The 57,230-nt window shown below is 70.6% G+C and carries 52 protein-coding genes and 1 pseudogene (1 of these 53 running past the window's edge); 31 read left to right on the forward strand and 22 right to left on the reverse strand.

Annotation, left to right across the window (positions count from 1 at the left end):
• The first annotated feature begins 534 nt into the window (after positions 1-534).
• Positions 535-1,353 (forward strand): polysaccharide deacetylase family protein, encoded by an 819-nt coding sequence (locus FCI23_RS13390; protein ID WP_136723755.1) that lies wholly within the window; start codon positions 535-537, stop codon positions 1,351-1,353.
• 79 nt (positions 1,354-1,432) lie between these two features.
• Positions 1,433-2,488 (forward strand): LacI family DNA-binding transcriptional regulator, encoded by a 1,056-nt coding sequence (locus tag FCI23_RS13395; protein ID WP_136723756.1) that lies wholly within the window; start codon positions 1,433-1,435, stop codon positions 2,486-2,488.
• Between the two features lie 89 nt (positions 2,489-2,577).
• Here FCI23_RS13395 and FCI23_RS13400 read toward each other — a convergent pair whose 3' ends face one another.
• Complete coding sequence (locus FCI23_RS13400) at positions 2,578-4,218, reverse strand: S53 family peptidase (RefSeq protein ID WP_136723757.1); 1,641 nt, start codon at positions 4,216-4,218, stop codon at positions 2,578-2,580.
• A gap of 237 nt (positions 4,219-4,455) precedes the next feature.
• On the opposite strand from FCI23_RS13400, the gene FCI23_RS62350 reads away from it, so the two are divergent.
• Positions 4,456-4,584, forward strand: a complete 129-nt coding sequence (locus FCI23_RS62350; protein ID WP_265737743.1) for a hypothetical protein — start codon at positions 4,456-4,458, stop codon at positions 4,582-4,584.
• 109 nt (positions 4,585-4,693) lie between these two features.
• On the opposite strand, the gene rsgA is transcribed toward FCI23_RS62350, so the two are convergent.
• Positions 4,694-5,806 (reverse strand): ribosome small subunit-dependent GTPase A, encoded by a 1,113-nt coding sequence (gene rsgA, locus FCI23_RS13405; RefSeq protein WP_136723758.1) that lies wholly within the window; start codon positions 5,804-5,806, stop codon positions 4,694-4,696.
• A gap of 513 nt (positions 5,807-6,319) precedes the next feature.
• Here rsgA and FCI23_RS13410 point away from each other — a divergent pair.
• Both FCI23_RS13410 and FCI23_RS58240 read left to right on the forward strand, forming a co-directional pair.
• Positions 6,320-7,771, forward strand: coding sequence for a S1 family peptidase (locus tag FCI23_RS13410; protein ID WP_246143686.1), 1,452 nt, complete (start codon positions 6,320-6,322; stop codon positions 7,769-7,771).
• Positions 7,772-7,852: 81 nt separating this feature from the next.
• On the forward strand, positions 7,853-8,206 hold the full coding sequence (locus FCI23_RS58240) for a VOC family protein (protein ID WP_211265314.1): 354 nt from the start codon (positions 7,853-7,855) through the stop codon (positions 8,204-8,206).
• Between the two features lie 89 nt (positions 8,207-8,295).
• Here the strand turns inward: FCI23_RS58240 and FCI23_RS13420 are convergent, their stop codons facing one another.
• Both FCI23_RS13420 and FCI23_RS13425 read right to left on the reverse strand, forming a co-directional pair.
• A complete protein-coding gene (locus FCI23_RS13420; protein WP_136723760.1) occupies positions 8,296-8,979 on the reverse strand; it encodes a helix-turn-helix transcriptional regulator in 684 nt (227 codons plus the stop codon).
• A 34-nt stretch (positions 8,980-9,013) separates the two neighbouring features.
• Positions 9,014-10,282, reverse strand: a complete 1,269-nt coding sequence (locus FCI23_RS13425; RefSeq protein ID WP_407645953.1) for a YihY/virulence factor BrkB family protein — start codon at positions 10,280-10,282, stop codon at positions 9,014-9,016.
• An 18-nt stretch (positions 10,283-10,300) separates the two neighbouring features.
• Here FCI23_RS13425 and FCI23_RS13430 point away from each other — a divergent pair, with 18 nt between their 5' ends.
• Positions 10,301-11,950, forward strand: coding sequence for an acyl-CoA dehydrogenase family protein (locus FCI23_RS13430; protein ID WP_136723761.1), 1,650 nt, complete (start codon positions 10,301-10,303; stop codon positions 11,948-11,950).
• 52 nt (positions 11,951-12,002) lie between these two features.
• On the opposite strand, the gene FCI23_RS13435 is transcribed toward FCI23_RS13430, so the two are convergent.
• On the reverse strand, positions 12,003-12,590 hold the full coding sequence (locus FCI23_RS13435) for a TetR/AcrR family transcriptional regulator (RefSeq protein ID WP_136723762.1): 588 nt from the start codon (positions 12,588-12,590) through the stop codon (positions 12,003-12,005).
• 134 nt (positions 12,591-12,724) lie between these two features.
• On the opposite strand from FCI23_RS13435, the gene FCI23_RS13440 reads away from it, so the two are divergent.
• A complete protein-coding gene (locus tag FCI23_RS13440; protein ID WP_136723763.1) occupies positions 12,725-13,672 on the forward strand; it encodes an SDR family NAD(P)-dependent oxidoreductase in 948 nt (315 codons plus the stop codon).
• A gap of 27 nt (positions 13,673-13,699) precedes the next feature.
• Here the strand turns inward: FCI23_RS13440 and FCI23_RS13445 are convergent, their stop codons facing one another.
• Positions 13,700-13,933, reverse strand: a complete 234-nt coding sequence (locus FCI23_RS13445; RefSeq protein WP_136723764.1) for a hypothetical protein — start codon at positions 13,931-13,933, stop codon at positions 13,700-13,702.
• 259 nt (positions 13,934-14,192) lie between these two features.
• On the reverse strand, positions 14,193-14,639 hold the full coding sequence (locus FCI23_RS13450) for a hypothetical protein (protein WP_136723765.1): 447 nt from the start codon (positions 14,637-14,639) through the stop codon (positions 14,193-14,195).
• Positions 14,640-14,849: 210 nt separating this feature from the next.
• On the opposite strand from FCI23_RS13450, the gene FCI23_RS13455 reads away from it, so the two are divergent.
• From FCI23_RS13455 to FCI23_RS13520, 15 genes are all read left to right on the forward strand, one after another.
• Positions 14,850-16,118: a GAF domain-containing protein gene (locus tag FCI23_RS13455; protein ID WP_136723766.1), complete on the forward strand. Its 1,269-nt coding sequence runs from the start codon at positions 14,850-14,852 to the stop codon at positions 16,116-16,118.
• 283 nt (positions 16,119-16,401) lie between these two features.
• Entirely contained in the window at positions 16,402-16,974 is a 573-nt protein-coding gene (locus FCI23_RS13460) for a GNAT family N-acetyltransferase (protein WP_136723767.1), read from the forward strand.
• 182 nt (positions 16,975-17,156) lie between these two features.
• The gene (locus FCI23_RS63045) at positions 17,157-17,240 is read left to right on the forward strand and encodes a putative leader peptide (RefSeq protein WP_322973835.1); all 84 of its coding nucleotides are present in this window, start codon (positions 17,157-17,159) and stop codon (positions 17,238-17,240) included.
• Between the two features lie 157 nt (positions 17,241-17,397).
• Complete coding sequence (locus FCI23_RS13465) at positions 17,398-19,095, forward strand: nitrite/sulfite reductase (RefSeq protein ID WP_136723768.1); 1,698 nt, start codon at positions 17,398-17,400, stop codon at positions 19,093-19,095.
• Positions 19,096-19,213: 118 nt separating this feature from the next.
• Entirely contained in the window at positions 19,214-19,393 is a 180-nt protein-coding gene (locus FCI23_RS13470) for a hypothetical protein (protein WP_136723769.1), read from the forward strand.
• On the forward strand, positions 19,390-20,094 hold the full coding sequence (locus FCI23_RS13475) for a phosphoadenylyl-sulfate reductase (protein WP_136723770.1): 705 nt from the start codon (positions 19,390-19,392) through the stop codon (positions 20,092-20,094). Before FCI23_RS13470 ends, FCI23_RS13475 begins: the two co-directional genes overlap by 4 nt.
• 47 nt (positions 20,095-20,141) lie before the next feature.
• Positions 20,142-20,687 carry an adenylyl-sulfate kinase gene (gene cysC / locus FCI23_RS13480; protein ID WP_136723771.1) on the forward strand — a complete coding sequence of 182 codons (546 nt, stop codon included), beginning with the start codon at positions 20,142-20,144 and terminating at the stop codon, positions 20,685-20,687.
• Between the two features lie 65 nt (positions 20,688-20,752).
• Positions 20,753-21,670 carry a sulfate adenylyltransferase subunit CysD gene (gene cysD, locus FCI23_RS13485; protein ID WP_136724017.1) on the forward strand — a complete coding sequence of 306 codons (918 nt, stop codon included), beginning with the start codon at positions 20,753-20,755 and terminating at the stop codon, positions 21,668-21,670.
• A gap of 3 nt (positions 21,671-21,673) precedes the next feature.
• On the forward strand, positions 21,674-23,041 hold the full coding sequence (locus FCI23_RS13490; RefSeq protein WP_136723773.1) for a sulfate adenylyltransferase subunit 1: 1,368 nt from the start codon (positions 21,674-21,676) through the stop codon (positions 23,039-23,041).
• A gap of 213 nt (positions 23,042-23,254) precedes the next feature.
• Positions 23,255-24,379, forward strand: a complete 1,125-nt coding sequence (locus FCI23_RS13495; RefSeq protein WP_136723775.1) for an aliphatic sulfonate ABC transporter substrate-binding protein — start codon at positions 23,255-23,257, stop codon at positions 24,377-24,379.
• Between the two features lie 41 nt (positions 24,380-24,420).
• On the forward strand, positions 24,421-25,215 hold the full coding sequence (locus FCI23_RS13500) for an ABC transporter ATP-binding protein (protein ID WP_136723777.1): 795 nt from the start codon (positions 24,421-24,423) through the stop codon (positions 25,213-25,215).
• Positions 25,202-26,125: an ABC transporter permease gene (locus tag FCI23_RS13505; RefSeq protein WP_136723779.1), complete on the forward strand. Its 924-nt coding sequence runs from the start codon at positions 25,202-25,204 to the stop codon at positions 26,123-26,125. Before FCI23_RS13500 ends, FCI23_RS13505 begins: the two co-directional genes overlap by 14 nt.
• An 8-nt stretch (positions 26,126-26,133) precedes the next feature.
• Positions 26,134-26,910, forward strand: coding sequence for a sirohydrochlorin chelatase (locus tag FCI23_RS13510; RefSeq protein WP_246143687.1), 777 nt, complete (start codon positions 26,134-26,136; stop codon positions 26,908-26,910).
• Positions 26,911-27,060: 150 nt separating this feature from the next.
• The gene (locus FCI23_RS13515) at positions 27,061-27,345 is read left to right on the forward strand and encodes a type II toxin-antitoxin system Phd/YefM family antitoxin (protein WP_136723781.1); all 285 of its coding nucleotides are present in this window, start codon (positions 27,061-27,063) and stop codon (positions 27,343-27,345) included.
• A 92-nt stretch (positions 27,346-27,437) separates the two neighbouring features.
• Positions 27,438-27,743: a PIN domain-containing protein gene (locus FCI23_RS13520; protein ID WP_211265315.1), complete on the forward strand. Its 306-nt coding sequence runs from the start codon at positions 27,438-27,440 to the stop codon at positions 27,741-27,743.
• Positions 27,744-28,064: 321 nt separating this feature from the next.
• Here the strand turns inward: FCI23_RS13520 and FCI23_RS13525 are convergent, their stop codons facing one another.
• Positions 28,065-29,048, reverse strand: coding sequence for a serine hydrolase domain-containing protein (locus tag FCI23_RS13525; protein ID WP_136723783.1), 984 nt, complete (start codon positions 29,046-29,048; stop codon positions 28,065-28,067).
• A gap of 121 nt (positions 29,049-29,169) precedes the next feature.
• Positions 29,170-29,946 (reverse strand): annotated as a pseudogene (locus FCI23_RS59500) (hypothetical protein); the annotation flags it as partial.
• Between FCI23_RS59500 and FCI23_RS13535 the strand changes: the two are divergent.
• Entirely contained in the window at positions 29,846-30,340 is a 495-nt protein-coding gene (locus FCI23_RS13535; protein ID WP_136723786.1) for a hypothetical protein, read from the forward strand. The pseudogene FCI23_RS59500 and the gene FCI23_RS13535 sit on opposite strands and share 101 nt — an antisense overlap.
• A gap of 470 nt (positions 30,341-30,810) precedes the next feature.
• On the opposite strand, the gene FCI23_RS13545 is transcribed toward FCI23_RS13535, so the two are convergent.
• Together FCI23_RS13545 and FCI23_RS13550 are read right to left on the reverse strand one after the other, a co-directional pair.
• Positions 30,811-31,620 carry a COG4705 family protein gene (locus tag FCI23_RS13545; RefSeq protein ID WP_136723790.1) on the reverse strand — a complete coding sequence of 270 codons (810 nt, stop codon included), beginning with the start codon at positions 31,618-31,620 and terminating at the stop codon, positions 30,811-30,813.
• 122 nt (positions 31,621-31,742) lie between these two features.
• Complete coding sequence (locus FCI23_RS13550) at positions 31,743-32,300, reverse strand: CYTH domain-containing protein (RefSeq protein ID WP_136723792.1); 558 nt, start codon at positions 32,298-32,300, stop codon at positions 31,743-31,745.
• A gap of 265 nt (positions 32,301-32,565) precedes the next feature.
• On the opposite strand from FCI23_RS13550, the gene FCI23_RS13555 reads away from it, so the two are divergent.
• Positions 32,566-34,056, forward strand: coding sequence for a purple acid phosphatase family protein (locus FCI23_RS13555; RefSeq protein WP_246143688.1), 1,491 nt, complete (start codon positions 32,566-32,568; stop codon positions 34,054-34,056).
• A gap of 58 nt (positions 34,057-34,114) precedes the next feature.
• Here FCI23_RS13555 and FCI23_RS13560 read toward each other — a convergent pair whose 3' ends face one another.
• From FCI23_RS13560 to FCI23_RS13570, 3 genes are all read right to left on the reverse strand, one after another.
• Positions 34,115-34,456: an SseB family protein gene (locus tag FCI23_RS13560; RefSeq protein ID WP_211265316.1), complete on the reverse strand. Its 342-nt coding sequence runs from the start codon at positions 34,454-34,456 to the stop codon at positions 34,115-34,117.
• Between the two features lie 155 nt (positions 34,457-34,611).
• Entirely contained in the window at positions 34,612-35,682 is a 1,071-nt protein-coding gene (locus FCI23_RS13565) for a DUF2637 domain-containing protein (RefSeq protein WP_136723794.1), read from the reverse strand.
• A gap of 207 nt (positions 35,683-35,889) precedes the next feature.
• Positions 35,890-36,696 carry a (2Fe-2S)-binding protein gene (locus FCI23_RS13570; RefSeq protein ID WP_136723796.1) on the reverse strand — a complete coding sequence of 269 codons (807 nt, stop codon included), beginning with the start codon at positions 36,694-36,696 and terminating at the stop codon, positions 35,890-35,892.
• 197 nt (positions 36,697-36,893) lie between these two features.
• Between FCI23_RS13570 and FCI23_RS13575 the strand changes: the two genes are divergently transcribed.
• Entirely contained in the window at positions 36,894-37,679 is a 786-nt protein-coding gene (locus FCI23_RS13575; protein ID WP_246143689.1) for a GntR family transcriptional regulator, read from the forward strand.
• 43 nt (positions 37,680-37,722) lie between these two features.
• Here FCI23_RS13575 and FCI23_RS13580 read toward each other — a convergent pair whose 3' ends face one another.
• Positions 37,723-38,454, reverse strand: coding sequence for a hypothetical protein (locus FCI23_RS13580; RefSeq protein ID WP_407645954.1), 732 nt, complete (start codon positions 38,452-38,454; stop codon positions 37,723-37,725).
• A gap of 119 nt (positions 38,455-38,573) precedes the next feature.
• The gene (locus tag FCI23_RS13585) at positions 38,574-40,208 is read right to left on the reverse strand and encodes a helix-turn-helix domain-containing protein (protein WP_136723799.1); all 1,635 of its coding nucleotides are present in this window, start codon (positions 40,206-40,208) and stop codon (positions 38,574-38,576) included.
• Positions 40,209-40,463: 255 nt separating this feature from the next.
• Here FCI23_RS13585 and FCI23_RS13590 point away from each other — a divergent pair, with 255 nt between their 5' ends.
• The 4 genes from FCI23_RS13590 to FCI23_RS13605 are packed head-to-tail and all read left to right on the forward strand — an operon-like array spanning position 40,464 to position 45,410.
• Complete coding sequence (locus FCI23_RS13590; RefSeq protein ID WP_136723801.1) at positions 40,464-41,351, forward strand: FAD binding domain-containing protein; 888 nt, start codon at positions 40,464-40,466, stop codon at positions 41,349-41,351.
• A complete protein-coding gene (locus FCI23_RS13595) occupies positions 41,342-41,833 on the forward strand; it encodes a (2Fe-2S)-binding protein (RefSeq protein WP_136723803.1) in 492 nt (163 codons plus the stop codon). The genes FCI23_RS13590 and FCI23_RS13595 overlap by 10 nt, the downstream gene beginning before the upstream one ends.
• Positions 41,834-41,838: 5 nt before the next feature.
• A complete protein-coding gene (locus FCI23_RS13600; RefSeq protein WP_136723804.1) occupies positions 41,839-44,298 on the forward strand; it encodes a xanthine dehydrogenase family protein molybdopterin-binding subunit in 2,460 nt (819 codons plus the stop codon).
• A gap of 14 nt (positions 44,299-44,312) precedes the next feature.
• Positions 44,313-45,410: an XdhC family protein gene (locus tag FCI23_RS13605; protein ID WP_136723806.1), complete on the forward strand. Its 1,098-nt coding sequence runs from the start codon at positions 44,313-44,315 to the stop codon at positions 45,408-45,410.
• A 457-nt stretch (positions 45,411-45,867) separates the two neighbouring features.
• Here FCI23_RS13605 and FCI23_RS13610 read toward each other — a convergent pair whose 3' ends face one another.
• The 3 genes from FCI23_RS13610 to FCI23_RS13620 all read right to left on the reverse strand — a co-directional run bounded on the left by FCI23_RS13610 (position 45,868) and on the right by FCI23_RS13620 (position 51,611).
• The gene (locus FCI23_RS13610) at positions 45,868-46,665 is read right to left on the reverse strand and encodes a S1 family peptidase (protein WP_136723808.1); all 798 of its coding nucleotides are present in this window, start codon (positions 46,663-46,665) and stop codon (positions 45,868-45,870) included.
• A 206-nt stretch (positions 46,666-46,871) separates the two neighbouring features.
• Positions 46,872-49,739 carry a helix-turn-helix transcriptional regulator gene (locus tag FCI23_RS13615; protein WP_136723810.1) on the reverse strand — a complete coding sequence of 956 codons (2,868 nt, stop codon included), beginning with the start codon at positions 49,737-49,739 and terminating at the stop codon, positions 46,872-46,874.
• Between the two features lie 1,017 nt (positions 49,740-50,756).
• Positions 50,757-51,611, reverse strand: a complete 855-nt coding sequence (locus FCI23_RS13620; protein WP_136723812.1) for a helix-turn-helix transcriptional regulator — start codon at positions 51,609-51,611, stop codon at positions 50,757-50,759.
• 89 nt (positions 51,612-51,700) lie between these two features.
• Between FCI23_RS13620 and FCI23_RS13625 the strand changes: the two genes are divergently transcribed.
• Positions 51,701-53,380 (forward strand): AMP-binding protein, encoded by a 1,680-nt coding sequence (locus FCI23_RS13625; protein WP_136723813.1) that lies wholly within the window; start codon positions 51,701-51,703, stop codon positions 53,378-53,380.
• A complete protein-coding gene (locus FCI23_RS13630; RefSeq protein WP_136723815.1) occupies positions 53,377-55,005 on the forward strand; it encodes an AMP-binding protein in 1,629 nt (542 codons plus the stop codon). Before FCI23_RS13625 ends, FCI23_RS13630 begins: the two co-directional genes overlap by 4 nt.
• 87 nt (positions 55,006-55,092) lie before the next feature.
• Here FCI23_RS13630 and FCI23_RS13635 read toward each other — a convergent pair whose 3' ends face one another.
• The 3 genes from FCI23_RS13635 to FCI23_RS13645 all read right to left on the reverse strand — a co-directional run.
• Complete coding sequence (locus FCI23_RS13635; RefSeq protein ID WP_136723817.1) at positions 55,093-55,488, reverse strand: DUF3592 domain-containing protein; 396 nt, start codon at positions 55,486-55,488, stop codon at positions 55,093-55,095.
• A gap of 186 nt (positions 55,489-55,674) precedes the next feature.
• Positions 55,675-56,229 (reverse strand): DinB family protein, encoded by a 555-nt coding sequence (locus FCI23_RS13640; protein WP_136723818.1) that lies wholly within the window; start codon positions 56,227-56,229, stop codon positions 55,675-55,677.
• Between the two features lie 371 nt (positions 56,230-56,600).
• Positions 56,601-57,230 carry the 3' portion of an SDR family oxidoreductase gene (locus FCI23_RS13645; protein ID WP_136723819.1) on the reverse strand. 72 nt of this gene lie beyond the right edge of the window, so the window shows 630 of its 702 coding nt (coding positions 73-702); its start codon lies off the right edge, out of view; its stop codon occupies positions 56,601-56,603.

The following is a 57,230-nucleotide window of genomic DNA, read 5'->3' on the forward strand; positions in this document are numbered from 1 at the left end:
ACGCACGGCCGGACAACAATCCCCGGCCCCGGCCCCGGCCCTGGCCCCGGCCCCGGCCCCGGCTGTGAAGACTTCCCGCCGTATGCCCGATGTGCGTACGGTCCCCGCCACCACCCCCCTGGGGTCGGTACAGCGTCCGGCGGGGCATGACACCCAGACACCAGCGCCTCGCGGGCCGGTGCCAGATCATGGAGTACCCGCCCCCACCCGCACGGAAGACACCCTTCCGAACACCGCGGGGCGGCTCTCACGCGGAACCTGTCGACGACGCACCAGCGCCGCCGAGCGGACCGGCTTCCACCACCTGTACGCCACCGGAGTCCACACCCTCCCCCCGAGGTTCGGACCCCACCGCGACGACAGACGGCCACGCCGCGCCCGAAAAGCCTGAATCACTCAGGCACACACAGAGTTCCAGAGACGCTCGAATACGCGCAGTCGGTAGCAGGCGGATCCGATGCCGTTTATCCTCCGTCCTCTGGTGTGCACATCGAGCACGTTCACCAGCGCCAAAGCAACAGAGGAGCGCAGGACATGGCACGCAACGGTATACGGGGGACGGGCGGAGCCATAGCGGTGGCGGTGACCGGCGTGGCGGGGATCGCCGTCCTTCTGTCGGTGTGGACCGCCCACCTGGGCACCGCGCACCACGCCGCCCAGGCGCCCGCACACACCACGGCCAAGCCGGCCGCCGCCAAACCCGTCCCCGGGCAGACTTCGGTCCCCGACCCGAAGCACCCCGCGCCCCCGGTCAGCATGGACATCGCGCACGCCTCCGACAAGGGCGACCGGGCCGTCAACATCACCGTCGACGACGGCCCCGACCCGGTCTGGACCCCGAAGATCCTCGCCGTGCTGAAGGAGAACGGCGTCAAGGCGGTCTTCTGTGTGATCGGCCCGAATGCCACGGCCAACCCGGAGCTCATCAAGGACATCGTCGCCGCCGGGCACCGGCTCTGCGACCATTCCGTGCACCACGACACCACGATGAACAGCAAGCCTCAGGCCTTCCAGCGCAGCGAGATCCTCGACGCCGAGAAGATGATCGAGAAAGCGTCCGGCGGTGTGAAGCCGCTGTACTACCGCGCCCCGGGCGGCGCGTTCACCCCGTACAGCCGACAACTCGCGGCCTCGCAGGGGATGCGCCCGCTCGGCTGGAACGTGGACTCCAAGGACTTCGAGCGACCCGGCGTCAACGCCGTGCTGAACACCGTCAAGCACGAGCTGTCCAACGGTCCGACCATCCTCTTCCACGACGGGGGCGGCGACCGCAGCCAGAGCGTCCAGGCCCTGGAGCAGCTGCTTCCGTGGCTGAAACACCAGGGTTACGTTTTCGGCTTCCCGGTTCGGTGACACACTCGGCACTCCGAGAGAGCGCTCTCCCGGCGGCTGCGCACGGGATAGGCTGTCCCTGTGCCGAGAGGAGCCAGCCTTGCCCGATCAGACATCGTCCGCCCCTCGCCCCACCCTGGAGGCCGTGGCCGAGCGGGCGGGGGTCTCCCGGGCCACCGTGTCACGCGTGGTGAACGGCGGAGCGGGGGTGCGGGCGCCGCTCGTGGAAGCCGTGCAGCGGGCGGTCGATGAGCTCGGCTACGTACCTAACCAGGCGGCCCGCGCCCTGGTCACCCGGCGCAATGACGCGGTGGCCGTGGTCATAGGCGAACCCGAGACCCGGCTCTTCACCGATCCCTTTTTCGCGCAGCAGTTGCGCGGGATCAGCAAGGAGCTCACGGCACACGACTCGCAGCTCGTCCTGCTCCTCGTCGAGGGCACGGAAGACTACGAACGCATCGGCCGCTTCCTCGCCGGCAGCCATGTGGACGGTGCCCTGGTCTTCTCCCTGCACTCCGACGACCCGCTGCCCGCGATCATCCGACGGCTGGGCCTGCCGACCGTCTACGGCGGCCGCCCCGGCTGGCCGGGGGCCGAGGACGACGGCAACGTCCTCTACGTCGACTCGGACAACCGCGGCGGCGCCCGCGAGGCCGTACGCCATCTCCTCTCCCTCGGGCGCCGGCGTATCGCGACCATCACCGGCCCGCTCGACCAGACCGCGTCGGCCGACCGCCTCGACGGCTTCCGGGACGTGCTCAGCGACGCCGACCCCCGGCTCATCACCGAGGGTGACTTCACCCCGCTCGGCGGCGAGCGCGCGATGGCCGAACTCCTCGACCGCTGCCCCGACCTCGACGCGGTCTTCGCCGCCTCCGACCTGATGGCCTCCGGCGCCCTGCGGGTGCTGCGCGAGCGGGGCCGCTCGGTACCCGACGAAGTGGCGGTGATCGGCTTCGACGACATCGAGTCCGTCGCCGCCCTGACCACCCCTGCTCTGACGACGGTCCGTCAGGACATCGAGGGGATGGGCCGGCTGATGACCCGCCTCCTGATGCGCGGCCTGGACCAGCGGCACGGAAATGGCACGGGGCCAGCCCTTCCCCTGTCCTCCGTGATCACACCGACTCACCTCGTCCGGCGCGTCTCGGCGTAGCGCCGGCCTGCCCGGAACGGCCGGAGGGGCACCGGGCGGCGAACGCCCGGTGCCCCTGATGGCTGGCCCTGTTGCTTGGCCTGTTGGTCCTAGATGACAGCGGCGATGAAGTTGGCGCCGTTGTAGGAGCCCCAGCCGGTCACCTTGTCGTAGCCGGTGCCTGCGCTGTAGGAGCCGTTGCTGCCGCTGGTGACGTCGTGGAACGCCGAGCTGTAGCTGGAGGAGCTGGCGAGGGCGTAGATGGTGGAGTTGGCGTAGCCGAGGGTGGAGCCGCCGGTCGCGTTCGCCTCGTCATCGAGGATCGCGGTGAAGGCCGCCCAGTTCGGGGCCGCGGCGCTGGTGCCGCCGAACTCGTACCAGGCACCCTCGGTGTAGATGGACCAGCCGGAGCTGGGGTTGGCGTCGGCCGCGACGTCCGGGACACCGCGGTAGCTGCTGCTGTTCTCCGAGGAGGTCTGGAAGCTCGGGCGGGTGAAGATGGAGGACACGCCGCCACCGCTGCCGGACCAGGCGGTCTCCTTGCTCCAGGTGCCGGAGGAGGTGGTCAGCGTGGTGCCGCCGGTGCCCGTGACGTACGGGTCGGAGGCCGGGAAGTCCACCGAGGTGCCGCCGTTGCCGGCGTCGTCGGAGCCGCTGTCGCCGGAGGCGGCGTAGACGGACTGGCCCTGGGCCGCGGCCTCCTGGAAGTCGGTGTTGAGCGCGGTGCGGTTGGAGCTGGTCTCACCGGACTCGTAGATGCCCCAGCTGATGGAGACGATCGGCACGTCGTCGCTGACCAGCTTCGAGTAGACAGCGGTCTCGCCGGCGTCGCTGTTCGGTGCCTCGTACACCTTGATGGTGGAGCCGGGCGCGAGCGCCTGCACCACCTCGATGTCCAGGTCGACCTCGTCCTGGCCGGAGGTGTCGGTGGTGCCGCCGCCGGCGCTGACCACCGTCGGCGTCGCGACGCTGAGCGAGTAGTTGGTGTCGTACTTGGTGACGTCCGATTGGCTGTAGCCCGAGAACTCCAGGAGGCCGACAGTGGAGCCCGCGCCGTTGTAGCCCGCGCTGACCGTCGAGGTCAGGTTGTACGCCTTCTTGGCGGTCGTCGGGTTGAGGCCGGCTGCCGCGTGGGGGGAGACGGCGTGCGGGGCGGTATTGGCCTGGCTGTTGTGGTGGTACTTCGCGTAGTTGTTCAGACCCGAGATGTCGGAGACCGCGGAGGCGATCCCGGTCGGCAGCTTGGGGGCCGCGGTGTTGGCGAAGTAGGTGTGGTTGCCGCCCTTCTCGCGGAACTGCGCGAGGGTGGTGCCGAAGGCCTTCTCAACCTGCGCCGCGGTGCCGCCGGCGCTGATGGTGAGGTGGTTGGCGCTGGCCTTCTCGGTCTGCAGACCCTGCGAGCGCAGGTACTTGGTGACCTTGGCGATGGTCGAGGACGTCGCGCCGTAGCGGGCCGCGAACTGCTTGACCGTCAGGTAGTGCTTGTACTCCTTGGCCTTGGGATCGGAGACCTTGGCTATGAAGGTGTCGAGGCCGGCCTGGTCGCGCGGGGTGAGGCTGATCGCTACCGAGACGTGCTTGCCCGAGGCGACCTTCCCGGTCTCCGTCGAGTGGGACACCGCCGAGACGACATCGCTGCGCAGGGCGACCTTCGCGCTCGCCGGGGCGGCGAACGCGGGGCCGGAGGCGAGGGCGAGAGCCGGGATCGTAACGGCCAGCAGACCAGCAAGGTTTCTCTTGCGAGACGTCAAGACGTCCTCCAGGGACTGTGGGGGGAGCGGCGTTGTGCGCCTGAACTGCCCTCAACGCTAGGAAGACGGCCCCCTCGCCATAAGCGGGGTAACCCTTGCGGGAGTTGTTAATTCGGGATGTCACCCCTTGGTCGGGGTGCGGAAGTGTAGGGGCGGCAAATGAAGGGAAAGTCACGATGTGACATCGATCGTGAAGGTGTGGTGACGGCCGTCCGCACCACTAGGGGAGGAGGGCCTGTGATCTACTCCGTAGTCCTCGGGACTGTGATCGTCGCGCTCGGCATCGGCATGATCGTCTACACCTTCTGGTACGAGGGAAGCCCGCTCCCTCTCCGCCGCCGCCACCGTCAGAACGGCTCCGGCTGACCTGGGCCGGCCCAAACCCCGCCCGGCCCCGGCCCGAGCCCCGTAGCGGGGTCCGGGCCGGGGCCGGGTCAGGTCCCGGTCAGGTCCGGGTCGAGGCAGCGGATGGGGGTCAGTACAGCCTGCGGTGGCCGCCGCCGCGCTTCTGCTCGTACATCGCCCGTCCGGCCGCCGACCTCAACTTCCAGTCGCGACGCAGCTCCGCACGCAGCCGCTGGTCGGTGCGCGAGGCGATCCAGGCGTTCTCGCGCTGCAGCTTGCGGTAGCTCTCCAGGCGGCGATGCGCCAGCGTCCCCTCCTCCAGTGCCGCGAGGACCGCGCAGCCGGGTTCGGCGAGATGCGCGCAGTCCTGGAAGCGGCATTCCTCGGCTAGCCCCTCGATGTCGGCGAAGAGCTGCGCCAGCCCGGAGCCGGCGTCCCAGAGCCCGACTCCGCGCAGCCCCGGGGTATCGATGATCACCCCGCTGCCCGGCAGCGGCAGCAGGTCCCGGGTCGTCGTGGTGTGGCGGCCCTTGCCGTCGCTGTCCCGGATGGCCTGCACCTCCTGCACCTCGCTGCCCAGCAGGGCATTGGTGAGGGTGGACTTGCCGGCGCCGGACGAACCGAGGATCACGGCGGTGCCCCCGGACAGTACGGCTCCGAGCACGTCGATGCCCTCGCCGGTCGCGGCGCTGACCGCCAGTACCTGTACGCCGGGGGCGGCGCTTTCGGCGTCGGCGAGCAGATAGGTGACGTCGAGCACCAGATCCGCCTTGGTGAGGACGACCAGCGGCTGGGCGTCACCGCCCGCGCCGGACATCGCGAGTGCCAGGAACCGCTCCAGCCGTCCCAGGTCCAGTTCGCCCCCGAGCGACACACAGATGACGACATGGTCGATGTTGGTGGCCAGCACCTGGGCTTCGGAACGCTTCGAGGACGTCGACCGCACGAACGCGGAACGCCGCGGCAGCAGCGTCCGGACGAACCGCGGATCACCGGCCGCGTCGACCGCGGCCCAGTCCCCGGTGCAGACGATCCGCATCGGATCCGGCGGCATCACGAGCGAGGTGTCCGCCCGCACAGTGCCGACCGGGGTGACGACATCGCACAGGCCACGGTCGACCCGTACGACACGACCGGGCAGCAGACCCGCCGCGACGTATGCGGCGAACTCGGTCTCCCAGCCCTCATCCCAGCCGTACCGGGTCAGAGGATGCGAAGAACACGAAAGAGAAGAAAAAGACAAGGGGGTGACCCTTCAAAGGGTGGCCCCGGCACGCGCACACAGGCGCGAGGAGAAAAGGAAGATCAGCCGGAGACCACGGGAGTGGAATTGATGAACTCCTGGATGCGGGCAGCGCCCATCACAACGACAGTCATCAGTCTCACCTCCCGGTTATACGCGCGGTCGATCACGGCAGCCGCCGGCTACCGCTACCGGCTACCGCGAAGAACGCGCCCACCATAGCCCGCCCCCGCGCGACAGTGCCAAGCGTTTTTCGCGTCGAACGTTCCAGACATCAGCGGGATCGCTGAGCGCCCGACCTGATCTTCTCGTCCTGGCTGACCACGGCGACCGGGCTCGACTCCGCCCTGGACGGCGCGTCCAACGATGTAAATGTGCCCGACTGTACTCACCTGGTACGCCGATTATCGGAAAACGGTTCGGATTGAGAGGCCTACCGGCCCTGCACGTACGACCGGTTGGACAGGACGGGCCTGTCTCCCACTGGAGGTCAGCGAGTTGAGCCACCGACATGTGAACAAGCGAACCGGCGTCATAGCCGTGGCAGGCGCGGCAGCCATCGCTGGAGCCGCCATTCTTCTGCCCAGTGCCTTCGCGAGCTCGGAGAACAACCCGACCACCAGAGCCTTCGCCCCGGAGCCCGCCGCTGAGCTGGGGTCAGCTCTCGCGACGGCTCTCGGCGACAGCGCAGCGGGCTGGTACTACAACGCCGACGCCAAGCAACTGGTTGTCAATGTGCTGGACGCGAACGCTGCCAAGACCGTCACAGCCAAGGGCGCCGTCGCGAAGGTCGTGCAGAACAGCACGGCCGAGCTGACAAGCGCCACCCAGACTCTCAAGACCACGGCCTCGGTGCCCGGCACCGCCTGGTCCGTCGACCCGAAGACCAACCAGGTCTCGGTCCTAGCCGACAGCACCGTCACCGGCACCAAGTGGGCGACGCTCACCAAGGCCACCAACAGCCTGGGCGGCCTGGTGACCGTCAAGCGGACCGCCGGTGAGTTCAAGCCGTTCGACGGCGGCAACGGGAAAAACAAGAACAACGGCAACAGCAACACCAACAGCAACGGTGCCGCTGCAACAGGCGCCGGGGCCGCTGCGGATCCCAGCGCCACTGCCGATCCCGCCGCCACCGCCACCGCCGCCCCCTCCGCCACCGCTGATCCCAGCGCTGCCGCAGCCGCCGGCGCGGCCGGCGCCGGCGGCAATGCGGCTGCCGTCAGCGGAGTGCAGGGTGGCGACGCCATCTTCGGCGGCAATGTGCGTTGCTCCCTCGGCTTCAACGTCGATGTGAACGGCGCCCCGGCCTTCCTCACCGCAGGCCACTGCGGCAATGACGCAGCTACCTGGTCCGCCGACCAGGCCGGTGCCACGCAACTGGGCACTGTCTCGGTAACGACCTTCCCCGTGTCCGACTTCGCGCTCGTGACGTACGACGACGCGGCCACCGTCCCGCCCAGCTCCGTCGACCTCGGGAACGGCCAGACACAGGCCATCACCCAGGCCGTCGACGCGAGCGTGGGCCTGGCGGTGCAGCGCAGCGGTAGCACCACCGGTCTCCATGGCGGCACCGTCACCGGCCTCAACGCCACCGTCAACTACGGCAATGGCGACATCGTCAACGGTCTGATCCAGACCGACGTCTGCGCCGAAGCGGGCGACAGCGGCGGCCCGCTCTTCGCGAGCGACGCGGCCGTGGGCCTGACCTCCGGCGGCAGCGGCGACTGCACCGTCGGCGGCGAGACCTTCTTCCAGCCGGTCACCACCGCGCTGGCAACCGCTGGCGCCACGATCGGAGCCGGTGGCGCAGGCGCTTCTGCCACCGCCACGGACACGGCCTCTGCCGCAGCCAACGCGGGCGCGGCCGCGGGCGCGGGCGCGGCTGCCACCGCCACCGATTCGGTCTCCCCTTCCGACGTTCCGACCCAGAGCGGCTCGAACTCAACGAACTCCTTCACCAACTGACAGACCGGAAGGCGGTCATGGCCATCGGCGCGTCCGATTCCTTCAAGACCAGCGCCGGGCCGTCCGCCTAACGTGACCCGTATGACTCCTCGATTCGAGGTAGTCGGCCTGGTCGTCACCAACATGGCCGCCTCCCTCGCCTTCTACCGCCTGCTCGGCCTCGACATCGCCCCCGAGGCCGACAACCAGCCCCACACCGAGGCCGCCCTCCCCGGCGGCCTTCGGCTTGTCTTCGACACCACAGACACCATCCGCTCCTTCCACCCCGGCTGGGCACCACCTCAGTCGGGCGGCCTCTTATCCCGTGAGTCGTCCGGGCAGCCTGAGGTGGGTGGTGACTTTATGAGCTGTCGTCGTTTTCATGGCGGGCCGCAAGGAGCCCCGTCGAGTCAACGACGGCGAGGCTCCGCACCTTCGGGCCGCGAGCCACGATGAGATCCGCCCGCGAACGAGCGGCCCAAGGACCACGCCGGAGCGCTGCGACTGCATACCGGACCATCCCGCCAAAACTCACGGAATGGCTCTCAGCCAATGAGCTCGCCGAGCGGCAGGCCCGCCAGGGCCCTCACCTCACGGGCGAGGTGCGGCTGGTCCGCGTATCCGGCGACCGCCGCCACCTGGGCGAAGGGTATGCCCCGGCGGGCCAGCCGCAGCGCACGCTGCATGCGCAGCACTCGGGCCAGGGTCTTCGGCCCGTACCCGAACGCGTCCAGACAGCGGCGGTGCAGTTGCCGCTCGCCGAGCCCCACCGACGCGGCGACGGCCGCGACGGTGCGGCCCGCCGCCAGACCCTGCGCGACGGCGGTGGGCAGGCTTTGGGCCAGGGCGCCGGTGCCGGGCTGCCGCAGCGCGATGTCCTCCAGCGCCGCGCCCTTGTCGGCCGAATCCGCCATGCGCTCGGCGAGCCTGCCGGCCTCCGCGCCCGGCCAGATCGCGTCCAGCGGGACCCGGTCGTCGCGCAGTGCGTGCGCCGGTATGCCCAGCACGGCCGGCCCGGTGCCGGGTGCGAAGCGCAGGCCGATGTAATGCGCGCCCGGCGGACCGGCCGCCAGGAACGCGCGGGTGTCGGGACCGGCGACGAGCAGTCCGGCCTCGCTCCAGATCAGATCCATGCAGCCATCCGGCAGCACACGCTGCACCCCGGTCCGCGCGGTACTGGCCCACACCACCGCGCCGCTCAGCCGCGACGAAGCCCTTTCCCCGTACATGGCTTCAGCATCGCACCAGGCACTGACAGCCGCCTCAGTCCCGCCGCCCCGCCGGGGGCTCGGCAGTCCGGGGCGCTTCCGGCCCCGGCTGCGACGACGGCTGCGCGTCCGTTCCCGGCCCCGTTGCCGGCTCTCGCTCCGGCCCCGGCTCCGGCTCCGCCTCGCGCTTGCGCCGTCCCACAGGGGGCCGCTTCCGCAGCCGGGCCCGTACGTCCTCCGGCGGCAGGAACCGGGTCCACCGCTCCGGAAATTCGGCCGGCATCTCGTCCCCGCCGATCTCGTCGTCCGGCTCCGCCTCGCTCGCCGCCCGTCGCGCCGCCGCCAGCGCGATCACCTCGGCCGCCTCCGCCTCGCGGGCCAACGCGGCCTCCTCACGGGCGGCCGCCGTGGCGAGGGACGGCCAGACCCGGTCGACGGCGGCATTGACCGCCGCCCCGACAAGGACCGCGAAAGCGGACACCCCTATCCACAGCAGTACGGCGACGGGGGCGGCCAGCGATCCGTAAATCGTCGGCCCCTCAACCGCGTGAGTGAGGTAGACCCGCAGCACAATACTGCCGAGGACCCACATCATCAGCGCGATCCCCGCGCCCGGCATGTCCTCGTACCAGGGGGACCGCACCGGGACGGACACGTGGTACAGCGTCGTGAGGAAGACGATCGACAGCACCAGCACCACCGGCCAGTACAGCACCCGGATGACCGCCTCGCTCCACGGCAGCAGCCCCACCACCGCGTCCGGCCCGACCACCATCAGCGGCATCACCACCGCACCGATTATCAGCGCGACGATGTACAGACCGAAGGACAGCAGCCGGGTCATGACGATGCCGCGGCGGCCGTCGAGCCCGTACATGACCGTGATCGTGTCGATAAAGACATTCACCGCCCGCGACCCCGACCACAGCGCGATCATGAAGCCGAGCGAGATCAGATCGGGCCGGCCGTCCTTGAACACGCCGTTGACCAGTGGCCGGACCAGCTCGTCAACGCCCCTGTCGGTCAGGACGGTCGCGGACGCCGTGAGGATGTTCTGCCGGATGTTCTCCACCGTGTCGATGCCGATGATCTTGTCGAGGTAGCCGAGTGCCCCGACCAGGCTCAGCAGCAGCGGTGGCAGCGACAGCAGCACAAAGAAAGCCGCCTCCGCCGCGAGCCCGGTGACCCGGTACTCCATACACGAATCGATGGTGTCCTTGAGCAGCAGCCAGGCCATCTTGCGCTTGGACACATTGCGATAAAGGGCCCTGGCCCTGGAAAGACGGCCGAGTCGCCGTCCAGATGTTTCTCCAGCTGCGTGCACCCACTTACCGTAGCTGGCATGAGCGCTCCCACTCACACGGTGACCAACCAGCCTCCGCCCCTGGTCGGCTACGACATCTATGCCGCCGACGCCGCCCTCGTCGAGGGTGTGGCACGCCACGCCTCGCCCGAGGCGCTGCCCGAGATCCGGACCGAGCTCAGCGAGCTCGGGAAGGCCGCCGGCTCCGCGCAGGCGCAGCGCTGGGGTACGCAGGCGAATACGTACCCGCCAGTACTGCGCACGCACGACCGCTACGGCAACCGCATCGACGAGGTCGACTTCCATCCTTCCTGGCACCGTCTCCTCGGCCACGCCGTCTCGGCGGGCCTGACGGACGCCTGGTCCCGCCCCGACGGGCATCTGCGACGGGCGGCGGGTTTTCTCGTGTGGACCCAGGCCGAGGCGGGACACGGCTGCCCGGTGTCCATGACGCATGCCGCCGTGCCCGCGCTGCGTGCGGAGCCGGCGCTGGCTGCGGAATGGGAGCCCCGGCTGACGTCGCGCGTCTACGACGAGGAGCTGCTGGCGCCCGGCGTGAAGCCGGGGGCGCTCTTCGGGATGGGTATGACGGAGAAGCAGGGCGGCTCGGACGTCCGCGCCAATACGACCCGGGCCGAGCCACTGGCGGCCGACGGCGAGTACCTTCTCACCGGGCACAAGTGGTTCTGCTCGGCTCCGATGTCCGACGGCTTCCTCGTGCTGGCGCAGGCATCCCCCGGCCGGGGAAAAGGCGGCCTGACGTGTTTCCTGCTCCCCCGGGTGCTGCCCGACGGGACCCGCAACGTCTTCCTCATCCAGCGTCTGAAGGACAAGCTCGGCAATCGCTCCAACGCCTCCGCCGAGGTCGAGTTCTGCGGAACCTGGGCCCGACGCGTCGGCGAGGAGGGCCGGGGCGTGCCCACCATCATCGAGATGGTCGCCGCCACCCGGCTGGACTGCGCCACCGGCTCCGCCGCGGTCATGCGCCAGGCCGTCGCCCAGGCGATCCATCACGCGGCCCACCGCAGCGCTTTCGGCGGCCCGCTCATCGACCAGCCGCTGATGCTCAACGTCCTCGCCGACCTCGCTCTGGAATCCGAGGCCGCCACCACGACCGTGCTGCGCCTCGCCGCCTCCTACGACGCCGCCACGGACGCAGAGCGCCAATTCCGGCGCATCGCCGTGCCCCTCGCCAAGTACTGGGTCACCAAACGCACCGCCGCCCTCACCGCCGAAGCCCTGGAATGTCTGGGCGGCAACGGCTATGTCGAGGAATCCGGCATGCCGCGCCTCTTCCGCGAATCCCCCCTCAACTCCATCTGGGAAGGTTCGGGCAACGTCCAGGCCCTCGACGTCCTGCGCGCCCTTCAGCGCGATCCCCAGGCCTTCGACGCCTTCCTCCGTGAGATCGGCCTCTCCCGAGGCGCCGATCACCGCCTGGACGCCGCCGTCAAATCCCTTCTCACCGAGCTGGCCGACCTGACCTCCCTCGAAGCCCGCGCCCGCCGCCTCGTCGAACGCATGGCCCTCATCCTGCAGGGCTCCCTCCTCGTCCGCTTCGCCCCGCCCGCCGTCTCCGACGCCTTCTGCGCCTCACGGCTCGGCGGCGACTGGGGCGTCTCCTTCGGCACCCTCCCGCACAGCCTGGACCTGGGCGCGATTGTGGAGAGGGCGCGGCCGACCGCGTAGCGGCCGCGCAAACAGGTCGGGGGCGTCGCCTGTTTGCGCGGCCTTTCAGCCGTTACGGCCTGGAGGAGGTGGCACCGTAGCGCAGGCCGTCCATCAGCAGGTCGAGCAGGCGGCGGGCCTGGTCGCGTTGGGCCGGGTCCCCGGCAGCGAGGGACACTCCGCTCAGGCTCAAGAGCACATCGCCGGGTTCGATGTCCGGCCGTACGGTCCCGGCCGCGGCGGCAGCCGCCAGCAGCGTCGTGATCGCGGTGGTCAGCCGGTCACGACTGTGTGCGTACGGGTTCCCGCCGGACGCGATGAGTGCGCGCAGCGCGTCGGCCATGCCGCGCTTGGTGGTCATGTAGTCGACGAAACGGTCCATCCAGGCGCGCGTCGCCTCGTCCGGCGGCATCGTCTCCAGGAGTTCCGCCACGATGTCGCACAGCCTCGCGAGCTCGTTGCGGTACGCCGCCTCTACGAGCGCCTCGCGGGTGGGGAAGTGGCGGTAGAGCGTGCCGATGCCGACGCCCGCGTCCTTCGCTATCGCGTCGAGCGTCACATCCGGGCCTTCCTGGGAGAACGCGCGTACCGCGGCTTCGAGCAGCGTGTCGCGGTTGCGCTGCGCGTCGGCACGCAACGGTCGGGGGCTGGTGGCCGTCACGGCTCCTCCTCATAAGCACACTTGCGAAGCGGAGGTTCCTCCGATTAGGCTGCCTACGTAGTGGAGGATCCTCCGTTTGACATCATACCGGCTGGGCCTCCCCCTCCGCATCGCCGAGCGAGACGGGAAAGACAATGGCTTCCGCCACCCGCATCACCACCCCCTTCACCGCCGAATCCACCGCCGCCCAGGTCGTGGACGGCATCGACCTCACCGGCCGCCGCGTCATCGTCACCGGCGGCGCTTCCGGCATCGGCATCGAAACCGCCCGCGCACTCGCCGGCGCCGGTGCCGAGGTGACCCTGGCCGTCCGCAATCCGCAGGCCGGCGAGCAGACCGCCCAGGACATCATCGCGACCACGGGCAACAAGCAGGTCCTCGTCGCCCCCCTCGACCTCACCGACCAGGCCTCCGTCGCCTCGTTCGTCGCCGCGTGGGACGGCCCGCTGCACATCCTCGTCAACAACGCAGGCGTGATGGCATCGCCCGAGATGCGTACGCCGGAAGGCTGGGAGCTGCAGTTCGCCACCAACCATCTCGGCCACTTCGCCCTCACCACCGGTCTGCTCCCCGCCCTCAGGGCAGCCGGCCGCGCCCGCGTCGTAGCCGTCAGCTCCAGCGCGCACCTCCGCTCGCCGGTCGTCTTCGAAGACATCCACTTCCGGGAGCGCCCCTACGAGCCCTGGGCCGCCTACGGCCAGTCCAAGACGGCCAACGTCCTCTTCGCCGTGGAAGCCGCCAAGCGCTGGGCGGCCGAGGGCATCACCGTCAACGCCCTGATGCCCGGCGGCATCCGCACCAACCTCCAGCGGCACGTCTCCGAGGAAGAGCTGGCCCGGTTGCGTGCCCAGTCGGCCGGCGGCGGCATGCAGTGGAAGACACCGGAGCAGGGCGCGGCCACATCCGTGCTGGTCGCGACCTCGCCGCTGCTCGAAGGCATCGGCGGCCGGTACTTCGAGGACTGCAACGAGGCGGAGCCGGCCGAGCCGGGTCTCCGGCGGCGGGGCGTCGCGGCCTACGCGCTCGACCCCGAGGCGGCCGCGCTGCTCTGGCAGGTATCCGTCGAGACGCTGGCCTCCTAGGTCCTGTCCGGGCGGCCACGGCTTCCGTCAGGCGCCGGCGCGGGAGAAGAGGGACCGGACGGCGACTTGTCTCCCCACTCGTTTGCGCACCCCGAGGAAGGCCCGGCGGGGGTCCTCACCATCGAGGTAGACCCAGGGGAGGCTGGTGGCGTGCACCCCGGTGAGACGCAGCTGCTCCGCCGCGCGCACATCCACCTGCACCAGCACCGCGTCCGGGTCCGGGTCCGGGTCCGGGTCCGGGTCCTCCGGAGCGTCGGCCATCCAGGCCTCCAGCCAGGCGGGGGGCGCACAGCGAACCCGGCCAGCGTGCGGACGAAACCGTCCCGGCGCTCCCACTCGCTGCCCAGCCGCGTAGCGGCCAAGAGCTGTTGCCTGCAGGCGCATCGCCCTGGCCTCCCGGCCGAAGATGGGGCGCGGCAGCGAGTTGCCTCCTCCTCCCGCACGGGGGGACGGGAGGAAAGGTTTCCGCGCTGCCGCGCCGGCTGGGGGTGGCGCCGCGCCGACTCGGCACCACCCCGGTCTAGGGGTGCACAGCCCTGGCTTTGCGGTTCAGGAGCGCTCTCTTCACGCTGGCGACGATCGCCTCGTCATCGGTACCGGGCAGGAACTGCGCGAGCGTGCCCCGGGCCTGGTAGTAGCCGATGACGACGCCCGGCGGCTCGTCGGAGCGCAGATGGACCACCAGGTCCGCAGGGACGGCGAGGGAGGCCAGCAGGCCGTCCACGGCGGCCGCTTCGGCCAGGGTGCGGGGGGCGGCGTCGATGACGTAGCCGGGGCTGTCCACCAGCCGCGCCGCGACGACGCGCAGGACGGGGGCGTCCTTGGCGCTGGGGGCGGCGTGGTCGCGGATCACTTCGCAGACCGAGAGGTGCGGCACCCGGAAGAAGCGGGCCAGCCGGTCGGCGCGGGCGCCGCGCTCCGCGTCGGAGGAGCCGGCCACGAGCACGCGGGGGGACAGCGATGGCACAGCGGTTCTCCTCCCGGTCCGAGTGCGGTTGGCGGTTACCTGCCGATACGAGTACCGGTGACGCATAGTCACTCTCCGCGAGGCCGCAGCATATGCGCAACCGTTGCAGACCGTTGCAACGGAAAGGCAGGATTTAACCGCACGACGGCTCGGGCAGCGGGACCATATGCACAGTGGGAGCACAGGCGGAACACGGGTGCGGGGAGCAGCATGAGCCAGGCATCTATCGGCGTGGGACGGCAGGCCAATGCACGGCGGGCGGCCGCCGCGCCGCGGGCGGTGATCAGCCAGTCCTGGGACCGGGTACGGGGCCATGGCGTCGACCCCGACCGCGGCAGCCAGCCGGGCCAGCTGCCGGCCGAGGAGATCGAGCACCGCCGGCGCCGCTCGCCGCTGACCGAGGTCGTGCCGCTGCTGCGGGACGGGCTGAGTTCGGCGGCACACTCCACCTCGCACATGATGATCATCGCCGACGACGAGGGCCGCGTCCTGTGGCGGGACGGCGACTTGACCACACGCGGGAGCGCCGACCGGATCGGCATCACCCAGGGCTCCTCGTGGCTGGAGGAGACCGCCGGTACGAACGCGATCGGCACGACGCTGGCGACCGGACGGCCGACGGAGGTGCACTCGGCCGAGCACTTCGTACACGCCCTGCGGTGGACGAACTGCGCCGCCGCCCCGCTGCGCGACCCGCGCGACGGTCGGCTGCTGGGCGCGGTGGACGTGACCGGCCCGGCCGCCACCGCCCATCCGGCGACGCTGGCGCTGGTGACCGCCGTCGCCCGGGTTGCCGAGGGCGAGCTGCGGGCCCGGCACTGGGCCTCCGTCGACAGCCTGCGCTCGGTGGCCGCGCCGCTGCTCGCCCGGATCCACGGCCGGGCCGTGGTGGTCGACCCGCACGGCTGGACCGCCGCCGTCACCGGTATGCCGCCGCTCGACCGGGTGGCGCTGCCCAGCGCCCCGCAGGCAGGCCAGCTCTGGCTGCCGACGCTCGGCATGTGCGCCCTTGAGCCGCTGCCGGGCGGCTGGCTGGTGCGGCCGGGGCCGGTGGACGGGGAAGGGGCCGGGCCGCCCAGCCGCGTGGTTCTCGACGTCAGCCGCGCCCGCGCCTGGACGGTCGCCGTCTCGGGCCCGGCGGGCCGTTGGGAGCAGCAGCTGAGCCCCCGCCATGCCGAGCTGCTCCTCGTCCTCGCCCTGCACCGCGCCGGGCGGACCGCCGCCGAGCTCGCGTGCGACCTCTTCGGCGATCCGAGCCGTACGGTGACCGTGCGTGCCGAGCTTTCGCGCCTGCGACGTACCTTGGCGGGCGTACTGGCCCACCGGCCCTACCGTTTCGCGGACGAGGTGGACGTGGAGCTGCTGGGGCCGCAGCGGCCGGCCGACCTCTTGCCCCACTCCGCTGCTCCCGCCGTGGTGACAGCCCGGAGGGTGGCCGCGCCGGTGGTGTGGGGCCCCTCCCACCCGCCCACGGGTTGAACCGTGTGACATGGCTTCCGGCCCGGGGCACGCGTGCCGCCGGTGGCGGAGCGAGCGCGTCACGGGCCGTTCCCGTCGCGGCGTGACGCGCCGGCCTCCGTATCCACCGCAGCGAACAGCAACCGGAACGGAGCGGTCCGGCGGCGCCAGGACGACCACGGCCAAGGGCCCGGCCGCCACCCCAGGAAGGCGGCGGACAGGCACGGTCGGCGGCCGGCCCGCCCGGGACCGCAAAACCACACCGTCATCCGGCCGTGATTGGCTGGGCGCCATGACGGGAGCCATGAGCAGCAGCATCAGCGTGACCACCTGGTGGCTGGAGCAGATCTCCCCGGACGACCTGAAGGCGTCCGCGGAGCCGGATCCGGCCACCGCGGTCCGGATTGTCCGGGCGGGGGTGCCCTCCGCCGAGTTCAGCCGCTTCCTCTATACGGCGGTCGGCGCTGACTGCTCCTGGACCGACCGGCTGGGCTGGACGTACGCGCGGTGGCAGGAGCATCTGGCCCGGCCCGGGACCGAGACATGGGTGGCGTACGAACACGGCACACCGGCCGGGTACATCGAGCTGGACGCGCAGGACGAGGGCCAGGCCGAGATAGGGTACTTCGGGCTGCTGCCCGCCTTTCGCGGCCGCGGCATCGGCGGGCACCTGCTGTCGTACGGCACCGCCCGTGCCTGGGACCTCGCCGGCCGCTGGCCGCTGCGGGCGCCGACGAAGCGGGTATGGGTGCACACCTGCAGCCTGGACGGGCCGCACGCGCTGGCCAACTACCGCAGGCGCGGATTCCGGATCTTCGACACCAAGGTCGGTGATGAGGAGTCGCGGACGACAGACGGACCGTGGCCGGGCGCATAGCCGTATACGAAGCCGGGAAGGTGGCCGGAACAGGTGGCGGCCGGGCTCGTCGCAGGTCCCGGCGGACCTGTCTGGGACCGATACTGGTGACACAGAACACACTGTCTCATTATTCGAGATAGTACCGTCCAGAGTCTGGACGACAGTGGACTCCCCCGAGACCCCCATGACACGCTTTCGTCATGTCTCGCACTGGAATCGCCTTGGTAGGTCGGCTTCACGTCGACCTCGGTCGCATGTCCAGCGCCATCTGTCCGGTGGTCTGACAGCGCACTGTCTTCGCAACCAGCCGTCCCCACCGTCGCGGACGCGCGGGCGCCCGGCCGCCTCCAACTGCCTCTCGCAGTGCAGCGTTTTCGCAGGCCATAGGGTGTTTTCGCGCAACCAAAGACCTATCCAGCCTGCCCGAAGGACTGCATCGCCATGGCAACCACCCCTGACGTGCCCGCAGCTGCCGCTGCCCGACGCAAGGCGAGCCGCCACCGTGGCGAGGGCCAGTGGGCGGCGGGCCACTTCACGCCGCTCAACGGCAACGAGCAGACGAAGAAGGACGACGACGGTCTCAATGTGCGGACGCGTATTGAGACGATCTACGCCCATCGCGGCTTCGACTCCATCGACGGCGCCGACCTCCGTGGCCGGATGCGCTGGTGGGGCCTGTACACCCAGCGCAAGCCCGGCATCGACGGCGGCAAGACCGCCATCCTGGAGCCGGAGGAGCTGGACGACAAGTACTTCATGCTGCGTGTGCGCATCGACGGCGGCCGGCTGACCACCGAGCAGCTGCGCGTCATCGGCGAGGTGTCCCAGGAGTTCGCCCGCGGCACCGCCGACCTCACCGACCGGCAGAACGTCCAGTACCACTGGATCCGCATCGAGGACGTGCCGGAGATCTGGCGCCGTCTGGAGGGCGTCGGCCTGTCGACGACCGAGGCCTGCGGCGACACCCCGCGCGTCATCCTCGGCTCGCCCGTCGCCGGGATCGCCGAGGACGAGATCATCGACGGCACGCCCGCCATCGAGGAGATCCAGCGCACGATCATCGGCAACAAGGAATTCTCCAACCTGCCGCGCAAGTTCAAGTCCGCGATCTCCGGCTCCCCACTGCTCGATGTCGCCCACGAGATCAACGACATCGCCTTCGTGGGCGTCGAGCACCCCGAGCACGGCCCGGGCTTCGACCTCTGGGTGGGCGGCGGACTGTCGACCAACCCCAAGATCGGCGTCCGCCTCGGTGCCTGGGTCCCGCTGGAGGAGGTCCCGGCCGCGTACAAGGGCGTCATCTCGATCTTCCGCGACTACGGATACCGCCGGCTGCGCACCCGCGCCCGGCTGAAGTTCCTCGTCGCCGACTGGGGCCCCGAGAAGTTCCGCCAGGTGCTGGAGGACGAGTACCTGAAGCGCAAGCTGGTCGACGGCCCGGCTCCGGCGCAGCCCGTCGAGCAGTGGCGCGACCATGTGGGCGTCCACCGGCAGAAGGACGGCCGCTTCTATGTCGGCTTCGCGCCGCGCGTCGGGCGTGTCGACGGCACCGTCCTCACCAGGATCGCCGAACTGGCGGAGGCACACGGCTCGGGCCGGCTCCGTACCACCGTCGAGCAGAAGATGGTCGTGCTCGATGTCGAGGAGTCGCAGATCGAGTCCCTGACGGCCGGACTCGAAGCGCTCGACCTGCGGGTCGGACCCACCCCCTTCCGTCGCGGCACGATGGCCTGCACCGGCATCGAGTACTGCAAGCTCGCCATCGTCGAGACCAAGGCGCGCGGCGCCTCGCTCATCGACGAGCTGGAGAAGCGCCTGCCGGACTTCGACCAGCCGATCACCATCAACGTCAACGGCTGCCCGAACGCCTGCGCCCGTATCCAGGTGGCGGACATCGGTCTCAAGGGCCAGCTCGTCCTGGACGACAACGGCAACCAGGTCGAGGGCTTCCAGGTGCACCTGGGCGGCGCGCTCGGCCTGGAGGCGGGCTTCGGCCGCAAGGTGCGCGGCCTGAAGGTCACCTCCGAGGAGCTGCCCGACTACGTCGAGCGGGTGCTGCGCCGCTTCCAGAAGGAGCGCGAAGAGGGCGAGCGCTTCGCCACCTGGGCGGCGCGCGCCTCCGAGGAGGCACTGTCATGAGCGTGTCCCGGGGCGCGGCGCGGGCTGGGCTGAGGAGCCGCGCGGTGACGAAGGAGCGAGCAGAGACGAAGGAAGCACGCGCATCAGAGCGTGCCGGGACTGAGACGGGAGGGGCGGCATGAGCGAGCGAGCCGCGCCCTTCTACTGCCCGTACTGCGGGGACGAGGACCTCCGTCCCTCCGAGGAGGGCCACGGGGCCTGGGAATGCGCGGCGTGCAACCGCGCTTTCCAGTTGAAGTTCCTCGGCCTGCTGGCCAAGGGACTTCGTACGAGCACTCCCGATGGAGGCGATTCGTGACTACCGCACAGCACACCGCCGAAGACCTGCGCCATCTCGCCGAACAGACCGGCCGCGAATTGGAGGACGCCTCCGCGCTGGACATCCTGCGCTGGGCCGTCGACACCTTCGGGCCGCGCTTCTGCGTGACCTCCTCCATGGAGGACGCGGTCGTGGCCCATCTCGCCTCCCGCGTGGCGCCCGGCGTCGATGTGGTGTTCCTCGACACCGGCTACCACTTCCCGGAGACCATCGGCACCCGCGACGCCGTCGCCGCCGTCATGGATGTGAACGTCATCACGCTGACGCCCCGGCAGACCGTCGCCGAGCAGGACGCCGAGTACGGCCCGAAGCTGCATGACCGCGACCCTGACCTGTGCTGCGCGATGCGCAAGGTCAAGCCGCTGGAGGAAGGCCTCACTGCGTACGACGCCTGGGCGACCGGCCTGCGTCGCGACGAGTCCCCCACCCGGGCCGGCACCCCGGTCGTCGGCTGGGACGCCAAGCGGCAGAAGGTCAAGGTCTCGCCAATAGCCCGGTGGACACAGGAGGACGTGGAAACATACGTCGCCGAGCACGGTGTACTGACCAACCCGCTGCTCATGGACGGCTACGCCTCCGTCGGCTGCGCCCCCTGCACCCGTCGTGTGCTGGAGGGCGAGGACGCCCGGGCAGGGCGCTGGGCCGGCCGGAGCAAGACCGAGTGCGGACTGCACGGCTGATGACGACCGCTCCTCAAGGCCACGCCCCGGAGACCCAGGAGACAACGATGAGCGTGACAGACACGGGAGCCACCGTATGGCTCACCGGTCTGCCGAGTGCGGGCAAGACCACGATTGCCTACGCCCTGGCGGAGCGGCTGCGCGGCGACGGCCACCGGGTGGAGGTGCTGGACGGCGACGAGATCCGCGAGTTCCTGTCGTCGGGCCTCGGCTTCACCCGCGAGGACCGGCACACCAATGTGCAGCGCATCGGCTTCGTCGCCGAGCTGCTGGCGTCCAACGGCGTCAAGGTCCTGGTGCCCGTCATCGCCCCCTACGCCGACAGCCGCGAGGCGGTGCGCAAGCGCCACCAGGGCCAGGGCACCGCGTACCTGGAGGTGCACGTGGCGACGCCGGTCGAGGTCTGCTCCGTACGCGACGTCAAGGGCCTGTACGCCAAGCAGGCCGCCGGTGAGATCTCCGGGCTGACCGGGGTCGACGACCCGTACGAGATCCCGGCCGACCCGGACCTGCGGATCGAGACCGACGGGCGCACCGTGGCGGACTCCGCGAACGCCCTGAGAACGCTGCTCGCCGGGAAGGGACTGGTGTGAGCGACACGCACGCGGCCCTCAGGGCCGCACACGACCGGGACAAGCTTCAACGAGAGGGGCACAGCGTGACGACCGCCACCGAGAACCTCTATGCGCTGTCCCACCTGGACGCCCTGGAGTCCGAGGGCGTCCACATCTTCCGCGAGGTCGCCGGCGAGTTCGAACGGCCGGTGATCCTCTTCTCCGGCGGCAAGGACTCCATCGTCATGCTGCATCTGGCGCTGAAGGCCTTCGCCCCGGCCCCGGTGCCCTTCTCCCTGCTGCATGTCGACACCGGGCACAATTTCCCCGAGGTCATCAACTACCGCGACCGCACGGTGGCCGAGCACGGACTGCGGCTCCATGTCGCCTCCGTACAGGACTACATCGACGACGGCCGGCTCCGCGAGCGCCCCGACGGCACCCGCAACCCGCTGCAGACCGTCCCGCTGCTGGACGCCATCACCCAGGGCAAGTACGACGCCGTCTTCGGCGGCGGCCGCCGCGACGAGGAGAAGGCCCGCGCCAAGGAGCGGGTCTTCTCGCTGCGCGACGAGTTCGGCGCCTGGGACCCGCGCCGCCAGCGCCCCGAACTGTGGCAGCTCTACAACGGCCGGCACGCCGCCGGCGAGCATGTCCGGATCTTCCCGCTGTCCAACTGGACCGAACTGGACGTCTGGCAGTACATCGCCCGCGAGGGCATCGAACTCCCGCAGATCTACTACGCCCACGAGCGCGATGTCTTCGCCCGCGACGGCATGTGGCTCACCGAGGGCGACTGGGGCGGCCCGAAGGACGGCGAGAGCATCGAGCGGCGCCTCATCCGCTACCGCACCGTCGGCGACATGTCCTGCACCGGCGCCGTCGACTCCGACGCCGCCACCATCGAGCAGGTCATCACCGAGATCGCCGCCAGCCGGCTGACCGAACGGGGCGCCACCCGCGCCGACGACAAGCTGTCGGAGGCCGCCATGGAGGACCGCAAGCGCGAGGGGTACTTCTAAACAATGACCAGCATCGTTCCGGACGCCGACGCCATCACGGAGCCGGTCTCCGCCACCTCACTGCTGCGTTTCGCCACCGCCGGCTCCGTCGACGACGGCAAGTCCACCCTCGTCGGCCGGCTGCTGCACGACTCCAAGTCGGTGCTCACCGACCAGCTCGAAGCCGTGGAGCACGCCTCGCGCCGCCGGGGGCAGGACACCCCGGACCTGGCTCTGCTGACCGACGGCCTGCGGGCCGAACGCGAACAGGGCATCACCATCGATGTCGCGTACCGCTACTTCGCCACCCCGCGCCGCCGGTTCATCCTCGCCGACACGCCCGGGCATGTGCAGTACACGCGCAATATGGTGACGGGTGCCTCTACCGCCGAACTCGCCGTGGTGCTGGTCGACGCCCGCAACGGCGTCGTCGAACAGACCCGCCGCCACGCCGCCGTCGCCGCGCTGCTGCGCGTCCCGCACGTCGTCCTCGCCGTCAACAAAATGGACCTCGCCGACTACGCCGAGCCCGTCTTCGCCGCCATCGCCAAGGAGTTCACGGCCTACGCCGCCTCCCTCGGCGTCCCGGACATCACCGCCATACCCATCTCCGCCCTCGCCGGGGACAACGTGGTGACCGCCTCCGCCAACATGGACTGGTACGGCGGCCCCACCATCCTGGAACACCTGGAAACCGTCCCCGTCGGCACCGACCTCGCCGACGCCCCGGCGCGCTTCCCGGTGCAGTACGTCATCCGCCCCCAGACCGCCGAGCACCCCGACTACCGGGGCTACGCGGGCCAGATCGCCTCCGGCGTGCTGCGCGTCGGCGAGCAGGTCACCGTCCTGCCGTCCGGCCTCACCAGCACCATCACCGGCATCGACGCCCTCGGCACACCGGTCGACGTCGCCTGGGCCCCGCAGTCCGTCACCGTGCTGCTCGCCGACGACCTCGACATCTCCCGCGGCGATCTGATCGCGCCCAGCGCGCAGGCCCCGGCCACCACCCAGGACGTCAAGGCCACCGTCTGCCACCTCCACGAACGCCCGCTGCGCGTCGGATCCCGCGTGCTGCTCAAGCACGCCACCCGCACCGTCAAGGCGGTCGTCAAGGAGCTCCCGCACCGGATCGACCTCACCCACGGCCTGGCCCGGGTCGCCCGGCCCGGCGAGTTCGCCGTGAACGACATCGGTTCCGTCGTGCTGCGTACCGCCGAGCCGCTGCCGCTGGACGCCTACGCGGACTCCCGGCTCACCGGGTCCTTCCTGCTGATCGACCCGGCGGACGGCACCACGCTCACCGCCGGCATGGCGGGCGAGGCGTTCGCCGAGACCGCACAGACCACGGCCCCCGACGAGGCGGCCGACGACGATGAGGGGTGGGACTTCTGATGGCTGGTGAAGCCTTCTCCACTTTCGCCAAAGAGGGCGGCCGCATCGGCAGCGGCCAAATGGGCAGCGGGCAGGGCGGGGTCTCGCGATGTGTGCGCTGACGAACGCCCCCATGGCCACCCCGCATGCCCTCCCCGAACGAAGACCTGACAGCCTCCCCCCGGCCGCGCCATAGCGCACGGACCACCCGGGCCGTCGAGAGGAACACCTCCCGTGACTGCCGATCGCACCGCCGTTTCCCGGCCGCACCGCCACCGCGTCCTCGTGGCCGCCGCCCTCCTCCCGCTGCTGGCCCTCGCTGCCTGCGGCTACGGCTCGGACTCCACCTCCAGCAAGTCCGGCACCGCCGCCTCCACCGCTTCGGCCGGCGGCAAGAAGCTCTCCGCCTCCGAGGTGAAGATCGGCTACTTCGCCAACCTCACCCACGCCACCCCACTGGTGGGCCTCAAGGAAGGCCTGTTCCAGAAGGAGCTCGGCAGCACCAAGATCAAGCAGTCCGTCTTCAACGCGGGCCCGGCCGAGATCGAGGCGCTCAACGCCGGTTCCATCGACATCGGCTGGATCGGCCCCTCACCGGCGATCAACGGCTATGTGAAGTCGGGCGGCAAGAGCCTGAAGATCATCGCCGGTTCGGCCTCCGGCGGCGTGAAGCTCGTCGTCAACCCGAAGACGATCAAGTCCCTCAAGGACGTCAAGGGCAAGAAGATCGCGACCCCGCAGCTCGGCAACACCCAGGACGTGGCGTTCCTCAACTGGATCGCCGACCAGGGCTGGAAGGTCGACGCGACCACCGGCAAGGGCGATGTCTCCGTGGTGCGTACGGACAACAAGGTCACCCCCGACGCCTACAAGTCCGGCTCCATCGACGGCGCCTGGGTACCCGAGCCCACAGCCTCCAAGCTGGTCGCCGAGGGCGCGAAGGTGCTGCTCGACGAGAGCACGCTGTGGCCCAACAAGAAGTTCGTGATCACCAATGTGATCGTGTCGCAGAAGTTCCTCACCGCGCACCCCGATGTCGTGCAGGCCGTGCTCCAGGGCTCGGTGAACACCAACGCCTGGATCACCGCCAACCCGGACAAGGCCAAGGCCGACGCCAACGCCGAGCTGGCGACGCTCTCCGGCAAGGCCCTCCCCGCAGACGTCATCGACCCGGCGTGGCAGAGCATCACGGTCACCGACGATCCGCTGGCCGCCACCCTGCAGACCGAGGCCGACCACGCGGTCAAGGCAGGTCTGCTGACCAAGCCCAACCTCAAGGGCATCTACGACCTCACGATCCTCAACAAGGTCCTGAAGGCCGACGGCAAGGCCCAGTTCTCCGACGCCGGACTCAGCTGACCAATCCCATCCGCACGCCCAGCCCTCAGGAGGTGACGCCCATGGCCACCGCACTCACCACACAGCCCGACGAGTCGAACGACACGGCACCCCACGCCGCCCGGATCGAGCATGTCTCGAAGTCCTTCGGCCGCCCCGGCGCGCAGCAGCACGTGCTGGACGACATCACCATCGATGTCGCCCCGGGCGAGTTCGTCTGCCTCCTGGGGGCCTCGGGGTGCGGCAAGTCCACCCTGCTCAACCTGATCGCCGGACTCGACGAGCCGTCCGCCGGGGGCATCCAGACCCCCGGCGGCCGGCCGGCCCTGATGTTCCAGGAGCACGCCCTCTTCCCGTGGCTCACCGCGGGCAAGAACATCGAACTCGCCCTCCGGATGCGCGGCGTGCCGCGCGCCGGCTGGCGCCCCGAGACCGAGCGGCTGCTGGAGCTCGTACGGCTCCAGGGCGCTTACGGCAAGCGGGTGCACGAACTCTCCGGCGGCATGCGGCAGCGGGTGGCACTGGCCCGCGCGCTCGCCCAGGACAGCCAACTGCTGCTGATGGACGAGCCGTTCGCGGCACTGGACGCCATCACCCGGGACGTACTCCATGAGGAGCTGACCCGTATCTGGTCGGAGACGAACCTCTCCGTCCTCTTCGTCACCCACAACGTCCGCGAGGCCGTACGCCTCGCCCAGCGGGTCATCCTCCTGTCGTCCCGCCCGGGGCGGATCGCCCGTGAGTGGACGGTCGACATACCGCAGCCGCGCCGAATCGAGGACGCCGCGGTCGCCGAACTGTCCGTAGAGATCACCGAACAGCTCCGGGGAGAGATCCGCCGCCATGGCCAGCACTGAGACCGGAACGAGCGCCAAGGCCGCCAAGTCCGCCAAGACGGATGCCGGGCGGACAGGAGCGCTCGGCGGCCTGGAAGCCGGGCTCGACGCCCTGGAGACCAGGGTCACCGAGCGGCCCCCGCTCGGCCGCACACTCCGCGAGAAGGCCCTCCCGCCGGTCATCGCCATCGCGCTGGTGCTGATCCTGTGGCAGCTCGCGTACCACTTCAAGGTGAAGGAGCACTATCTGCTCCCCAGCCCGGCGGATGTGGCCCGGGCCCTCCAGACCCAGTGGCTGAAGGGCACCCTTCTCGGCTACGTCTGGACCAGCCTCTCGCGCGGCATCCTCGGCTTCCTGGCCTCGGTCGCCATCGGCACCCCGCTCGGCCTGATCGTCGCCCGGATCAAGCCCGTCCGGGCGGCCATCGGCCCGATCCTCTCCGGGCTGCAGTCACTGCCGTCGGTGGCCTGGGTGCCGGCCTCGATCATCTGGTTCGGGCTGAGCAACGGCACGATCTACGCGGTCGTCCTGCTGGGCGCCGTCCCCTCCATCGCCAACGGCCTGGTCGCCGGCGTCGACCAGATTCCGCCGCTGTTCCTGCGCGCGGGCCGCACCATCGGCGCCACCGGCCTGCACGGCGTCCGCCATGTGCTGCTGCCCGCCGCCCTGCCCGGCTACCTCGCGGGGCTCAAGCAGGGCTGGGCCTTCTCCTGGCGTTCGCTGATGGCCGCCGAACTGATCGTGAACTCCCCCGACCTGGGCACCGGCCTCGGCCAGTTCCTGGAGCAGGGCCGCGAACAGTCCGACATGGGCTGGGTACTCGCGGCGATCCTGCTCATCCTCATCGTGGGCATCGGCATCGAACTGCTCGTCTTCGCCCCCCTGGAGCGGTGGGTGCTGCGCAATCGCGGCCTGCTGGTCCGTAGCTGAAAGAGGTAGTGGCAGTAGTGGTTGAGGTACAGCAGCCGGTCCTTCTCGTCATCGCCCACGGCAGCCGCGATCCGCGGCACGCCGCGACGGTCCACGCGCTCACCCGGCGCGTCCGGGCCGCCCGTCCGGGCCTGCGTGTGGTGACCGGCTACCTCGACCACTGCGCCCCTTCCGTCCCCCAGGTCATCGACCGCCTCACCGCGGAAGGCGTACGCGAGGTCGTGGCCCTCCCCCTCCTCCTCACCCGCGCCTTCCACGCCAAGGCCGACATCCCGGCCGTCCTCCGCGAGGCGAGCGCGGCCCACCCCCGCCTGCGGATCCGGGTCGCCGATGTCCTCGGCCCCTCCCCCCTGCTCCTCACCGCCCTGGACCGGCGCCTGCACGAAGCCGGGCTCGCCCCCGGCGACCGGTCCTCCACCGGCATCGTCCTGGCCTCGGCCGGCTCCACCGACCCGGACGCCATCGCCGTCATCGACGACCTCGCACGCCAGTGGCGGCACGCCCGCGGCTGGCACACCGTACGCCCCGCCTTCGCCTCCGCCGCCCTCCCCCGCACCGAGGACGCGGTCCGCGCCCTGCGCGCCGAAGGCGTCCGCCGTATCGCCGTCGCCCCCTACGTCATCGCCCCCGGCTTCCTCCCCGACCGCATCGAACGCGGCGCCCTCGACTCCGGCGCCGACCTGCTCGCCCCCGTCCTCGGCTCCGCCCCCGAACTGAGCCGGCTGCTGCTCCGGCGCTACGACGAGGCGCGGACCACCCGCCGCGCGGTGGCCCTGTCGGCGTGACGGCCGTCTCCTGCACGGCTGGCGCGGGTGTGACCCCACAGCACGGGGCAGCAGGGCTCGCACCCAATTGGCGTAACCACCGACGCTCGGCATCGTTGCCAACAGAGGACGGCGTACCGGGCTGGAGAGGGAGGACGTACCGTGAGAACCATGGAGAGTATCGGGATCCAAGAGCTGGTCGAACACGCGGACCGCTACCTGGAACGTGCACGTCTGGGCGAGACCATCGAGATCACCGATGGGCGTGCCGCAATCGCCCGCCTCACCCCTGCTGTGAACGATGACACCGCCCTCGATGTCATGATCGCCCAGGGGCTTGTCGTACCCGTATCCGGCAGTCTCGACGAGCTCCTCAACACCCCCGGTGTCCGCAGCTCCGCGCCATTGCCGAGCACCGAAGAAATCTTGTCCGAGATGCGCGAGGACCGATTTTGATTTACCTCGACTCCTCGGCCTTGCTCAAGCTCGTTTTCGAGGAAGCAGAATCCGCAGACCTGCGCAGTTGGCTAAAAGCCCGCTAGAGCACCGTGCGGATCGCCAGCGACCTCAGCCGGGTAGAGGTCCATCGCAGCACGCTGCGTCGTGACCCCACAGCCGTCCCACGCGCTGCGGCGTCGCTGGCCGGCGTCCATCTCATGCCGATGGGCGAACGGGTCGTCTCCAAGGCGCTAGCCATCGGAGATCCTCTCCTTCGCAGCCTCGACGCAATCCATCTCGCCTCGGCCACCCTGCTCGGCAGACAACTCGAGTTCTTCGTCGCCTACGACAAACGACTCCTCGCAGCAGCAGAATCCGCGAACATGACGGCGGTCGGCCCGGGCGCCGGGGCTTGAATCATCCGTGACGACACCGGGCGATGGCGGACACCAGGCACCATCCGCCGAGATATTCCGGGCAGGAGAGGACGGGAAGCCCGATAAGCCGGCTCCTACCGGACCCGGTGCGGGCGCGTCCGGGCCCGCACCTTGGGCCGCGTGCGGCGGCTGCTGCTCCGGCGCTACGACGGCGGCCTTGTGACCACAAGAATCGATATAAAACGGCCACAAGGCCCCCGTCGCTTGGGGATCAGCCGCCGAGGCCTACCAAACGAGGCCGGGGCCTCCGCTCGAGATCCCTCGGTAACTCATGCAGCCCGGCCGACACGGGAACAGGTGCTACGGAGCATTGGTGGCCGCCTGAGCGATCCGCAGGGTCATCTGCTGCTGGGTGGCGTCCCGGTGGGTCGGGTTGAAGGCGAAAACGATGCGGCGCTGCTGGTCGCGGGTGGAGAACATCCCGTTGGCGTAGCCGTACTGCTCGCCGGTCTTGCCCCAGAAGGTGATGCCGTTCAGCGTGATGGTCTGGAGGCCGGTGCTGTAGCGGGCCGGGGTGCCGTCCAGCATGAGCACGTCCTCGGGCGGCAGGGCGAACATCTTCCGCAACAGGTGCGGCGGCAGGAGATTGCCGGAGAAGAGCGCGGAGATGAGGCGGTCCAGATCGCCGCTGGTGGAGATCATCTCGCCCTCGCCCCAGGACTCCGAGGGGTTGACGACGGTGATGTCCCGCAGAGTCCCCTCGGTCATCGCGAGGTAACCGTGGACGTGCGGGCCATGGATCCGGGTGTCGTTGCCGGGGACCGAGGTGTGCTTCATGCCCAGCGGGCGGAGGAGGCGGGCGGTGATCTCGTCACTGTATGGGTGGCCGGTCACCTTCTCGATAAGTATCGCCAAGAGGACGTAGTTGACACCCCGGTACTCCTGACGGGTGCCCGGGGCGAACTTCATCGGCAAGCGGGTGACCGTCGCCACAAGCCGCTCCGGGGTCCACTGGTCGAACCTGTGATGGAAGACCGCTTCCGGGGTGCTCAGGTCGGGGACGTCCGGGCCACTCTCATTGGGCAGGCCGCTGGTGTGGTTCAGCAGCTGGGACACCATGATCGGCGCGAATGCGGCAGGGAGCAAGCCGGGCAGGTAGCGCTGGATGGGAGTGTTCAGGTCCACCCGGCGCTCGGCGACAAGTTGCAGCACCACAGTGGCGACGAAGACCTTGGTGATGCTGCCGATCCGGAAGGTGTCGTCCGCCCCCACGGGGCGCCCGGTCCTGATTTCGGCCACCCCCGAGGTGCCGTACCAGATGCCAGCCGAGCCACTGACCCGCACCGGCCCGGCTTACGGTCAGATCCTCCACCCGGCGCGCCAGCTGCTCCTCCTTGCTCGGCCCCAGCAGGGCCATGGCCGCGCGGGTGTCGAGGCGGGCCAGGGCGCCGGACAGCCAGGATGCCGCGCACAGCATGGCGATCCCGCCCGCGGTGACGTACCCGGCCCAGGTGGAGTAACCGACATGGCTGAGGCGCCAATCCAGCGGCAGCGCACACACCCATACGTACACCGAGGTGGTCACGGCCGCCCCGACCCACAGCAGCAGGGCAACGCAGCCGCCCAGCGCGAGCAGCGGTCCGGCCGCCAGGTGGTAACGAAGCTGTCGCCGTCCGGCCCGCGATCGCACCCGCGCAATGATTCCGCTGAGCCCGCGCTGCGGCTGGGTCCCCGTCAACTCCGGGATGTCCACATCCAGCCGCGCCCGGAACCGGCTCCGCTGCGCCTGGGTCAACGCGGGCGCGGCGACCACGAGGGTGGCGAGCGGAAGGAGCACGGCGAGGTTGATCGCCCACAGCTCCACCGGGACGAAGAAGATCCACGGCAGCGAGAGAACCAGCAGTTCGACGAGCTGGATCAGGATGCCCGTGACGATGAATGCGGTGCTCCGCCCAGCCCCCTCGAACGGTCTTCGCAGCAGGTGCCGCAGCCGGGTGATGATTCGCATGGCCACACGGTAAGTGCCCAGGCCACGGCCGGTCCATGACGCGATCACCCGCTTCGGGGTATAGCCAGTGCCACCCCAAGGACGGAGATTTGCATGACTGACCCCAGCGGTCCGTGGCAGGAGTCTTGATGACGTGAAGGAGCGCCCGCACCGGCTGTTCAAGTTCTCCCGCAAGGAGCCCGGCCCCATGACGACCACCCTCGACCTCCCGTCCCGCACCGGCGCCGAAGCCATCGCGCCCCGTGCCCGGCGGCCCCCGCGCCGGGTGGGCTACGCCCTCATCGCCTGCGGCCTGGCCCTGCTGCCCTGGCTGTTCGTCCTGGCCACTGGCCTCCCGTCGACAACCACCGCCTCCCACTGGTCCGTTGCCTGGGTCGGTCTCGATGCCCTGGAGGCCCTGTGCCTCATCACCACCGGCCTCCTGACCCTGCGCCGCGATCCCCGGCACGCCCTCGTGGCCACCGCCACCGCCATGCTCTTGGTCGTCGACGCCTGGTTCGACACCACCACCGCCACTCAGGACAGCGACTTCGTCACCGCCCTGGCCATGGCGGTCGGCGCCGAACTGCCCCTGGCGGCGCTCTGCACAGTCCTGGCGGTACGGGCGCTGCCCCGTGCGGCGCCCTGAGCACCGCTCAATCCGCAGGTCCGAACCAGGCGGTCGGCGCGTCCCGGAGTCCGTGGTGCGCGGCCTCTTAAGCCGCGCGTCAGTGGCACCCGCCGAGCGCCCTGCCGCGCGGGCGGGGGGGGTCAGCACTGCCAGCGGAACGCCCCCTGTCCGCAGGACGCGCAGACGAACGCGTAACCACAGCCGCCGCCACCGAAATTCGCCGCCGTGCGGTGATCGTGGCCCTCCTCAACCCGCGCGACAAAGCCCATGGGCCGGGCGCACAACGGGCATGACGGTGTCTCATCGCCCTGCACCCACGAGGACTTCGCGCATCGGGGCCAGAGGAATCCGGCCGGAGCCAGCGGCACCCCGCCGGTGCGCGTCGCCGACGACCGAGGGCCCGCCGGTCCAGCGTACGTCATCAAAGTGATCATACCGGGACGGGGTAGATGCAAGACCTGCGCCGGGGCCGGCCCTGGGTCATCCGATCAGCCGGTAGCTCCGTGAGCAACGTCCTTGCGGCTGACCGCCAGATAGCAGACGAAACCGGCGATCACAACAGCCAGCGCCAGGCTGACCGACCCGGTGCCCAGCGCAAGTCCGCCCCGGGCCTTCGAAACTCCCATCCAGTCCGCGAACGAAGCGCCGAACGGCCTCGTCACGACGTAGGCGAACCAGAAGGAGAAGATCTCGTTCAGGCCGAACAGCCGGTAGAGCAGGGCAGGGAGAGCGAACAGCACGGCGAACATAACCCCGGATGAGAAGTAGCCCAGGTGCATGCTTACCGCTGTCAGATCGCCTGCGGCGGTGCCGAGTGCGAACGTGGCCATCACGGTGGCCCAATAGAACAGCTCGCGGCGGCGGGTGTGAATGCTGTGGATGGACAGGGTCTTCTCGCTCGCATACCAGACCGCGAAGATGACGGCCAGCACGATCACAAAGAAGGTGGTTGACGCGAAGTAGGGCACGCCCAGCCCGACGTGCAGAATATCGGCCGCCATGGTGCCGAACACGCTGACCATGACGACAGCTGTCCAGTAGATCCAGGGCACATACTGGCGGGCCTTGAACTGCAGCACCAGTGCGGCCGCCAGGACTATTCCGGCGAGACCGACGGCAATTATGGGGTTGAGCTGATGGGCCAAGAAGTCCGAAGTGGTCTCACCCATGCCGGTGGTCAGTACTTTCGTGATCCAGAAGTAGACCGTCACTTCCGGAACCTTGCTCATCGTGTGCCGTGCCATCGCGTGCCGTGCCGGGGCCGGGGGCCCGTTCTGCCGGAGTTGCCCTGTCGTCATGGCGGCAAGGCTGGCACACCGATCCCACCGGTCCCCGAGGCCCCTGCCATACCCCTACCATAACTTTGCCCAACCTTGGGATCCGGACCTGCCTGGGTAGCGCACGCCAGGGGTATTGGGAGTCAGATCTCGACTCCGTGGCCTTCCAGCCAGGAGAGCAGTTCCGATCGATCGGTGCGGACCAGCCTGCCACCGGTGAACCGTCGGTCCGTGGTGACCTCGGCGACAACATCGATCCCGGGCACGAACGCTCGCATCTCCTCACCGGTGCCGAATTCGGCCTCGGCCAGGACCAGGCCGTTCAACGGCGGCGCGAATACATCGACACCGAACGGCGGGATGCTGTAGCGGAGCTTGGCCAGGCCGGCCCCGGGCAGTGAAGCAAAAAGCTCGTATTCCGCCCGCGACAGGTACATATTCGTGACCAGCCCCTGGACCGGCCCGGGCAGCTCTGCCGGGACCTTTTGCGTCAGCTTGTATTCGCATGCGCGCGACCGGACATCCGTCGTCCGCCGCAGGCGCAACCGCGTCCCGGTGAGATAGTGATCAATGATCCGCCGGACGCCGACGGCCTCCGCCCCGGCCGGCATCCCAGCGAGCAGGAACCGGCGCTCCCGCTCCACCCGCGCGTATTTGGTGCGATGGCCCGGGACGGGGGATTCGGTGTTGCCGTCCGTCATGTCGCCACTCCCTGGGGTCGATCCGCAGTCATGCGATCGAGCTGCGCGGTGTCAGCGAAGTGTTTCGTCGTACGGCCGCAAGGTCGTGTTCATCGTGTGGTCGCTGGGCTGGGCGAGTGTTCGCACATTCGCCGAGGCACCTGGAAAGGAACCACGATGGTCGCACCGAACGATGCTGGGGGAAAGTCCGGCGGGCTCTCCCGCCGTCACGCTCTGGGACTCTTGGGGACGGCCGGGGCCGGTGCGGCCGTGACCCCGCTGCGGGGTGTCCGCCCCTGCGGTGGCGGACACCCCGTTCGCCGCCCCCGCGTTCCTCCCGACGCCCGACTCCGGCGGGGCGCCGCCGGTGCAGGGCCTGCACCTGACCTTCGGTAAGGATCCCGGCAGCCAGATGGTCGTCTCCTGGCTCACGGACTCGCCGGTGAAGCGGCCACGGGTGATGTACGGGACGCTGGAGCACGGCCTGGGTGCCGGCGCCGAGGCGCAGACCCGCAGCTACGACGACGGCAAGTCCGGCCGCACCGTGTACGTCCACCATGCGGCGCTGTCCCGGCTCACCCCCGGTACCGACTACGTGTACATCGTCTCGCACGACGGAGCCAGCCCCGACAGCGGCATGTTCCGGACCGCGCCGCGCGGCCGGGCGCCGCTGACCTTCACCAGCTTCGGTGACCAGTCGGCGCCGCAGGTGACGTGGGCGGCCGACGGCACGGTCGCGCTCGACGCGAACTCCACCCCCGCGACCAAGGACATCGTCACGGGCATCGAGCAGGTGGCGCCCCTCTTCCACCTGCTCAACGGCGACCTGTGCTATGCCAACCTCGATGTCGACCGGGTACGTACCTGGAACAACTTCTTCACCAACAACACCCGCTCGGCGCGCTTCCGCCCGTGGATGCCCGCGGCCGGCAACCACGAGATCGAGAAGGCGAACGGACCGATCGGGCTGGGTGCCTACCAGACGTACTTCGACCTGCCCTCCACCGAGACGGACGCCGAACTCGCCGGGCTTTGGTACGCGTTCACCGCCGGTTCAGTGCGGGTGATCGTGCTGCAGAACGACGACAACTGCTTGCAGGACGGCGGTGACGTCTACATCAGTGGCTACTCCGGTGGCCGGCAGCTGGCCTTCCTGGAGAAGGAGCTGCGGGCGGCACGCAGCTCCGGCGATGTCGACTGGGTGGTCGTCGCCATGCACCAGGTGATGATCAGCTCGTCGGACGCGAACGGTGCCGACCTGGGGCTGCGTCAGAAGTACGGGCCGCTGTTCGACAAGTACGGCGTCGACCTGGTCGTCTGCGGACATGAGCACAACTACGAGAGGTCGCTGGCCGTCCGAGGCGTCGTCAGCGGCAGCGAGACGCTCACCCCCAACCCGGTGTCCCAGGCCACCGACTCCATCGACACCTCGCTCGGAACCGTGCACATGGTGCTCGGCGGAGGCGGCGTCTCGGGCACGACCAACCAGTCGTTCTTCAAGGACGGCACCGGGAAGGTGATCACTGCGGTGTCGGCGACCGCGGGATCCAACGGCAAGCGCACCTCGACCTACGTCAAGGAGCAGGCGGTCTGGACGGGGGTGCGTGACCTCGAACACCCCTATGGGTTCGCGGCGTTCACCGTCGACCCGGGCCGGCACCCCGGTGACACGACGACCCTGCACGTGACGTACTACAACGTGAACAAGCCGCACGGCGAACTGTCGGTGTTCGAGCAGTTCACCCTGCACCGCAAGCGCTCCGACGGGCCCCGCTGACCCAGGGCCGCGGTCAGCGGGAGCGGGTCCGGCCGTGAGCGGTAGCGGTCGGTGCCGCTCACCGGAGCGCTTCGGCCAGGAAGAACAGCGGCTGTGGGCTGCCCACATCGACGGCAACCCCGGCCGGACCGTCGATCGCGGGCAACGCGACATCGAGCAGCCGCGCGCCGAGCACGGCCGCGTACTCTCCGTCGGAATCACCGTGCGCCAGCGCGAAGCGGGCCAGCGAGGCCTCGTCGGAGAAGGCGTACAGCCAGCGGACTCCGCCCAGCTCGGCGGAGTGCAACCCGCCCTGGGCATCGAGGGGGACCAGGACCGCTGTCCGGCGGAACTCGCCGACCAGCGCGGCCGGATGGGCTTGTGGTGCGTGTATCGCCGCGATCTCGTGTCCCAGATGCACTGCGCTTGCTCCTCGCCGTAACAATGCCTGAGCGGCGAAACGATACCGGCAACGAGCGTCGGGCCGTGCCCAGGTGCTTACGCCAAGTGCCCCTGGCCGACCGCAGACGCGGGCCGGACAGGGGCACTTGACGTGGTGAACGGTTTCTGCGGCGGTCAGCCGTACTGGCGCTCGAGGTCTGCGAGCTTGCGCTCCAGGGAGTCGAGCTTGGGGATCGTCAGTGTGTCGTCCTCGGCGGTGAGGTCGATGGTGGTGCGGGCGGGCTCGGCGATGGATTCACCGCGTGCCGGCTGAAGTGCCGGACGGGAGCGCGCGGGCAGTTCGGCCGGTTCGGAAAGCGTCGAAGGCGCTATAGCAGGCTCCGTAGCGCCCTGGCCTCCTGAGGGCGAGCCGCCGGGCAGCTCGACCTGCCGACCGCCGCCGCCACCGCGGTTCCAGACGCGGTGGGACCGGTTGATGGCCTTGATACGGGCGCGGTCCAGACGTTCCTGGTCGCGGCGCCGCTGGACGTGCTGCTCCTTCTGGCGCTTGTCCTCGCGGACTTCCTCGACGGCCTCGTCGAGGCTGCGTACGTTCTCGAGGAGCATGAGCGACCAGGCGCTGTACGTCTCGCGGGGGGCGCGGATCCAGCGGACCATGCGGATCTGGGGCAGCGGGCGCGGGACGAGGCCCTGCTCGCGGAGGGCGGCCCGGCGGGTCTGCTTAAGGGCTCGGTCGAAGAGGACGGCGGCGGAGAGGGACATGCCGGCGAAGAACTCGGCGGCGCCCGCGTGGCCGCCACCGCGCGGTGCGTGGACCCAGTTGAACCAGGCCGAGGCGCTCGCGAAGAGCCAGACCAGGAGGCGGGAGCCGAGGGCGGCGTCGCCGTGGCTGGCCTCGCGGACGGCGAGGACGGAGCAGAACATTGCGGCGCCGTCGAGGCCGAAGGGGACCAGGTACTCCCAGCCGCCGCTGAGGCTCAGGTTCTCCTGGCCAAAGCCGACAAGGCCGTGGAAGGAGAGTGCTGCGGCCACTCCTGCGCAGCAGAAGAGCAGGACGTAGGAGGCACTCGCGTATACGGCCTCCTTCCGGCGCCGATGCTCCTCGGAACGCTCCCAGGAGTCGCCCTGGGTGTTCGCGGTGTCGCGCGCCTTCCGATTGCGCATGAAGACCGCAGCGGCGGCGAGGACCGCAAGGCCTACGGCGCCCGAGAGCGTCCAGTCCAGCGATATATCCGTAAGTCTCATGTGTATGGGATTCCTAGCGTCGCTTACCGTCGCGCTCAGGCCGCGAGACGGCCGTACGGGCGACATCTTGGCGAACGACTCGTCCGCGTGAAGCCTTTTCCGGACAAGAGAACGCCAACGAAGGGGTGGCGTGGGGCGTGGCGGACAGAATACTCGAACTGAGGCATGAGAATAGGACACTTGCCCTACGGATGTGACGCCGGGTCCTCAACGGGTCGCCGCGAGGCGTCCGATGCGCTCCGCTTCGGACGTACGAGGGCAGGTCGGGCACGTCTCCGCCGGGCGCAGAGTGTAGGAGAAACAGCACGAAATCCGGTCCCGGGTGGGGACCGTTCCGTCAGGCGTGCCCGGTGCGCCGAGGGTGCGGAAGTCCGCGGCGCCGGCGTAGGGGGCGGTGGATCCCGGGAGCAGCGCGCCCAGTTCGGCGACCGCGCGGTCCTCCTCGCCCAGCAGTACGCCGATCCGCCAGAGACTCTCGGTGACCTCGTCGGTGGCCATGCCCCACATCGCACGCCGGCCGCGGCGCATCCTGGGGCGGAAGCCGTCCAGTACGGGCGCCAGGTGCTCGGCCACGGCGGCACGGAGTTCGGCGCGGAGCTCTTCCGTGTCCGGCACGACGCGCGCGCCGGGCAGCGCCGACGCGGGGTCCTCCGGCAGGCAGGCGAAGCCGCGCGGACGGACCGTCAGCCGGCCGGTGGCGCGGTGGAACGACACATCGGCGACGGGGAGCCGAGGCACCCTGCGGTGCAGGAACCAGGGGACGGTGAACAGCAGGCATACCGGCCAGGCGTGGCGGTGCAGGCCGAAGCCGGCGACGACGTCCGGTCGGGCGGGGTCGCCGTAGTCGCGGAGCAGTTGCTCCTCGTCCCGGGCGAGGAAGGAGTCCAGCGCGGGACCGCCGGCGGCGAGCTCGTACGCGGCGGTCCAGCCGTCGCCGCTGCGCGGTGCTTCCTCGGTGACCCGCAGGGCCGGGAAGACCTCGGTGAGGCGGGCGTATGCGGCGGCAAGGGGCATGGCGAGCCATCCAGACGGAGATCCGGGAGGACCCAAGGGAGACCTAGGGAGGTTAGCCTTGCCTTGCCCGTAAAGATCGAGGTTTAACTTCTCGGCGCTACTCCATGAGAGTGTTCCAATAGAGATTGGCGCGGTGGGGGGAGCAGGAAGCGCGCTACGACTAGTCCGACTCGTTGTCGCGCCTTGAAGGAGCCCCAGTGGAGCACGCCCCCCGCGCCGCCGTGCGGATCCCCGCGCCGGGGCGTGCCGAGCAGGTGCGCGGCGCGCACCCGGAACACGCCGAGCCCTCCGCGCCCGCGGCGCTGCCCCCGCCCCGGCGGATGCCCGAGCGGCACTCCGTGCGCGACCAGGTGCTGCGGGCGCTGCGCAGCGCCCTGGTCAGTGGCGAACTGGAGCCCGGGGGCGTCTACTCGGCGCCGGTGCTCGCGGAGCGCTTCGGGGTGTCGGCCACGCCCGTGCGGGAAGCGATGCAGCTGCTTGCGCGCGAAGGCGCGGTCCAGGCGATGCCCAATCGCGGCTTCCGTGTCGCGGAGCGCAGCCCGCGGGATTTCGCGGAGCTCGCGGAGGTGCGGGCGATGATCGAAGTGCCGGTCGTCCTCCGGCTGGCCCGTACGGTGCCCGCTGAGCGGTGGGAGGCGCTACGACCGCTTGCGGAGGCGGCGGTCGCGACTGCCGCCCTCGGTGACCGGGCGGCCTACGCCGAGGCCGATCGCGCGTTCCACCGCGCCTTGCTGGAGCTCGCCGGGAACCGGCAGCTCGCCACTGTCGCCGATGAGCTGCACCGGCGGGCCCAGTGGCCGTCCGCTGCCGCCCCCGGATCCGCTTCCGGGCTTGGCCGCCGTGGCCGTACGGGTGGTGTCTCGGCGGAATTGCTCGCCGACGCCCAGGAGCACGCGGCGCTCCTGGAAGCGCTGGCCCAGGGTGACCTCTGCACGGTCGAGGCGCTCATCCGCGCACACGTCGCCGGCCCCGCCCGCGGCTAGGGCCTGCGGCGCGACCGCTGACCACCGGCCCGGGGCGGAGGGCTCAGCGGACGGGGATGCCGCCGAGGAGGCGGGAGAGCCGCGCCGCTTCGGCGCGGAGCTGGGCGGCCTCGGGGCCGGACTCGAGGGCGGCGAGGGCGAGGAGGGCGGGGGCGGTACCGACGAGGTAGCCCAGTTCCATCCGCAAGCGCAGCGATTCCGCGAAGCCGTGGCGGGCATCGGCGAGGTCGCCGTCCTGGGCGGCGAGATTGGCCAGGTGGTGCCAGGTGAACACGGTGAGGAGGGTGTCGCGGTGGGCGACGGCACCGGCATGGGCCCGGCGGTAGGCGGCGCGGGCGGCGATGGGGTTGTGGGCGAGCCGCTCGGCGAGGAGGCCGCGCCGGAAGTCCAGGAGGGGGCGCCCGGAGGCGCCGGGGGTGAGGAGGGCGGCGCTGCGGCTGAGCGCGGCCCGGGCCTCGTCGGCGCGGTCACGGACCGCGAAAAGAGTGGCGAGGTAGGCGAGGTGGCCGCGTTCACAGGCGGCTTCGCCGCGCTCGTTGTCCGTGGCGGCGAGGGCTTCCGCCGTACGGAGGGCGTCTTCGGCGTCGGCCCAGCCCTGACCCTCGTACATGCACCGTTCGATGAGCAGCGCGGCACGCTGGAGCGCCGCGCCGGGGTACGGGGCCAGCAGTGCGACGGCCTCCGTCCAGCAGCCGCGGGCCCGCAGTCGCCAGACGTCGGGCGGAGCGCCCACCACGGCTGGATCCGTTGATTCCGACATGGCGGTATCCGCCACATGCCCTCCCGGAGCGCGTCGTTGAGCTGGAAGACATCGTTGGCGGAAGTCCAGCACGCCGAGGGGTCCCACGCCAAGGGGTGTGCACACGGCAAGACGCCGAATGCGCCAACTGATCCTCAGCTCATCCTCAGGGCGAGGAAAAAATCCAGCTTGTCCTCCAGCCGGGACAGATCACGACCGGTGAGCTGCTCGATGCGCCCGACGCGGTAGCGGAGCGTGTTGACGTGCACGTGCAGCCGGGTGGCGCAGCGGGTCCAGGAGCCGTCGCATTCGAGGAAGGCCTCAAGTGTGGGGATGAGCTCGGCCCGGTGCCGTCGGTCGTAGGCGCGCAGCGGGTCGAGGAGCCGGGCGGTGAAGGCGCGGCGTACGTCGTCGGGGACAAAGGGCAGGAGCAGGACGTGGGAGGCGAGCTCCTCGTGCCCGGAGACGCAGACCAGGCCGCTTCGGGCGGCGGCGACGCGGCGCGCGTGACGGGCCTCTTCGAGCGCGCCGCGCAGGCCGTCGGCGGAGTGGACGGTGGCGCTGACACCGATGGTGAGGCGGCCGTCGTCGGCGAGGCCGCGGGTGAGGGGGGCGCGGAGGGTGGCGAGGAGGCTGTCGGCGTGCAGTTCGGAGGAGTCGGAGTGATCGAGGGAGGGCGCGGGGGAGAGGGGGACCAGGGCCACCGCCTCGTCCCCGGAGTGGGCGACGGCGACGCGGTCGGTCGGGTCGACCAGCGATTCCTCCAGGAGGGCCTGGGCCACCGGCCCGCCGGGCACATCGCCGCCCGCCCAGTCGACCCGGGCGACCACGACCTGCCAGTGCGGCGCGGTGCCGAGCCCCGGCACCAGCACCGGCGCGGCGGCCCGGAGCCTGGCGGCGACCTCGGCCGGGGGCGCGCCGGCCTGCACCAGTTCCAGGACCTCCTGTGCGAGCGCGCGGCGTACCGTAAGCGCGGCATCGCGGCGGCCCCGCTCGGCGGCGATCAGCTGGGTGACGCCTTGCAGCAGGTCCAGCCGTTCGCCGGGCCAGTCCCCGGCGTCGGCCTCGACGGCGAGGAACCAGTCCGCGAGCAGGGACGTACGGATGTCCTCCGAGCCGTCGCCGCTGCGGATCGGGAAGAGCGAGTACGTACGGCCGCCGGTGAGGGTCCGGTGCGGCGCGGGACGGGCGGTACGCGAGGCGGCCAGGTGCTCGCCGGCCAGCTCGGTACCGGTGCCGGCCGGCAGCGGATGCCCGGACGCCCCGGCGATCTCGCGGCCGGTGGTGGACAGCACCCATGCCCGCAGGTCCAGGTCGGAGCCGAGCAGGTCCAGTACGCCGTCCGGCCCGCCGCCGGCCGGCCCGGAGGACATCAGCCGCCGCTGGCGGTCCACCACTGCCGCCAGGTCCCCGGCCCGTTCGCCTGAGACCTGCCGTACGACATGCTCGGTGATCGACGCGAACCCGACGTCCACGGAGACGGCGAAGAGCGGCAGCCGGTGCCGGGCGCAGGCCAGCACCAGGTCCTCCGGGATGTTGCCGAGGGCGGCCTCGCCGGCCGCGAGCCCGGCGACTCCGGCACCGGTCAGGAGCCGTACAAAGGTCTCGGAGTCCTGGGGGCCGTGCCACCAGGCCAGCTCGGTGAGGACGAGCTCGCCGCCCGAGAGATAGCGGCTGGGGTCGCGCAGCGCGGTGGTCATCACCCCGCGGACCGTACGGTCCAGTTCGTCCTCGCCGCCGAGCAGCCGCAGGCCGAGCCCATCGGTGTCCAGCAGTGTGCGCAGCCGCATCGTCGTCGCCCTGTCTCGAACGGGTTCTGGTGCAAGGGCTACCAGGGTCGCGTCCGCTTCGTTCCATCGGTATTGCGGCAGGAATGCCTTGAGGTTTCGTATCCCGGCCTTTTAGAGGAATCTACAAGACAGTGGTGCTGGCCAGCCAAGTGCTTCATGGGATCGGTGACTGCACCGGATCGGCCACCGTCCGGTGTACTGAATTTGGATCGCGTCAACTGGGCATGAACGGTAGATAAGAGAGAGCAGCCACTGATGGACTTTTTGCGTCCCGCCGGCTGGGAGGAGGCCCTCGCCGCCAAGGCGGAGCACCCCTCGGCCGTCCCCATCGCGGGTGGCACCGATGTGATGGTCGAGCTGAACTTCGACCACCGCCGCCCCGCGTACCTCATGGACCTCACCCGCATTCGCGAACTGCGCGAGTGGGAGGCCGGGGAAGGGCTGGTCCGGCTGGGCGCCTGCGTACCGTACACGCGGATCATCGACGAGCTCTCACAGCCGCTGCCCGGGCTGGCGCTCGCCGCGCGCACCGTCGGCTCCCCGCAGATCCGCAACCGGGGCAGCGTCGGCGGCAATCTCGGCGCCGCCTCACCGGCAGGCGACTCGCACCCGCCGCTGCTCGCGGCCGGGGCCGAGATCGAGGTCGAGTCGGCGGCGCGCGGCACCCGCCGCATCCCGGTCGACGACTTCTACGTAGGGGTGAAGCGCAACGCCCTGGCCGAGGACGAGCTGATCCGCTCCGTGATCATCGAGGCCGCCGACGGCCCCCAGCAGTTCTCCAAGGTCGGCACCCGCAATGCCATGGTGATCGCCGTCTGCGCCTTCGGGCTCGCCCTGCACCCGGAGAGCCGGACCGTGGGCACCGGCATCGGCTCCGCCGCGCCGACCCCGCGCCGCGCCACCGAGGCCGAGGCGTTTATCGCCGCCGAGCTGGACGCCAGCGGCCTGTGGGAACGTCCGAAGCCGATCCCGGCAGCGGTCGCCGACCGGTTCGCAGAGCTGGTCTCGGCGGCGGCCTCGCCGATCGACGACGTACGGGGCTCCGCCGACTACCGCCGCCATGCCCTGAAGGTGATGGCCCGCCGGACCCTGACCTGGACCTGGACCGAATACTTCAGCAGCAGGAGCAACCGATGCGCGTGACGTTCACCGTCAACGGCCGCGAGGTCGAGGCCGACGACGTATGGGAGGGCGAGAGCCTGCTCTACGTCCTGCGCGAGCGCCTCGGGCTGCCAGGCTCGAAGAACGCCTGTGAGCAGGGCGAATGCGGCTCCTGCACGGTCCGGCTCGACAGGGTGCCGGTGTGCGCCTGCCTGGTCGCGGCGGGTCAGGCGCAGGGCCGTGAGGTGGAGACGGTGGAAGGGCTGGGCGAGGGGGATCAGCTCGGCGACGTACAGCAGGCGTTCCTGGAGGCGGGCGCCGTTCAGTGCGGCTTCTGCACCCCGGGGCTGCTGGTCGCCGCCGACGAGCTGCTGGAGCGCAACGTCCGGCCGACCGACGCCGACATCCGTGAGGCGCTGTCGGGCAACCTGTGCCGCTGCACGGGCTACGAGAAGATCCTCGACGCCGTCCGGCTCGCCGCAGCCCGCCGCGACGGGACACGCGACGAGACGAAGGTGGGCTGAGCGCCATGGCAGTGACCCGCGCCCCCCAGGACATCACCACCCCCGTCACCGGGGGCATCGGCGCCAGCACCCTGCGCCCCGACGGCACCCTCAAGGTCAGGGGCGAGTTCGCGTACTCCTCCGACCTGTGGCACGAGGACATGCTCTGGGGCTTCACGCTCCGCTCCCCGCACGCCCACGCCCTGATCCGTTCCATCGACACCGGCGAGGCGGTGGCGCTGCCCGGCGTCTACGCCGTGATGACGTACGACGACCTGCCGGCCCGTACCCACTACGGCCTGGAGGTCATCGACCAGCCCGTTCTCGCCCATGACCGGGTCCGCTACCACGGCGAGGCAGTCGCCATCGTCGCCGCCGACCACCCGGAGACCGCGCGCCGCGCCGCCGCAAGGATCAAGGTCGAGTACGAGGTGCTGCCCACCGTCCACGACGAGGCCACCGCCACCGGCCCCGGCGCCACCGTTCTCCACCCCGAGCGTGACGACCGCCACGCGGCGCATGTCAGCCACCCCAACATCGTCCACCGCCAGCCGATCCACCGCGGTGATGTCGCCGCCGCCCGCGCCCGTGCCGATGTGATCGTGCGCGCCGAGTACGAGGTCGGCATGCAGGACCAGGCCTTCCTCGGCCCCGAGTCCGGCCTCGCGGTGCCCGCCGAGGACGGCGGCGTGGACCTCTACATCGCCACTCAGTGGCTGCACGTCGACCAGCAGCAGCTCGCCCCCGTCCTCGGGCTCCCCGAGGAGAAGGTCCGGCTGACGCTGGCCGGGGTCGGCGGGGCCTTCGGAGCCCGCGAGGACCTGTCGATGCAGGCGCACGCCTGCCTGCTCGCGCTCCGCACCGGCAAGCCCGTCAAGATCGTCTACAATCGCGAGGAGTCCTTCTTCGGGCATGTCCACCGCCACCCGGCCAAGCTGCTCTACGAGCACGGCGCGACGCGCGACGGCAAGCTGACCCATGTGACCTGCCGGATCGTGCTCGACGGCGGCGCCTATGCCTCCTCCACCCCGGCCGTCGTCGGCAACGCCTCATCGCTGTCGATCGGCCCGTATGTCGTCGGCGATGTCGACATCGAGGCCATCGGCCTCTACACCAACAACCCGCCCTGCGGCGCCATGCGCGGCTTCGGCGCGGTGCAGGCCTGCTTCGCGTACGAGTCCCAGATGGACAAGGTCGCCGCCGAACTAGGCCTGGACCCCGTCGAATTCCGGCAGCTCAACGCCATGGAGCAGGGCGACCTGCTGCCCACCGGCCAGGCGGTCGACTCTCCGGCACCGGTCGCCGAACTGCTCCAGCGCGTCAAGGACATGCCACTGCCGCCCGAGCGCACCTGGGAGACCGCAGACGGGACTGGAGCGAGGAACCGCGACGCAGCGCAGGTTGGAGGCCGCGACCGAGGAACGGGGGAACGGCATCCGGCCGGAGCGGAGTCAAGGTGGATCGCGACCGGGGGAATCGACGTCCGCGAGCTGCCCGGCGGGCTCTCCAACACCACGCACGGAGAGGGCATCGTGCGCGGCATCGGCTATGCCGTCGGCATCAAGAACGTGGGCTTCTCCGAGGGCTTCGACGATTACTCCACGGCCAGGGTTCGGCTGGAAATGATCGGCGGCGAGCCGGTCGCCCTCGTCCACACCGCGATGGCCGAGGTCGGCCAGGGCGGCGTCACCGTCCACCAGCAGATCGCCCGCACCGAGTTGGGCGTGCAGACCGTCACCATCGCCCCCGCCGACACCCAGGTCGGCTCCGCCGGCTCGACCTCCGCCTCCCGGCAGACCTATATGACCGGCGGCGCGATCAAGCTCGCCTGCGAGGCCGTACGGGAGCGGGTCCTGGAGCTCGGCGAGGCAAAATTCGGCTGGACCGGGGAAGGGCTGACGCTGGAGGGCGGCAAGGTCGTCACCGCAGGCGGCGATGTGCTGGCCGCGCTGGTGGACGTGCTCGGTGACGAAGCCGTCGAGGAGACCCGCGAGCACCACCACCGGCCGACCGTGCCCTTCGACCTGAAGACCGGTCAGGGCTTCGGGCACGTCCAGTACAGCTTCTGCGCCCATCGCGCCGTCGTCGACGTCGACACCGAGCTCGGCCTGGTCAAGGTCGTCGAGCTGTCGGCGGCCCAGGACGTCGGCAAGGCGCTCAACCCGCTGGCCGTGCTCGGCCAGATCCAGGGCGGCTCCACTCAGGGGCTGGGGCTCGCCGTGATGGAGGAGATCCTTGTCTCGCCCGACTCCAAGGTGCGCAACCCCTCCTTCACGGACTACCTGATCCCCACCATCCTCGACACCCCGCCCATGCGCATCGACGTGCTGGAACTCGCCGACGACCACGCCCCCTACGGCCTGCGCGGCGTCGGCGAGGCCCCCACCCTCTCCTCCACCCCGGCCGTCGTCTCCGCCATCCGCGCCGCGACCGGCCTCGCCCTGACCCGGGTACCGGTCCGCCCCGAGCACCTGACCGGTACGTGAAGGGAGCCCGCACCATGCTGGACATCGCCGCCGACCTGCACCGCTGGTGCGAGCAGGGGCGCCCCTTCGCCGTCGCCACCGTCGTCGCGGTCGGCGGCAGCTCGCCCCGCGAGCCCGGCGCCGCGCTCGCCGTCGACGCCGATGGCACCGCGGTCGGCAGCGTCTCGGGCGGGTGCGTCGAGGGTGCCGTCTACGACCTGTGCCAGCAGGTGCTGGAGAGCGGCAAGCCGGTGCTGGAGCGCTTCGGCCACTCCGACGACGACGCCTTCGCCGTCGGCCTGACCTGCGGCGGCGTCATCGACATCTTCGTCCAGCGCGTCGACCCGGCGGCAGACCTTACGTTCGTGACCGGCCTGGCCGCCGCCGTCGCCGGGGAGGCCGCCGCCGTCGCCCGGGTCGTCCAGGGGCCCGAGGGGCTGCCCGGCCGAGGGCTGCTGGTCCGTGCCGACGGGACGTACGAGGGGACGCTCGGTGACCCGGAGCTGGACCGTACCGCCGTGGGGGAGACCCGGGCCCTCCTGGACGCCGGACGCACCGCCACCGTCTCCGTCCGCTGCGGCGAACCCCTCACGCTCCTCGTCGAGGCGAGCGTTCCGCCGCCGCGCATGCTGGTCTTCGGCGCGATCGACTTCGCCGCCGCCCTGGTCCGTATCGGCAGATTCCTCGGCTACGCGGTGACCGTCTGCGACGCCCGTCCGGTCTTCGCCACCGCGGCCCGCTTCCCGGACGCCGACGAGGTCGTCGTCGACTGGCCGCACCGCTACTTCGACCGCACCGCCGTCGACGGCCGTACCGTGGTCTGCGTCCTCACCCATGACGCCAAATTCGATGTCCCGCTCCTGGAACGGGCGTTGCGCCTCCCGCTCGCCTATGTCGGGGCCATGGGCTCCCGCCGCACCCATGAGGACCGCCTCGCGCGGCTCCGCGCCGCCGGCGTCACCGAGCTCGAACTGGCCTGCCTCCATTCCCCCATCGGCCTCGACCTCGGCGCCCGTACCCCCGAGGAGACCGCCCTCTCCATCGCCGCCGAAATCACCGCCCACCGCCGAGGCGGCTCCGGCGTCCCCCTGACCGGCGCCCACACCCCCATCCACCACGCCCCGGCAGCATGAGCGCCTGTGGCGGGCTCTCTTCTGTGTGCCGCCCTGCGGCACGTCTGCCCACAACATCGGCCAAATCCAGCCCGTCCGGCGTTTGAGGACTGTGGGGGTCCGTCCCACGCCCGCCAGGGCGTGGGAGGCGCGTCTGGGGGCTCCGCCCCCAGACGCGGCGCCAGCCGCATATAAGAGGCCGCGCGAATAGGTGGGGCGGCGTCGCGTGCCGATGGGCGGCGCCTGGAAGTGTTGCCGTCGGTGTCGGTCTACGACTCTCCCCCAGACTCCGTCCGGGAGGTGCCCCGAGGAGGTGCCCCCACCTTCCCTCCACCCCACCTATTCGCGGGGCCTCTAAGCCGCAGCAGGGAAGGGGCGGGGAGGGGGAAGCGCCGCAGGTGACCGGACATGGGTAGGAGGCGCCGCGGGCGGGGTCGTGACCCACCCGCGGCGCCCCCTGGCGCTACCTGATTTTTGATCAGGAGTTGATTTGCGTCGTCACCAGCGACGAGAACGTCGTCAGCCGGGTGTAGACGCCGGGGTAGCCGGCCTCCGCGCAGCCCTCACCCCAGGAGGTGATGCCGGCCAGGACGCCGCCGATGAGCAGCGGGCCGCCGCTGTCGCCCTGGCAGGTGTCGACGCCGCCGGAGGTGTAGCCGGCGCAGACCATGTCCGAGGCCACGAAGTCGGAGCCGTAGGACGAGGCGCAACTGGTGTTGGAGACGATCGGGACGGTTGCGGTGCGCAGTTGGTTGGAGGAGGAGCCGCTTTCGGAGGTGGTGCCCCAGCCGAGGATGCGGGCGGTGGCCCCGGTCGCGTAGACGGCGGTGTCGGTGGAGGCGACGTAGGGCGGCGTGGTGTACGACATGGACGTGGAGAGTGTGAGCACAGCCACGTCATTGCCGTTGGTGGCGTCCGTGTAGGACGGATTGATCCAAATCTTGCTGACCCTGCTGACGGTTCCGTTGGTCCCGTTCAGGTAGGTCCGGCCGCCGACTACGCGGACGCTGCTGGTGGTTTCGCCGACCATACAGTGGGCGGCCGTGACGACCTTGGTGGCCGACACGAGGGTGCCGCCGCAGAACTGGTTCTGCGAGGCGTCGGTGATCTGCATGCCGTAGGGATAGGCGGAGGCCGTCGTCGTCGTACCGCCGACTATCTTCGGCTGGACCGCGGCCTGGGCGGCAGTGGAGGCGCCGAACAGGAGGGCGCCCGCGGCTGCTGCCGTGGCGGCTAACGAGATGGCGGCCTTCGCCATCCGGGTGAGCTTGAACATGTGTCTCCTCAGGGGACTGCCGGTGGGGGGAGCGAGAGCCATCCGATGGGGGCGGCGGACTCTCGCCCGGCACGACCACTGGCCGACTTCGTTGTCGGCAGCTGTGGTTGAAGAGGTACTTGTTGCGTGCTCAAAGCTAGAAGTGGCGGCGGCACGGGCCCAATGAGGGAAGCCCCTTGCGAGGGGGGCTTAGGGAAAACCCTCGGTCAGCCCGCCCGGCGGCGGGCGGCCAGCCGTACGATGTCCACGCGCGAGCGGACGCCGAGCTTCCGGTAGACCCGGGTCAGTGTGGCCTCGACGGTCTTCACACTGATGAACAGGCTCGCGGCGATCTCCCTGTTGGTGGCGCCCTCCAGGACCAGGGCGGCGACCCGCGCCTCCATCGTGGCGAGCGTACCGAGATCCAGGGAGCCGGGCTTCGCCGGGTCCCCCTGCGGCGGGCCCTCCGGGGACGGCGCCGTACCGCCGCTGCCGGCACCGATCCCGCCCGCGTCCGCGGCATTGCCGGCGGCCACCAGCTCCAGCCACGGCAGCGCCTTGGCCCGCCGGAAGGTCCGGGTCGCCCCTTCCAGGGCGAGACGGGCGGCCCCGGCGTCGCCGCGGTCCTGCTCGGCCCGGGACAGTGCCAGCCCGGTCCGCGCCTCCTCCAGCCGGTAGCCGAGCTCGCCGAGGTGGTCCCGGGCGGCTCGCAGCAGGGTTGCCGCCGAGTCCGGGCCGCCCTGCGCGGTCAGCACCATGCCCTGGGCGCGGTCGAGGACTGCCAGGACGCTTTCCCGGCCCAGCCTCAGCGCCTGCGCCCGGGTCTCGTCGATGAGCCCCTGTGCCTCGGCGAGCGCTCCGGCCCGTACGAGAGCCTCGGCGAGGTCGCCGTGCCAGCGGTTGCGCGTGGGGTCGGTCACCCCCATCTCCCGCTCCAGTTCCCGCACCCGCCGCAGCGTCCGCACGGCGCCATGGGTGTCGGCGCCGACCAGCTGCGCGTGGCCCAGCGCGTACAGGGTGCGGGAGAGGAACAGCATGTCCCCGTCGGTCTCGGCGCGCCGTACCGCGTCCTGGGCGAGCGACACCGCCCGCTGTACGCTCCCGCCCGCGGCCTCGGCCAGCGCCGCGACCTGGTAGGCGGGGCTCAGGGCGATCCCGGTGTCCTCCACCAGCCGCAGGCTCTCCCGCGCCAGCTCCAGCGCCGCGCCGCAGCGGCCGGCCCGCAGTTCGGTCTCGGCCAGCCCGCTCGCGAAGACGATTTCGCTCTCCACCGCGCCGCGCTGGCGGGCCTCGCCGAGCAGCCAGGTGATCGTGCTCCGTGCCTCGTCGAGCCGGTCGCTCATCAGCAGGATCCGGAAGCGGATGTACTGCGGGCCGTTGTGGTCCACGGCCACCTGCGGGTCCTGCGGCTCGGCAGTGGCTCTGGCCAGGGTGGCCGCGGCATCCGGTCGCCCGGAAAGCGCCTCGTTGTGCGCCTGGAAGGCCAGTGCCAGCAGCTCGGTCCGCCGGTCGCCCGCCTCGGCCGCCAGCGCGGCGGCCCGCCCCGCCTCGGCGGCGGCCTCCGCCATCGTGCCGTCCACCAGCAGGGCCCGCCAGGCGAGTTCGTACCGTACGAGGGCCTGCAAGCCCGGATCGTCGCCGGCGTCGGCGAGCGCTTGCGGGTAGACGTCGTCCACATCGGCGAGCGCATGCTCGGCCGAGTCGATCACCACGATCCAGGCCCGCACCCGGTCGGCCGGGCGCACCGCGTCCGCCAGCACCTCGTGCGCGGTGTCCCGGGCCAGGCCCGCCTCACCCGCTGTCAGCGCGTCCTCGGCCGCGTCCAGCCGCCGTACGACCGCGGTGTCCGCGTCCTTGTCCGGGGTGTGCCGGGCCGCCAGCAGCCCCAGCTGCGCCGCCACCGCCGGTGCGCCCCGGCCCCGGGCTACATCCGCCGCCTCGGCCAGCCGCAGCGCGACGTGCTCGTCCTTACCAGGGGCGGCCAGCGCCAGATGGCGGGCCCGCTCGATGGTGTCCGACGCCGCCTCGGCAAGCGCGGCGTGCGCCGCCCGGCGGTCCCGGGGTGTGGCCTCCGCGTACAACGCCGCCGATATCAGCGGATGCGTGAACCGTACGACGCCGTCCTGCTCCAACTCCACCAGGCCCAGCGCCGCCGCGACGGCCGTCTCCCCCTCGGCATTGGCACGTCCCGCAGCGCGCAGCAGCGACAGTGTGGGCCGGGCGCCCGCGCTCGCGATGAGCAGCGTGCGGCGCGTCTCGGCGGTCAGCATGCCGAGCCGGTTGAGCACCAGTGTGCGCAGCGACGTCGGCACCGGCAGCGGCTCGCCCGGCCGGACCGGGGTCCCGCTCTCCACCAGCGCGCGGCCCAGCTCCAGCGCGAACAGCGGATTCCCGCCGCTGGTGCGGTGCACCTCACGCAGCACCGAACGCGGCAGCGCCATCGACGCCCAGCCGGACAGCAGCTCCGTCACCTGCGGCCAGGACAACGGCGGCACGCCCAACGCCAGCGCCGGCGGCGGCAGCACCCGGAGGAACCGTTCCTGCAGATCGCCGTCGCCCTTGGGATCCGTGTCCGTCCGTACGGTCGCGAGTACATGCACCGGCAGCGTCCCGACCCGTCGCGCCGCGAACGCCAGCAGCTCCTCGCTCGCCGGGTCCATCCACTGCAGGTCGTCCGCCACCAGCAGCACCGGCGCCTGAGCCGCCAGCGCCCGCAGCACCGACAGTACCGCCAGCCGCAACGCCAGCCCGTCCCGCTGCCCGGCCGATCCGATCCGGCCAGTGAGCGCCGACTCCAGCGCCGCGCGCTGCGGCGCCGGCAGACTGTCCGCCACCTGCTCCGCGACCTCGCCCAGCAGATCGACCAGCGCCAGGAACGGCAGCTGCGACTCCGACTCCGTCGGATGGCACCGCAGCACGATGTGCCCGGCGGCCGCACTCTGCGTCGCGAGCGTGCGCAGCAGCGTCGACTTCCCGATCCCTGCCGGCCCGTACAGCAGCAGACTGCCGCCCCGCGACATATGGTCGCCCGCCCGCGCGAGCAGCTCGGCCCGGCCGATGACCTGCTCGGCGCCGCTGCCCACCCGCCCGCTCATGACCGGCCTCCGGAGGCCGTCCCGCAGCTGCGGTCGGCATGCTGCCGCCGCGCTGTGGCCCCCGGCCGATCCCCCCGGCCCCCGGCCCGGCAGGTACTCGGTTCGGGCAACCTGGGCGGCACGTCGAGCACTGGCTGCACGGGCGTGGCTCCCTCCGTGTCGTGTCCGGCTCAATACTATGCAGCGACCCCCTCCGAAAGGGCCGCTACGCCGCTTCGCTGCGGGTTTGTGCTACGAATCCGGTGGCCCGATACGGTCCCTGAGAGCCGGTCGGCGCCCCCGCCCCCTCGCTGCGGCATACGCGGCTCACGGCCCCCACCCGACTACCACGGCTGCCTTCGCGGTCGTACTCCGCCTGGGCACCAACAGCAGGCTGGGGGATCACCCGAACCGCCCGCTGCACGCCACCCACGATATTACTCACGGGTCCGCCCCCTCAGCCCTCCCGGCGCCCAACCCACACTCCCGCCCACCCCTCGCCGCCCCTCCCGACCCCCCCGCCCCACAGAACCCTCCCCGCCCCCGACGCTTCCCCGCGCGGCTGCACGGCGCCATACCGCAGGTGCTACCCCGACCTCGCCCCGGCTGCTGCCGGGTGAATCGTCCCGCCGCGACGGCGAGAGGCGAGACGGCGCCGTCCGGCGGTCACGCGCCGGCCTCAGCGTGGGCTCGGCCCGGCCTCGGCCAGGCTGCGCCGGGGACTGGCGGGCAGGTGCCCCGCGACGGCGCCCCGTCGATGCGGCGACCGCAGTGGGCATCCCGTGAATCGCGTGATCCGCCGGAAGGGCTAAGAGGCCGCGCGAATAGGTGGGGCGGCGTCGCGTGCCGATGGGCGGCGCCTGGCGGCGTTGTCGTCGGTCGACGACTCTCCCCCAGACTCCGTCCGGGAGGTGCCCCCACCAAGCTCTCGGCTCCGCTCGAGCAGGGGGCACCCCCATCGCGTCGCCTCCCTCCTCCGCCTTGCCAGACTTGCCCCTCGCCCCGCTCCTTCCTCCACCCCACCTATTCGCGCGGCCTCTAAGGCAGCAGCCCCGCGCGCCGCGCCGCGACGACCGCCTCCAGGCGCGTACGGGCACCCAGCTTCCGCATCGCGGACCGCAGGTAGCTTTTTACCGTCTCGGGCCGAAGGCCCAGCCGCTCGCCGGCCACCGCGTTGGTCGCGCCCGTGGCCACGCAGGCCAGCACGTCCACCTCTCGCGGCGACGGAGTCGTCGTCGGCGGCACCATCTTGTTCACCGGCCTTCCCTTCGCACCACCGCTGGAGGCCGTCGCGAGCCGTCCGCAGGCGGCCAGGATCTCCTGCTGGAGCAGCGGATCGGCGACCCGGGCAGCAAGGGCGCGCAGCTCGGTGTGGGCCTCCCGGACCTCTTCCCAGGCCGCCGGATCGGCGGCGGTCGGCTGCTGGTAGGCGGCGAGCAGCCGGTTCGCCTCGTCCCGTACCGCCAGCCGCTGCCCCAGTTCCTGGGCCGCCCCGACCGCGGCCGTGAGCGTCCGGTCACCAAGGGGGAGGGAGTCGCGCAGGCCGCCGTAGAGGACGCCGCGCACTCTGTGGTGTACGACAACGGGCACCGCGAGGACGGCGCGGACCCCCTCGCCGGCGGCGGCGGCGTCGTACTCGTGGCTGATCACCCGGGAGGTGCTGTAGTCGGTGAGCGCGATCGGCCTGGCCAGGGCGACGGCCTTGCCGCCGATGCCGTTGCCGGAGGTGATCGCCAGGCCCTGCATCGAGAGCGTGTTGTTGCCGGACTGCTCCGATATCCGGAACTGCCGCGGTCCGGTAAGCAGTCCCCCGAAGGCCAACGGCAGCCCACTGGCGCGTCGCAGCCACAGTAGCGCTGCCCGCAGTTCGGCTATTTCCCCCGACTCTGGCACACCCGCTCCTTCACCCCCGTACGGGGGTAGTGAGATCCCAGGCACTGATTCAACGATGCTACTCAGGTGTCCGGCAATGAGGAGGACATATGGCGGTCACGAACGCCACCCAGGAATTCCGGGCCGCCCGGGACTTCCTGCTGCAGCACCGGAAGGACTACGCCACGGCCTACCGGGGCTTCGAGTGGCCCCGCCCCGAACACTTCAACTGGGCGCTCGACTGGTTCGACCGGATCGCCGACGGCAACGACCGCACCGCCCTGTGGATCGTCGAGGAGGACGGTGCCGAGGACCGCTACTCCTTCGCCGAGCTCTCCGCCCGCTCCAACCGCGTCGCCAACTGGCTGCGCGCGAACGGGGTCCGGGCCGGGGACCGGATCGTGGTCGTGCTCGGCAACCAGCTGGAGCTGTGGGAGACCGCGCTGGCCGCCATGAAGCTGCGTGCCGTCGTCATCCCCGCCACCCCCCTGCTCGGCCCGGCCGACCTCGCCGACCGTATCGGGCGCGGCGGCGGCGCCCATGTAATCGTCAGGGCCGGGGACACGGCCAAGTTCGATGAAGTCCCGGGGGCCTACACCCGCATCGCGGTCGGCGGCGCCCCGCCGAACTGGCTGGCGTACGAGGACGCCTACGCGAGCCCGAAAACGTACGAGCCCGAAGGGCCGACCCGGGCCACCGACCCGCTGATGCTGTACTTCACCTCGGGGACCACCGCGCGGCCGAAACTCGTCGAGCACACCCATGTCTCCTATCCGGTCGGACACCTGTCGACGATGTACTGGATCGGGCTCACCCCCGGCGACGTGCACCTGAACATCTCCTCACCCGGCTGGGCCAAGCACGCCTGGAGCAATCTCTTCGCGCCGTGGAACGCCGAAGCGACCGTCTTCATCTTCAACTACGCCCGCTTCGACGCAGGCCGCCTCATGGCGGAAATGGACCGCGCGGGCGTCACCACCTTCTGCGCCCCGCCGACCGTGTGGCGCATGCTCATCCAGGCGGACCTCAGCGGCCTGCGCACCCCGCCCCGCGAGGCCGTCGCCGCCGGAGAACCGCTGAACCCCGAGGTCATCGAGTATGTGCGGCGCGCCTGGGGAGTGACGATCCGGGACGGCTTCGGCCAGACCGAGACAGCGGTACAGGTCGCCAACACGCCCGGGCAGCCACTCAAAACCGGCTCCATGGGACGGCCCACCCCGGGCTTCGTCGTCGAGCTCCTCGACCCCCAGACCGGCAAGCCCGCAGACGAGGGCGAGATCAGCGTCAGCCTCGCCCACCGCCCGGTCGGTGTGATGACCGGCTACACGGCTGACGAGGAGCGCACCGCCGAAGCCATGGCCGCCGGCTACTACCGGACGGGCGACATCGGCGCGCGTGACCAGGACGGCTACATCACCTACGTCGGGCGCGCCGACGACGTCTTCAAAGCCTCGGACTACAAGATCTCGCCCTTCGAGCTGGAGAGCGCCCTCCTGGAGCACGAGTCCGTCGCCGAGGCCGCCGTCGTCCCCGCCCCCGACCCGGTGCGGCTCAACGTGCCGAAGGCGTATGTCACCCTCGCCGAGGGCTGGGAGCCGAACGGCCCGACCGCGAAGGCGATCTTCGCCCACTCGCGGGCCGTGCTCGCCCCGTACAAGCGCATCCGCCGCCTGGCCTTCGCCGAACTCCCCAAGACCGTATCCGGCAAGATCCGCCGCATCGAGCTCCGGGAACGCACAGCGCGCGGCGACGCCGCTGCCACCGAGTACCGCGAGGAGGACTACAAGTGAGCACGCAGACGGGTCCAGAACTCTCCTACGTCAGCGGAACCGGCGACACCCCGCTGCTCGGCGACACCATCGGCCGCAACCTCGACCGCGCCATCGCCGCCCACCCCGGCCGTGAAGCGCTCGTCGACGTCCCCAGCGGCCGCCGCTGGACCTACGCCGAGTTCGGGCGCGCGGTCGACGAAGTGGCGCTCGGAATGCTGGCCAAGGGCGTCATCAAGGGCGACCGGGTCGGCATCTGGGCGATCAACTGCCCCGAGTGGGTCCTGGTCCAGTACGCCACCGCCCGCATCGGCGCCATCCTGGTCAACATCAACCCCGCGTACCGGGTCCATGAGCTGGAGTTTGTCCTCAACCAGGCCGGCATCGAGATCCTGGTCTCCTCCACCGCGCACAAGGCGAGCGACTACCGCGACATGGTGCAGCAAGTGCGCGCCGACTGCCGGGCCCTGCGTGATGTCGTCTACATCGGCGAACCGTCCTGGGACGCCATGGTCGAGGCGGCGGCCTCGGTCCCCTACGAGCGGCTGGCGGAGCGCGCCGCCGAGCTGTCCTGTGACGACCCCGTCAACATCCAGTACACCTCCGGCACCACAGGCTTCCCCAAAGGCGCCACCCTCTCGCACCACAACACCCTCAACAACGGCTATTTCCTGGGCGAACTCATCGCCTACAACGAGCAGGACCGCATCTGTGTGCCTGTGCCCTTCTACCACTGCTTCGGCATGGTCATGGGCAACCTCGGCGCCACCAGCCACGGCTCCTGCATCGTCATACCCGCCCCCTCCTTCGACCCCGCCGCCACATTGCGTGCAGTCCAGCAGGAACGATGCACATCGCTGTACGGCGTCCCCACCATGTTCATCGCCGAACTCGGCCTGCCCGACTTCGACTCGTACGACCTCTCCTCGCTGCGCACCGGCATCATGGCCGGCTCCCCCTGCCCGGTCGAGGTCATGAAGCGGGTCCTCACCGAGATGCACATGCCCGAGGTCTCCATCTGCTACGGCATGACCGAGACCTCGCCGGTCGCCACCCAGACGCGCCGGGACGACGACCTGGAGCGCCGCACCGAAACTGTCGGGCGTGTCCTCCCGCACATCGAGGTCAAAATCATCGACCCGGTCAGCGGCGTCACCCTCCCGCGCGGCGGAGCCGGCGAGCTGTGCACGCGCGGATACTCCGTCATGCTCGGCTACTGGGACGAACCCGACCGCACCGCCGAGGTCGTCGACGCCGGTCGCTGGATGCACACCGGGGATCTTGCCGTGCTGCGCGACGACGGCTATGTGCAGATCGTCGGCCGCATCAAGGACATGATCATCAGGGCTGGCGAGAACGTCTACCCGCGCGAGATCGAGGAGTTCCTCTACGCCCATCCCAAGATCGCCGACATCCAGGTCGTCGGCGTGCCCGACGAGCGCTACGGCGAGGAGATCCTCGCCTGCGTCATCCTGCGCGACCCGGCCGACCCCCTCACCCTCGACCAGCTGGCCGACTACTGCCGGGGCCGCCTCGCCCACTACAAGGTGCCGCGCCGCCTGCGGCTCATGGACGCCTTCCCTATGACGGTCAGCGGCAAGGTCCGCAAGATCGAACTCCGGGAGGAGGCATCGCGCGAGGGGTAACGGCCTGCTCGCCGGGGTGCGAAGCGGACCCCGGCGGGCGGAGGGTTCGGCAGCTGATGCCTGCAACGGTGCTCGTCGGCGGACGTTTCAACCCGTCAGGACGATCAGCACGGCGGTGCCAAGGAAGGCTATGGCGGCGAACGACAGCCAGAACATCGGAAGTATCAAGTGCCGCCATGTACGCACCCGAGCTTTGTGCGGGCTGTGGGACAGGTAGATGACCCCGACCCTCCGGCCCACGGACAGTCCCAGCCCCGCTCCCCGTGCCTGGGGTGCGAACTCCACCCGGTACCCCAGGTTGTCGGTGAACGCTATGACCGGAACCCAGCTCGGCCCTGATTTGGAGTCTTCGACACGGACATTGTCGATCACCATGCCCTCGGTGCGGAGGCCATGACGGCGCAGCCGGTTCACCAGGAAGGCATCCCGAATCGCCAGAACAAGTAAGGAAAGGCCGATAATCGCGCAGAGAACCATGCCCACGTCAGCTTTTGACACGCCCTACCTCATCCTTTCAGGGGAAACCCATCCTGCGGCATAGACGCCGCCCTGCTCGTGCGGCCGGTCCCGCCCGGTCCACCAACTCTTCTGGCCAGTGGACGCGTTGCACGAGCCGGTCGGTTGCGGCTCTCACGGCGAGCTTGCGCCGCCAAGCCGTATGGCGTAGGGCTAATGCCCCGTGGCGCCGTCGATCCTCTCCCGCAGGAGGTCGGCATGGCCGTCGTGCCGGGCGTACTCGGCGATCATGGACACCAGAATCCGGCGCAGCGAGACCGGATCGCCGCTCGCCATGTGCACACCGGTCTGCTCCAGGGACGGCGCCGCAGCGACGATCTCGCGGGAGCGTTCGCACTCCGCCCGCCACACCGCCCAGGCTTCCGCCACATCGCCGTCCAGGGCCTCGAAGTCCTGGTCCGGATCCTCGTCCGAGTAGTACAGCATCGGCACGTCCTCGCCCGCGAACTGCGTCCGGAACCACCACCGTTCCGCCCCGGCGAGGTGACGGAGCATGCCGTGCAGACTCAGCCCGGAGGGCGGGATGGCCTTCTCCGAAAGCCGCTCAGGCGGGATACCGGAGCACTTGAGCTCAAACGTCTCGCGGTGCCAGTCGAGGAAGGCCGTCAGAATCTCGCGCTCGTCACCGACGAGGGGCAGGGGTTTACGGGTGTCTGATGCCCACTGCGGTGAGTAGTTCTCCGGGGGGATCTCATGTGTGTCACTCATGGCCTGAGTGTTGCATCGGGCACTGACAATCCGGCCCGCCGCAGGTGGCCGGCAGCGGTTGCGGCGCTGGCCGCTGCCCTTTCGTTGCCGCTGACGCGAGAGGCTGGCTCCCTCTCCAGCACGCCGGTCGCCACTGTGCCCATATGAATCGATGCAAAGTGGGCACAGGCCCCCGTCGTGGGATCGCGGAGGCCGGTATGTCGACGGCATGGGGCCAGGCGGGGAGGCGGCCGGCCTTGACGCTGCGGACGAACGCCGTCCAAGCGGTGGCGACGACGCGCTGGACGGCCGGTGGAGCTGCTGGTGTTCGACCACGACGCGGACCCGCCGCCCGGCACGCATGCCCCGGCAGGGGGGTTTGGCACCGGAGGTCAGGCCCTGAGTTGCGGGTAGAGGTTGGTGATGTCGCCGGACAGGGCGGCCTTGGTCCGGCGGGAGGTCTCGTCGGCGAGCACCTCGAACGCGTCCGTCTCGATCCCGTCCAGCGCCTCCTTGGCGATGTCGGCCGGCTTTGACTTGGGCTGGGTCACCGCCGCGGTCATGTCGGTGTCGACGTACCCCATGTGCAGGCCCGTCACGCGGATGCCGCGGTCCAGCAGTTCGAGCCGAATGGCGTTGGTCTGCAGCCACAACGCGGCCTTGGTGGCGGAGTACGCGCCATGCCCAGCGACCCAGGAAAGTGCCGAGTGCGCGTTCAGGATGTGGCCGCCGCCGTTGCGCTCGATCACCGGGACGAAGGCCCGGGTCACATTCAGCGGGCCGAAGAAGTTGGTCTCGAAGACGTTCCGGATGTCCTCGATCGGTGCGTCCAGGTAAGTGTCCGGTGAGCTGCTGCCGGCGTTGTTGATCAGCACGGTCACGTCGGGCGCGGCCGTCACCAGCGCCGCGATCGAGGCCGGGTCGGTGACCTCCAGAGCCAGCGGTACGACGCGGGCGTCGGTGCTCGGCTGCGGGTTCCGCGCGGTGGCGTAGACCCTCTTCACGCCACGGGTGAGCAGGTC

The organism is Actinacidiphila oryziradicis (genome assembly GCF_005047355.1).
GTDB classification, from domain to species: Bacteria; Actinomycetota; Actinomycetes; order Streptomycetales; family Streptomycetaceae; genus Actinacidiphila; species Actinacidiphila oryziradicis.

What these genes read in the sequence shown, in the direction of transcription:
- FCI23_RS13455 (WP_136723766.1), top strand. Translation starts at nt 14,850, where the DNA reads ATGAGCCAGGCATCTATCGGCGTGGGACGGCAGGCCAATGCACGGCGG.
- FCI23_RS13585 (WP_136723799.1), bottom strand. Translation starts at nt 40,208, where the DNA reads ATGCGGCTGCGCACACTGCTGGACACCGATGGGCTCGGCCTGCGGCTG.
- FCI23_RS13470 (WP_136723769.1), top strand. Translation starts at nt 19,214, where the DNA reads ATGAGCGAGCGAGCCGCGCCCTTCTACTGCCCGTACTGCGGGGACGAG.
- FCI23_RS13570 (WP_136723796.1), bottom strand. Translation starts at nt 36,696, where the DNA reads ATGCCCCTTGCCGCCGCATACGCCCGCCTCACCGAGGTCTTCCCGGCC.
- FCI23_RS13390 (WP_136723755.1), top strand. Translation starts at nt 535, where the DNA reads ATGGCACGCAACGGTATACGGGGGACGGGCGGAGCCATAGCGGTGGCG.
- FCI23_RS13600 (WP_136723804.1), top strand. Translation starts at nt 41,839, where the DNA reads ATGGCAGTGACCCGCGCCCCCCAGGACATCACCACCCCCGTCACCGGG.
- FCI23_RS13610 (WP_136723808.1), bottom strand. Translation starts at nt 46,665, where the DNA reads ATGTTCAAGCTCACCCGGATGGCGAAGGCCGCCATCTCGTTAGCCGCC.
- FCI23_RS13545 (WP_136723790.1), bottom strand. Translation starts at nt 31,620, where the DNA reads ATGACGACAGGGCAACTCCGGCAGAACGGGCCCCCGGCCCCGGCACGG.
- FCI23_RS13505 (WP_136723779.1), top strand. Translation starts at nt 25,202, where the DNA reads ATGGCCAGCACTGAGACCGGAACGAGCGCCAAGGCCGCCAAGTCCGCC.
- FCI23_RS13515 (WP_136723781.1), top strand. Translation starts at nt 27,061, where the DNA reads ATGGAGAGTATCGGGATCCAAGAGCTGGTCGAACACGCGGACCGCTAC.
- FCI23_RS13640 (WP_136723818.1), bottom strand. Translation starts at nt 56,229, where the DNA reads ATGAGTGACACACATGAGATCCCCCCGGAGAACTACTCACCGCAGTGG.
- FCI23_RS63045 (WP_322973835.1), top strand. Translation starts at nt 17,157, where the DNA reads ATGTCTCGCACTGGAATCGCCTTGGTAGGTCGGCTTCACGTCGACCTC.
- FCI23_RS13445 (WP_136723764.1), bottom strand. Translation starts at nt 13,933, where the DNA reads ATGGCCGACGCTCCGGAGGACCCGGACCCGGACCCGGACCCGGACCCG.
- FCI23_RS13605 (WP_136723806.1), top strand. Translation starts at nt 44,313, where the DNA reads ATGCTGGACATCGCCGCCGACCTGCACCGCTGGTGCGAGCAGGGGCGC.
- FCI23_RS13625 (WP_136723813.1), top strand. Translation starts at nt 51,701, where the DNA reads ATGGCGGTCACGAACGCCACCCAGGAATTCCGGGCCGCCCGGGACTTC.
- FCI23_RS13550 (WP_136723792.1), bottom strand. Translation starts at nt 32,300, where the DNA reads ATGACGGACGGCAACACCGAATCCCCCGTCCCGGGCCATCGCACCAAA.
- cysC (WP_136723771.1), top strand. Translation starts at nt 20,142, where the DNA reads ATGAGCGTGACAGACACGGGAGCCACCGTATGGCTCACCGGTCTGCCG.
- FCI23_RS13440 (WP_136723763.1), top strand. Translation starts at nt 12,725, where the DNA reads ATGGCTTCCGCCACCCGCATCACCACCCCCTTCACCGCCGAATCCACC.
- FCI23_RS13430 (WP_136723761.1), top strand. Translation starts at nt 10,301, where the DNA reads ATGAGCGCTCCCACTCACACGGTGACCAACCAGCCTCCGCCCCTGGTC.
- FCI23_RS13465 (WP_136723768.1), top strand. Translation starts at nt 17,398, where the DNA reads ATGGCAACCACCCCTGACGTGCCCGCAGCTGCCGCTGCCCGACGCAAG.
- FCI23_RS13565 (WP_136723794.1), bottom strand. Translation starts at nt 35,682, where the DNA reads ATGAGACTTACGGATATATCGCTGGACTGGACGCTCTCGGGCGCCGTA.
- FCI23_RS13590 (WP_136723801.1), top strand. Translation starts at nt 40,464, where the DNA reads ATGGACTTTTTGCGTCCCGCCGGCTGGGAGGAGGCCCTCGCCGCCAAG.
- FCI23_RS13490 (WP_136723773.1), top strand. Translation starts at nt 21,674, where the DNA reads ATGACCAGCATCGTTCCGGACGCCGACGCCATCACGGAGCCGGTCTCC.
- FCI23_RS58240 (WP_211265314.1), top strand. Translation starts at nt 7,853, where the DNA reads ATGACTCCTCGATTCGAGGTAGTCGGCCTGGTCGTCACCAACATGGCC.
- FCI23_RS13460 (WP_136723767.1), top strand. Translation starts at nt 16,402, where the DNA reads ATGAGCAGCAGCATCAGCGTGACCACCTGGTGGCTGGAGCAGATCTCC.
- FCI23_RS13615 (WP_136723810.1), bottom strand. Translation starts at nt 49,739, where the DNA reads ATGAGCGGGCGGGTGGGCAGCGGCGCCGAGCAGGTCATCGGCCGGGCC.
- FCI23_RS13420 (WP_136723760.1), bottom strand. Translation starts at nt 8,979, where the DNA reads ATGTACGGGGAAAGGGCTTCGTCGCGGCTGAGCGGCGCGGTGGTGTGG.
- FCI23_RS13500 (WP_136723777.1), top strand. Translation starts at nt 24,421, where the DNA reads ATGGCCACCGCACTCACCACACAGCCCGACGAGTCGAACGACACGGCA.
- FCI23_RS13595 (WP_136723803.1), top strand. Translation starts at nt 41,342, where the DNA reads ATGCGCGTGACGTTCACCGTCAACGGCCGCGAGGTCGAGGCCGACGAC.